The following is a 56,936-nucleotide window of genomic DNA, read 5'->3' on the forward strand; positions in this document are numbered from 1 at the left end:
ACTGTTCCCGCTTCCGCTTTCTTTGTTACAGAAACTTTTTCTCCCCACCATACTTTTACAACTTGTCCTGCTAATGTCGTATAAGCTACTGGCCATGGATTTAAACCACGAATATGATTGTAGACCTCTTCTCCTGTTTTCGTCCAATCAATCTTTTCCTGCTCACGTTTAATATTATAAGCAAATGTTGCTTCTTCCTCATTCTGTTTAATTGGTTCTAACTTTCCTTGTATTAAAAGTGGAACCGTTTCAGATAATAACTGAGCTCCCGCTACACTTAATTTATCAAATAATGAGCCGGTTGTTTCACGTTCGGTAATTTCCACTTCTACTTGCGTTAAAATATCACCAGCATCTAATTTTTCAACCATATACATAATCGTAATGCCTGTTTTTTCTTTTCCTTGCATAATCGAATAATGAATAGGTGCACCGCCGCGAAGTTCTGGAAGTAATGAAGCATGGACATTAATACATCCATATTTCGGCGCTTCTAAAATTTCATTTGGTACGATTTGTCCAAATGCAGCTGTCACAATTAAATCTGGATCTAATGCCAACACTTGTTCATATTCATCTTTTTCACGAATTTTTAACGGTTGTAATACCGGAATACCATGTTTTTCTGCTTCAACTTTCACAGGTGTTGGGGTTAACACCTTTTTTCTACCTACTGGACGATCAGGCTGCGTCACAACACCAATCACATCATATCCATCTTCAATAAGACGACGAAGCACCGGCACTGAAAAGTCCGGTGTTCCCATAAATACAACTTTCACCATTTGCAAAACTCTCCTTTTACATCTCTTCTAATTCATTTTCCTCATAATATCGCGTTACTTTAGATGTAAATAACACACCATGTAAATGATCGATTTCATGTTGGATTGCACGGGCCAAAAAGCCGTCTGCTTCTAATAAAAACACTTTCCCGCGGCGATTTTGGGCACGTACTTTAATATACTCAGCACGCGTTACATCACCAAAAAGCCCCGGAAAACTTAAGCAGCCTTCGGGACCTACTTGTTCACCACGTTGTTCTAAAATAACAGGATTAATTAATTCAATTTTCCCGTTATCATCATCAATGTCCACAACAGCAACTTGCAGACTTACACCAACTTGCGGTGCTGCTAATCCAACACCATCCGCAATTAGCATTGTTTCGTGCATATCTTTTAAAAGCTTCACTAACTTTTTATCAAAATTTATAACACGTTCACACGGTGTTTCTAATACTTCATTTGGATGTTTTACAATTTCTAATGTTGCCATACTGCTCTCCTTTTCAACTTACGTTCGGATTGAAATAAAGTGAAACTTCCATCAATGGAGGCAACTCCACTGATGATTAGCCTACCTAATTGGGCGCATGCCAGCAGTAAGGGTACGGGCAGCGAGTCTTTGCCTCCTACTTGTAAAGGTTCCACTTTATTTTATCCATTTGCCTCAAAATTCAGCTCTATTACATCAACATAGTTGGATTAAAATCAATTGAAATTTGCAGGTCTTTTTGCATTTCTGCTTGATAATGTTCATTTATCATTTTAAGCACGTACTTTAAGTTTGGTTCCCGTTTGTATTTTATCATGCATTGGTAACGATATCTATCTTTTATACGAGGAATTGCCGAAGCAACCGGACCTAAGATCATCGTTTGCTGTGAACAATGTTGTCGTAAAAAACCAACAATTTTCTCTGTTACCTGCACTGCTTTTAATAATTCCGGATGAGATACTGTAACTAATGTGACATAATAATATGGTGGATATTGCCGCATTTTCCGCATATACATCTCATGTTCAAAAAACATATCATACTTCTGTTGTTTTGCTAATTCTATACTATAGTGTTCAGGTGTATACGTTTGAATCACTACTTCTCCTGGAAGTTCATGACGTCCAGCTCGGCCGCTTACTTGCGTTAAAAGCTGATATGTTTTTTCGCTCGCCCGAAAATCCGGCAAATGCAGCATTGTATCTGCTGTCAATACACCTACAAGCGTCACATTTGGAAAATCAAGACCTTTAGCAATCATTTGTGTTCCAAGTAAAATATTTGCCTCTCCTGCCCCAAATGACTTCAGGAGCTTTTCATGCATCCCTTTACGGCTTGTCGTATCGACATCCATTCGAATAACGCGTGCTTCTGGAAACAATTTTGTAATTTCTTCTTCAACCTTTTGTGTCCCTGTCCCAAAGAAGCGGATATAGGTACTATTACAAGCAGGACAAGCATTCGGTAAATTTTCCTCATAACTACAATAATGACATTTCAAGCGGTTATTCATTCTGTGATATGTAAGTGAAATATCACAGTGCGGGCATTGCACGACATATCCGCAATCACGGCACATAACGAATGTCGAATGCCCTCTTCGGTTTAAAAAAAGCACCATTTGTTCTTTTTTCTCTAATCGATCCGCTATCTTCTCATGAAGAAGCTGAGAAAACATAGAACGATTGCCACCCCTAAGCTCTTCTCGCATATCAATAATCTCAACTGCTGGCAAATCTCTTTCATTCATCCGCTTTGTCATTGAAAGGAGGGTATATACACCTTTTTTAGCACGAGCAAACGATTCTAGTGTAGGTGTAGCACTTCCTAACACAACAGGACAATTGTGATATTCTCCTCGCCGAATTGCAACAGAACGTGCGTGGTAGCGCGGATTGTCCTCTTGTTTGTAACTCGATTCATGTTCTTCATCAATAATAATAATCCCTAAATTCTCAAATGGTGCAAAAATTGCTGAACGTGCTCCTACAACTACTTTAACTTCTTTCCGTAAGATTTTACGCCATTCATCATATTTTTCCCCAACCGACAATGCACTATGAAGAACTGCAACTTGCGAGCCAAAACGCCCTTTAAAGCGGTCCACCATTTGCGGTGTTAATGAAATTTCAGGTACAAGTACAATCGCTTCTTTTCCTTTTCTAAGCACTTCTTCAATTGATTGTAAATAAACTTCTGTTTTTCCGCTTCCTGTGACACCATACAGTAAAAACGTCTCCTGCTGCTCTTTGGTAATGGAGGTTAAGATTGGTGCAATCACCTGTCGTTGTTCTTCTGTAAGCGGGAATGGTTTTGTGCGCTCAAAAGCATCATCATCATACGGATTTCGATATACTTCTACATATTTTTCAGCTAACAAACCTTTTTTTACAAGAGATTTAATGGGCGCATCGGTCATTTGCAATTCTTCCATTACTACTTTTAACGGTACGGACTGATAGTGTTCCATGAAATAATACAATACATCTTGCTGCTTTTTACTCTTTAAATGAAAGGCCGTTTCCTCTAATTCTTCGTACTGCAAAACAGGTTGAATCATTTTTTGCTTTTTCTTTTGCGCCTTATCTTTTACTTCATAAACAACCTCTACAGTCCCTTTTGCAATTTCTGTTTGCACCGCACGGTACAACTGTGGTTGTTCATCAAGCACGTTCCAATCGATGCTTTCTTTTCCTTGAAAGAGCCATTTCACATTGGCCGCTACCTCTTCTGGCCTATGAAGACGTAGCTGTTTTTTATATGTTGCTTTAATTGCTGTTGGCAACATAACTTGGAATGCTGAAATTGTGAAACAAAGCGTTTCTTCTGTAAGCCAGCTTCCAAGCTGCAACAATTCCTCATTTAATACAGGTGTAACATCTAACAATTCATGCAATGCTTTTAACTTATTTACATCTACATCTACTGTATCTTTTATCCCGATGACAAATCCTTGTAATTTTCGCGGTCCAAATGGAACAACGACTCTCATACCCTTTTGAACAAGATCTTCCCAGCGTTTAGGAATAATATAATCGAATGGCCTATCCGTTTGCCTTGCTGGAACATCGACAATTACACTTGCAAATTTCATGCAGGATCATCTTCCAACATTTTTTCAACTTGTAATAAAATTTCTCTCGCTACTTCCTGCTTTGTTAGCAGCGGCAATTCAACCACGGCGCCATTTCGTTTATACATTGTCACAATATTTGTGTCTGTACCAAATCCTGCTCCTTCTGCTTTTACATCATTCGCAACAATCATGTCAGCATTTTTTTCACGTAATTTTTTTGTTGCATACTCTGCAACGTTCGTTGTTTCTGCTGCAAAACCAATGAGTAATTGATGCTCTTTTCGCTCACCTAATGTTTTAAGAATATCTATCGTACGTTCCAATTCGATAATCGTATCGCCAGTTTTCTTTTTCATTTTTTCATCATAAACGATTTTCGGTCGATAATCTGCAACGGCAGCTGTTTTGATCACAACATCCATACGAGAATAATGATGTAAAACTGCCTCTAACATATCTTGTGCTGATTGCACTTGTATTGTCGTTACATTTGCAGGCGGCGTTAGCGCCGTTGGGCCAGAAATAAGAAGGACTTCTGCACCAAGGCTTGCCGCAACTTCTGCAAGCGCATATCCCATTTTCCCAGAAGAAAAATTCGTCATAAAACGAACTGGGTCAATTTTTTCACGTGTCGGTCCTGCTGTCACCAATATTCGTTTACCTTGCAGCGGCTTCCCTTCTGAAAAATGTTTCTCTAACATTGCCACAATGTTTTCTGGTTCTTCTAAGCGGCCTTTGGCAACATATCCACAAGCTAAAAAGCCTTCTCCAGGCTCAATAAATGTATAACCTAACTGCTTTAACGTTTGCATGTTTTTTTGGACAACTGGATTTTCGTACATATGAACATTCATCGCAGGTGCAATCCACACTGGAGCTGTTGTTGCAAGAAGCGTCGTTGAAATCATATCATCTGCTAAACCGTTTGCGAATTTACCAATGATATTTGCTGTCGCAGGTGCAACAAGTACAAGATCAGCCCAGTCTGCTAAATCAATATGAGCAATGACTGCTGAATCTTTTTCATCAAATGTATCTGTGTATACATCATGGCGAGAAAGTGCTTGAAATGTAAGTGGTGTAACAAACTTCATTGCCGACTCGCTCATTATTACTTTTACAAGCGCACCTGCCTGTGTTAATTTACTTGTTAGCGCAGCTGCCTTAAATACAGCAATGCCCCCTGTGACACATAAAAGTATTTTTTTCCCTTTTAGCATAAGTCTCGTCCTCTTTCTTTCATGACACTGAGTCTTTTTCGAACTCCAAGCCATTCATACTCTTTACATACAAATAGAAGCTGTCGCTCCCCTATATAAATCCTTTTTGATCTTTCCACATATCCATTGCTACTTTACAGAAATAAGAAGCCCGCACTTGCTTTCTCCCTCTTTTTGAACTTCACATGTGACAGAAATAGGCTTGACCGCTGCTATGCATGGCCAGGTGCTCTTACCCACCTAAAAAGAAAGCTTCTATGTCAGTTTTTAATTTATCTATATAAATCCATTTTGACTTTTCAACATGTAGATTGCTGCTATGCAGAAAAATAGATTCTGCTACTTTCTTTCTCCCTTTGTTTGAACTTCGCATGTGACAGAAATAAGCCCTGACCGCTTCTACGCATGGCCAGACGCTCTCGCCCACTTAAAAAGAAAAAGGTTGTTATGTCGGTTTTTTAACTTGGATTTATATACATCGTAAAAAAATAACAACCTACTTGTAAATAGGTTGTTACTGTTACATAGAAAAGTATAGTATCTATGCCTCTATTTGTCGAAAAGAAAGCTTTACTTTTGGTTGTTATCTTCACTTGGTTCGTAGTTTAATATTTGCGCATTAATTTCTTCTAATGCTTTCCCTACAAATTTATGAGATACTGGTTGCTCAACACTACAATCGTCATGCTCTTGCATTTCACGAGCGCGCTTTGCAGCTACTGTTACTAGCGTATATTTAGAATCAATTTTTTGTAACAATGAATCAATAGATGGGTTTAACATATTAAATTTCCTCCGTCATTTCTTTATAATATTTTGCTACTCGCTCACGGCGACAATGTTCACCTATCACAATTGCATTAATACGTTCGCAAGCAAGTTCTACTTCATCGTTTTCTACTACGTAGTCATAAGCATCCATCATTTCGATTTCTTCTTTTGCTACTGTTAAACGATTTTGAATTACTTCTTCTGTTTCTGTACCACGGCCCACAATTCGGTTTTTTAGTTCCGATAAACTTGGAGGAGCTAAAAAGATAAATACTCCTTCTGGAAAAGCTTTCTTTACTTGAATTGCACCTTGCACTTCAATTTCTAAGAAAACATCTTTCCCTTGTTGTAATGTTTGCTCAACATAATCAATTGGTGTTCCGTAATAATTTCCAACAAACTCCGCCCATTCAAGCAGTTTATTATTTTGAATCATCTCTTCAAACTCTTCTCTCGTTTTAAAGAAATAATCAACACCGTCTACTTCTCCTTCACGCGGTTTACGCGTTGTTACAGAAATAGAATATTGTAAATTTGTATCTTCTTGACTGAACAATTCCTTTCGAACTGTTCCTTTTCCAACACCAGAAGGCCCTGAAAGTACAATGAGCAACCCTCTTCTACTTCTCATATATATGTTAAACCTACCCTTCGTCACTTAAATCTTCTTTATTGTTTAACCGATGTGCAATTGTTTCTGGTTGTATCGGACTTAATACAATATGTCCATCATCCATAACAATCACCGCTCGAGTTTTTCGACCATAGGTAGCATCAAGCAGCACATTTTGTTCGCGAGCTTCCTGTACTAACCTTTTAATCGGTGCTGATTCCGGACTTACAATGGAAATAATTCGATGTGCAGATACGATATTTCCATATCCAATATTTAAAAACCGCATGGCCATAATTTGCGCCTCCTAGTAAGTCTATCCGATTTCTCCCTCTCGTATAACTTCGTATACAATTGACAGCTACTCAATATTTTGTACTTGTTCACGAATTTTTTCAAGATTATTTTTCATTTCAACAACATATTTTGAAATTGTTAAATCATTTGCTTTTGAACCAATTGTATTAATTTCACGATGCATTTCTTGTACGATGAAATCCAATTTCCTTCCAACCGGCTCTTTACTTTGCAACGCCTCTTGAAATTGTTCTAAATGACTTTGCAAACGAACTAATTCTTCATGAATATCACAACGGTCTGCAAATACCGCTATCTCTGTAAGTAATCGTTGTTCTTCTAATTCTTGATTATGTAATTCTTTCAAACGGTTTTCTAAGCGTTCACGATATTTTTGAATAACTGACGGCGCATATGGGACAATGGAACGCACACACGTGTAAATTCCTTGTAAACGATGCTCCAAATCTTTATGAAGTCGTTCTCCTTCACCATCACGCATCGTTTTTAACATACTAGCTGCGCGGTGAACCGCTTCATACAAACTATGTTCAAACGCTTCATTTACATTTTCAACTTCTTCAATCGCTGTCACTTCCGGCATAGCAATAAGCTGCTGTAATGTAATCGAATCCTGTAATTGAAATTTCCCCTTCGCTTCTTCCATAATGAGCTTATATTGCTCTAAAAGGGACCAATCCACGCGTAATTTCCGTTCAACGAGTCCTTCCCCTTCAACAATAATCGATACTTCAATACGTCCGCGGCCTACTTGTTCTGCAATTAACTTGCGGATTTTATCCTCGAACACCATCATTTGCTTTGGAAGACGAATATTCATCTCTAAAAAACGATGGTTGACCGACTTCATTTCTACTGTAATTTGAAACGCATCACTTTCTACTTTTGCGCGTCCAAAACCTGTCATACTCGAAATCATTTTATCACATCCAAGCCATGATCTTACTCAATGAAAAAGGTAATAGAGACTATACTCTACTACCTTTTCAAATTATAGCATACTTTTATATCATTTACTATTTCAAGTTTACCCCTCTTTTATATAGAATTGTTTTCTTCTTTTCTGACTTCCTAGTTAGTAAAGATCCAACTAATAAAAATGTTGGAATAGAAGAAAGTCCAACAATTAAGAGCCAATCTCTCGATTGAATTGGCATCGTACTAAAAATCGGTTGCAACGGCGGATAATAGATCACTACTAGCATGAGTAAAATCGAAATAATTACTGCTCCTACTAAGTACATATTTCCAAATGGATTACGGTGAAAGACAGAATGCTCACTGCGGCAGTCAAACACATGAATAAGCTGAGCTAACACAAGTGTTGCAAAGGCAACTGTTTGCGCATACTTTAATTCATTTGGATGTTGATTGTATGCAATGATAAATGCTAAGAGTGTCATCGCACCGATTAAAAAACCACGGCTCACAATTTTCCATGCAAGCCCTCTCGCAAATACCCCTTCTTTTGGATGACGTGGTTTTCTTCGCATCACATCACCTTCTGCCGCATCAAGTCCGAGTGCCATCGCTGGCAAACCATCTGTTACTAAATTCACCCATAAGATTTGAATAGGTACAAGCGGCAATGGCAGTGCTAATATCATTGCAAATAGCATAACTAAAATTTCGCCAACATTAGACGCTAGTAAATAACGAATAAACTTACGAATGTTTTCGTAAATATTTCTTCCTTCTTTAATTGCCGCTTTTATAGTAGCAAAATTGTCATCTAATAACACAAGAGATGATGCTTCTTTCGCAACATCCGTCCCAGTAACCCCCATCGCCACACCGATATCAGCTGCTTTTATAGCAGGCGCATCATTTACACCGTCGCCGGTCATTGCCACAATATGATCTTTATTTTGCAGCGCCTTCACAATTTTTAATTTATGTTCTGGAGAAACACGTGCAAAGACATATGTTTCATCGACAATATCTTCTAATTCTTCAACCGACATGTTTGCAAGCTCGATTCCCTCTACAACGCGACCGCCATGTGGTAAAATCCCAAGCTGCTCAGCAATCGCCATCGCTGTTACTTTATGGTCTCCTGTAATCATAATTGTTTTAATACCCGCATCTTTACATTCTTGCACTGCTTGCTTCACTTCCGGTCTTGGCGGATCAATCATTCCTTGCAATCCGATAAACATTAAATCTTGTTCTGCTTCTCGTTCACTTTGCAATTGCTCTGTTGTTTTTAATGGCTTAAAAGCAATTGCAATTGTACGAAGTGCTTGACTTCCTAAATGATGAATTGCCGTTTGTACTTCATTTCGATACAATTCTGTTAATGGCTGCTGTTTATTTCCCCATAAAATAGTTTGACTCATTTGTAATAAGACATCAGGCGCTCCCTTTGTTACTACAAATTTTTTTCCCGTCTTGTCACGAACAATGACACTCATCATTTTCCGCGTTGAATCAAATGGAAATTCGTGAATGACCTCAAATTGATCCTTTATCCCTTCTCTTGAAATACCAGCCTTCATCGCTGCCGCAACGAGTGCACCTTCTGTCGGATCACCATCTAGTACATATGTTTTTTTCTTTTTCACGATATTTGCATTGTTACATAAGTATCCAAATGTGAGTAGCTGATATAAAGAGCGAGAAGCTGTCGGATTTATTTTCTGATCACCTTTCAGAAATTCGCCTTTTGGTTCATAGCCTTGCCCTGTTATATTCCACGTTTCACCACTCGACCACACATGTGTGACCATCATTTTATTTTGCGTCATTGTCCCTGTTTTGTCTGAACAAATGACAGATGCACATCCTAAGGTTTCTACCGCAGGCAACTTTCTTACAATTGCTTTTTTCTTAATCATCCGTTGAACACCAAGCGAGAGAGCTACAGTCACAATGGCTGGCAATCCTTCAGGAATCGCCGCAACCGCAAGCGAAACACCCGCTAAAAACATATGATACATTTCATTTCCTTGATAAACACCAACTAATACAACAAGTGCTGTTAAAATTAATGCAACAATAATTAAAATTTTCCCTAGCTGCTCAAGTCTTCTCTGCAGCGGCGTTTCATTTTGCTCCGCATTTTGCAGCATATTTGCAATTTGTCCCATTGCTGTATTCATTCCTGTCCCAATAACAACTCCAATACCCGATCCTCTCGTAATCATCGTTCCCATGAACGCCATATTTGTTTGATCACCAATGGAAACATCAGCACCATGCAGAATATCAATTTTCTTTTGGACCGGCAGTGACTCTCCCGTTAATGCCGACTCTTCAATATATAGACTTGAAGCTTCAATGAGTCGTACATCCGCACCGATACGATCTCCACTTGAAAATTTAATAATATCTCCAAGCACAAGGCCTTTCGAAGGAATTTTCATCCACTTTCCAATTCGAAGGACAGTTACTTGCGGGGCGGCAAGTTCTTTTAATGCTTCTAGTGATTTTTCAGCTTTTCTCTCTTGAAAAAAGCCGAGAATACCATTGATAATGACAATTGCTACAATCGCAATTGCATCAACATATTCTCCTAAAAAAGCAGAAATAATCGTTGCTCCAAACAAAACAAGTACCATAAAATCTTTAAATTGCGCCAAGAACACAAGAAGCGCAGAAGGTCGTTTTGCTTCTTGTAGTTCGTTTGGGCCGAGTTTTTTCAGCCGAACTTCCACCTCTTGCTCTGTTAACCCTGTTTTTACATTTGTATTCGTTCGCTCTTCTACTTCATGTGCACGCAGTTCATACCAATTCATCTCGCCACCTACCTCCTGATTGCAGACATGCTCTAATGAAAGCTTATTCAGCCTAGTCCAAAAAAATGCTATAATTAACTTTTAGTGAGAAAGGAGTGTTTGATATGGCATTCGATGGATTATTTACAAGAGCAATCACACATGAAATTGCAAATTCTCTTCAAACAGGAAGAATTTCAAAAATATATCAACCGTCAAAATATGAAATTTTATTACATATTCGGGCAAACGGAAAAAATCAAAAATTACTTCTTTCCGCACACCCGACATATGCACGGATGCATCTAACAACACAAAATTATGATTCCCCTGCCTTACCGCCAATGTTTTGCATGCTTCTTCGCAAACATTTAGAAGGTGGCTTCATTGAAAAGATTGAACAAATTGATTTAGAACGAATGATTCAAATTACCGTTCGCAGTCGTAATGAAATTGGTGATGAATCATTAAAAACATTAATTATTGAAATTATGGGACGTCATAGCAATATCATTTTAGTAGACTCTAAAACAAATGTAATTTTGGATAGCTTAAAGCACGTCTCTTTAGCGGTAAACCGTCACCGCACTGTATATGCCGGAGCTGAATATGTGACACCGCCAACGCAGCAGAAAATCAATCCCTTACAAATTGAAGCGCAAGAAGAATTTATTAGACCGCTCGACTTTTTATCAGGAAATATGGACAAACAACTCGTAGGTACTTTTACAGGAATCTCTCCATTATTTGCTAAAGAAGTAGTTGCAAAGGCTGGAATGGTAAATGAACATACATTATCTGAAGCATTTTTCACGTTACAAAAACCGTTACTACAGCATCAGTATATGCCTTCAATGATTACAGCAAATGGGAAAGAATTCTTTTATTTATTCCCACTGTCACACTTAAAAGGTGAAGAGAAGAAATTCTCATCTGTCAGCGAATTACTAGATCGGTTCTTCTTCGGGAAAGCAGAACGTGACCGTGTAAAACAACAGGCCCACGATTTAGAACGTTTTATGCAAAATGAAAAAGCAAAAAATGAAAAGAAATTAATTAAACTGCAAAAAACGTTAGAAGACGCGGGAAAAGCAGATAAATATCAACTATTTGGTGAATTGCTTACAGCTAATATGTACGCAATGAAAAAAGGCGACAAAGAAATTGAAGTTATCAATTACTATGATGAAAATAGCGGCACTGTAAAAATTACTTTAGATCCGCTGCGCACACCATCAGAAAATGCACAGCGTTATTTCCAAAAATATCAAAAAGCAAAAAATTCTATCGCAATCGTTGAAGAACAAATTGAAAAAACAAACGAAGAAATCTTTTACTTTGACAGTTTACTACAACAAATGGAAGCTGCTTCTTCTAAAGATATTGAAGAAATTCGCGAAGAACTAGCTGAAGAAGGATATATGCGGAATCGCAAGGCGAAAAATGTAAAGAAAAAACCTACAAAACCTATATTAGACAAATATATTGCAAGTGATGGAACAGAGATTTTAGTCGGGAAAAATAACAAACAAAACGATTATTTAACGAATAAACTTGCACGCCGTGATGAAATTTGGCTTCATACGAAAGACATTCCAGGCTCACACGTTGTCATTCGTTCATTAGAGCCAAGTGACGAAACATTACTTGAAGCAGCAAGACTCGCTGCTTACTTTAGTAAAGCAAAAGAATCAAGCTCAGTTCCAGTCGATTATACGAAAATTCGTCATGTGAAAAAGCCGAGCGGAGCAAAGCTTGGCTTTGTGACGTATGATAATCAGCAAACAGTATATGTAACACCCGATACAGACACAGTGATGAAATTAAAAGCTTAAAGACAAAAAAGAGAGGATTACAATGAGGTAATCCTCTCTTTTTCGTTCATTTTTTACACATTCATTTTTCTGTCAAATAATATAGACACAAATTCACCTTGTGTGTCTATATTATTTGACAGAAATAGAACGAAACCCTTTTCACATCAAAGCTTACTCCCAATTCATGCTGAATAAACAATTATTTCTCTTATATAAAATGTTGGCATTATTCTTGCTTTATATAAGGAGATGAAAGGGAGGAATGAAAATGAATTCAAGAATTAAAAAAATACAAGAACAGTTACATCAATTTGGAATAGACGGATTACTTATTACAAAAAAAGAAAACCGTAGGTACGCAACTGGATTTACAGGTACTGCTGGGGTTGTCTTAATCTCCCCTACAAATGCCGTATTTATTACAGATTTCCGTTACACAGATCAAGCAAAAACACAAGTAAGCGAAGCAGAAATCATTATGCATAATGGGAACATAGAACAAGAAATCGCAGCTCAAGTAGACAGATTACAAATTAAAAAACTCGGTATAGAAGAAAATAATATGACGCTGAAACAATACACAGCGTTAAAAAAATATACAAATATCGAACTTGTTCATGTAAACGAAATAATTGAGACGATTCGTACTGTAAAGGAAGACTTCGAAATCGAAATGATTAAAATTGCAGCTCGCATCGTAGATGATGCTTTTGAACATATTACAGCTTTTCTAAAACCTGGCGTTTCTGAACGTGATGTAAGAGATGAATTAGAATTTTTCATGCGCAAACAAGGAGCTTCCTCATCATCGTTTGACATTATCGTAGCGTCCGGTACTCGCTCTTCTCTCCCACACGGAGTAGCTACAAGTAAAATCATTGAAGACGGGGACATTGTTACATTAGATTTTGGCGCTCTTTATAACGGATATTGCTCTGATTTAACGCGCACTGTTGCAATTGGCAGTTGTTCTGAAGAATTCGTAAAAATATACAACGTTGTACTCGAGGCTTTAAAACGCGGCACTTCAGCAATCCGTCCGGGTGAATCAGCAAAAACAATCGATGACATTACAAGAAGTTACATTACTGAACATGGCTACGGTGAATACTTCGGTCATTCAACAGGTCATGGACTTGGATTGGAAATTCACGAACCTCTTCGATTATCAAAAGACAGTAAAGACACGCTGCAAGAAGGAATGGTTGTAACCGTAGAACCAGGCATTTATATCCCAAACTTTGGCGGTTGCAGAATTGAAGATGATATTGTCGTGACGAAAAATGGGCATGAAGTGATTACACATGCGAATAGAGAACTTATCGTTCTGGGATAAAGTGGAGATTTTAAATTCAACTTCTCTGGTTTACATAGATTTTTCAAACAAAGCCATTTTTGAGAAGGAAAGAAACATATGTCTGTCTTATCTAAGAATGTCTCGCGTTCACTTTTAAACTTTTGAGTTAAATATAAAATTCTCATTCAGGAGGTTTTATAAATGTCAAAAATTACATTTCTAGGTGCTGGAAGTACGATTTTTGCCAAAAATGTACTTGGTGACTGCATGTTAGTGCCTAGTATCCAAGGGTTCGAGTTTGCTCTGTTTGATATTGACCATCAACGCTTAAAGGATTCTGAGAACATACTGCAAAATCTAAAGGAAAGCTCCGGTAGTAACGTGCACATCAAGACTTATACGGACCGGAAAGAGGCGTTAAGAGGAGCAAAATACGTCATTAATGCCATACAGGTCGGCGGCTATGAGCCTTGTACGGTGACCGACTTCGAAATTCCGAAAAAGTACGGGCTTCGCCAGACAATTGGAGATACAATCGGCATTGGCGGCATTTTCCGCGCATTACGGGGTCCCACCAACAAAACGCGAGTTTCGTACGCTAAGCAATTTTCGACAAACAAAAAGCCAATTTCCTGTACGCTTAGGAAATCGGCTTTTTGCCTAATTATTAATTTGTAGCGGACGAAGTGATTTCAATGTTGATATTTCTTTCTTATTAAAACGATATTCTCCCAAGAAATTTATATGTTCCCATCCTAACGGTGAAATATGTTTCAAAAGCACTTCATCAAATTGATCTTTTCTTTTCAAAACCTCAATTGCTTGACTTAAATAAACCGTATTCCATACACTAACTGCATTAATTAATATATTTAAAGCACTACTTCTTTGTAACTGATCTTGTAGAGCTTTTTCCCTCAATTCACCATGTTTACCAAAGAAAATTGCTCGTGCTAATGCATTCATAGCTTCCCCTTTATTTAATCCTCGTTGAATCCGCCGGCGCATAGGTTTATTTGAAAGATAATCTAAGATAAAGATAGTTTTTTCGATTCTTCCTATCTCTCTTAAAGCTTTCGCTACTTTATTTTGACGTGTATAAGAACCTAATTTCCCCATAATTAATGCTCCTGAGACTTTTCCCTCTCGTATTGAATGAGCTAGTCGAAGAACATCATCATAATTTTCTTCAATTAATTTTATATTAATTTTCCCTCGTATCAATGATTCTATATTATGAAAATCTTTAGGTGAATCTATTGTATACAATTTAGAAGCTGTTATATCGCGTAAACGTGGTGCAAAGCGAAATCCTAATAAATGTGCTAAGCCAAATACTTGATCCGTATATCCAGCGGTATCGGTATAATGTTCTTCAATTACTAAATCAGATTCATGATGTAACAGCCCATCAATAACATGGATGGCATCTCGAGTATTAGTATTAATAACTTTTGTGTAAAAGGATGAGAATTGATCACTGACAAATCGATAGATAGTTGCACCTTTTCCATTTCCATAGTGTGGATTAAAGCTAGAACTAAGGGATGATACCCCGATTGGAACTCTCATTCCTTCTGATGATGAAGTACTTCCGTTTCCCCAGTAAGATGATAAAGGTAATTTATGTTGGAAATTTACAAGTACTGATTGAGCACGTTGTAAAGCATCATCATGCATTCTCCATTGGCCAGCATGAGCTAGTTGATGATAAGAAATATCTGGTGTTGCATCTGCCATCTTAGTTAGACCTATATTAGTTCCCATAGCCATTAATGAGGCAAGAGACACAGTTATTTCATCTCCCTTAGGTGGTTTATTTGTAGATGCGTGAATTAGTTGTTGTTCAAATTTAGTCCAGTTAGATACTTCCAATAATAAATCAGTAAGCTTAATTCGGGGTAACATGTTATACAATGTTGAACTCAACTTTTTAGCTTCTTCTGGTACATCTTTTTCTAAGCGATGGACCTGGAAACTTCCTTTGTCTAAATCTACTCCTTCCAATGAATGCGCATTTTCTGAGAAGCTTTGAATACGATTTAAAAGTGCTTCGGTTCGCTCATTCATGTATTCTTGTACCTGAATAGGAACTGTTAATCGGATTCCGTTCTCTTTCTTTTCTTTCCATTCTTGTTCTGAAACTAAGTATTCATCAAATTCTTTATGTTGCCTACTCCCTACAATAGAAATGTCGCCTGATTGTATATAATTTCGCAGTTCAGTAAATGCAGCTATTTCATAGAAATGGCGATTAATAGTTCCATCTTCATTAAATACATGCTTTTTCCAACGCTTAGAAACAAAAGCTAATGGCGCATCTTCTGATATTTTTCTTTTCCCAGATTCATTTAATTGATGAATTGTATCTAAAGCTAAAAGAACAGGTGTTGCATACTTAGTGCCTTTAAATTCTAAAGAACGTAACAACGTTGGAGTGTATTTTCTCAAATAATTATAGCGACTCTCTAATAAATCGAGGTAATCATAGTTCATAGGGCGAGATAATTTTTTAGCTTCTTCAACAGAAGCTAAAAATTTTTCCTAAGGCATAATAGTTTCTAATAGGGAAAAAGGATCTAAGTTTTCTTGTTTGGCTTTAATTAAAGCATCACCTAAATTTACATAGTGATTTATTTTTTCATTAACAGCTTTCCCATTTTGTTTTTGAATCTCTTCTTGTTGTTTTCTTCCTTTTAATTGAAGATTCATTATTTGTTTATCATGAATTTCAAATGCTAAATCAACCAATTCTTGTGTTAGATCCATTAAATAGGCAATTAAGATAGCATAACGTTTATTATTTTGAAACCTTCGGAAAGAAAATGGCTCATATCTGGAACCTATACGTGATAATTGTCGTAATCGATTAGGGTGTATATATTTCATATTTAATTGTAAACCTAAACGTCTTATGTATTCTAACCGTTCTACTACTTTTAAAAAGGCATCTGGCGAAAACTGACCTGGTATTTCTCTTAACCATGCTAGGTATGTTTTCGAAGTATTTGGCATTGGATGTAATAGATGATTTAACTTTTCTAGTTGCGGAGATGTCAATGAAGATGTTAGCGTCTTGAAAATTTTCTCTTCTGAACGCTTGCGTGTTTCCCATACAAGGCGTTCGATTGTTGGAATGGCAGGCAATATAATTTTTTCCTTTCTTAGCTCTTGGAGTACTGTTTGAATTAAGTAAGTGGTATTCCCATTCTCTAATGCATGTGGCTGTAGAAATTTTGAAATTCTACGATAACTGCTTAACGAAAAGTTTTTATATCCATACTCCCTACGAATCTTTTCTAAATGTTCTCTTCGAGTAGGATCACGCCTTGCATAATTGTAATAAGTTGTATGATCTACCCCAATTTGTTGAGCGACAAATTGGAGCATTCTTTCAGGAATTTCAATCATGTTAGTAATACTACACCCAGGATATCTTAATAGGCATAATTGTATGGTAAATCCTAAACGGTTATGTTCTCTACGAAGTTGATTAATAGTTTTTAGATCATCTTCAGAAAGGGTATAATGAATTGCTAATTCATGTTTTGTTTCAAATGGAATTTGTAATAATTCTTTGCGCTGTTCAACTGTCAATAATTCTTTTCCCCTCATACTTATTTCCTCCATATGATAAATTGTGTTTTTATTTACTTATGTGTTGATACAACGTTGTTATAAAAAAATAAATTTTCCTTATCCATGAATTATTGTCCCAATTATCTTTTTGTATTCTTCTATACAGAGTCATAAGAGAAATGCCCGCCTTTTCAACAGCATCCGTCCGGTTCATCCCTTGGCCAATAAGATATAAAGCGTAATTAATCTTTTCCTCATCAGCTTTTGGTTTCCCAGGATATTTTCCACGTTTCCTCGCTGCAAGGATTTCTTCTTTGGTCCGTTCAGATGTTAAATCTCTTTCAAATTGAGCAATCCCTGCAAAAACAGTAAAGAGCATTTTCCCATGTGCTGTAGTCGTATCAAGCCACGCCTCTTTTAGACTTTTCAAGTTTGCCCCTTTATGAGAAATAAGTTCAGTAATCTCAATTAAATCTTTTGTTGAACTTTAATGGTCATCGTATCATGGATGAAACTTTTATATCTATTAGTTCTTCAGATTATAAACTTTTCTCTATTTCATTATATCTACACAATCATTCACCCACCCAGTCTTGTTAAGAAGTGAGTTTCGCAACTTCAATTAAGCCTTTTAATCTTTCATGATATTCCTGAAAGAATTTTGTTATATTTTTGAAAGAAAATTGAAAGGTATTTAAGCTAAGATGTACTTACTGATATTAGTTTTATTTTACAACAAAGGGTACTTAAGGTACTTTGTATTACAAAAAAAATGTAAAATATGTATTTTTACGCTCTTGAATTCTTGAACAAATTTGGGAGCTTGAATACGAGGAGATTAAGACAATAACTGTATTAATGAATCGTCTATATGAAGAATTAAAGAAGCACAGATTATTGGTTTGAGACAACTAGGGGGATACAATATGAAATTACGGAATCAATTGTTATTGATGAATCTATTAAGCACCGGCATTATGCTGATTGCTATCTGGTATAGCGAAATGAAAATGTTACTTAGATCGGAACAAACGCAACTATTCATAGGAATTGTAACCGTAGCAATGGCGTTTTCAACGATAATTTACTGGCTATTAACACGCTCTATTACGGAATCTATTCAAAATTTAATTGCATTAACAAAAGAATTTAGTGATAGACAATTTGGGACGACGTATAGAATTAGACAAGGACCACAAGAATTTAAAGAGTTAGCAACAGCCTTTCAACAAATGGCGAAAAAATTAAAAGAAGGGTTTACGAAGTTAGAAGAAGGAGAAAAAGCACGTACAGAGCTCATTGCGAATATTTCACATGACTTACGAACACCTCTGGCTAGCATACAATTGGTGATTGAAGCGTTACAAGATGATGTAATTGCAAACCCCGAAATGAAAACGCAATATTTAACGACAATTCATAAAGAAATACAAAGGTTGAGTGGATTAATTAATGATTTATTTGATCTTTCTAGGTTAGAACTTGGACAAGAAGATTTTTATCCAAGTTTCACACATATGGACCGTATTCTATTAGAAGTACTCGATTCACATTCTATTTTATTAGAAGAAAAACAGATTCATTTGCAATTACAAGTTTCTGATACGTTGCCTAAGCTCTGGATTATGCCTTGCAAAGTAGCGCGGGTTATCAGTAATTTGTTCCATAATGCAATTCGATATTCCCCAGTAGCTGGAACGATTGAGTTAATTGTAGAGGAAAATAAACAGAAGAATCTTGTTCAATTCATTGTACGTGATGAAGGAGAAGGCATTGCTTATAATGATCAACTGCGCATATTTGAACGCTTTTTTAGAATAGATTCATCAAGAAGCTCACAATCTGGGGGATCTGGACTCGGATTAGCCATTGCACAATCATTAATTGAAATGCACAAAGGCAAAATTGGTGTGCGAGATCGTTCAGACGGTAAACAAGGGAGTGAATTTTGGTTTACTCTTCCCGTTACATCAGAAAGGAAATGATTGCAAGACTTTTGTAACATTTATGAAAGCAAAATTTGTTTACGATATTGAGAAATTCAGCATAATTTGTATTTATTTACAAATTAATGAAAGACTTTTGTAACATATACGAAAGACTTTTGTAAGGTATTTGAACTAAGATGAACTTCCGAACATTAAATTTTTTTAATAAGTAGGGAAAAACATACATACAAAGTGAGGAATGACGTTATGAATGAAAAGTACAAAAAAAGGATACCTAAAGTCCTACCTGTAGGAATTGCGATGGGGATTTTATTCAGTGCTAGCCCATTAGCAAGCCCATTAACGGAAAATAAAGTGAAAGCAGATGTTGATACGGTCGCAACAATCATTACAACATTTGGAAGTATCTATGATACGTTTCTTAAAGAACCGTTTGGGAAATGGTTAGAGGAAATCGATGTAAAAAACTATTATTATGCTGCTCATGAAAACATTGCTTACAAAGCTCCTACATTCCAAAAGGGAGAGTTTGGTATTAGTGTATTTGATTATTATAAAAATAAAGACTTTAGCAAAAAGGTTAAAATCGTTTATTCCAATGGGAAATCTGAATATAAAACAATCAAACATGGAGAACAACTTCGTATCAAAGATGCGGGTACAATGGTAGATTTAACTCCTGATGAAGCTGATCCATCTAACCATCATATTTTGTATATTACACAAAAACAATTAGATGAAGGAAATACGGGTATTTCACTTACGACTTTCAAAATATATTATCTACAAAGTGATAATAGCGGTCGTAAAAATAATTTAGCAGATAAATTTTTACGAAAAGAATTCCCAAATGCTTATCTGAAGAGCGGTCTGCTTGATATTCGTGTTAATGAGGATGAACTTTTTAAGAAACTACCAAAAGAAAAACAAATACTAGCAACAATTACTTCAAAGCCGGTAGGTGGAGAAGTTCTTCCTAATACTTATTTTTTTAATGACCCGGAAGCCGTTGCAGATTTTAATAATCGCTTAGTAAATGTAGTTGCAGATACGAAACTGACTCTAGAAATGGGTATTGCAGTAGGAACTCATGAATTAAACGATAAACCTTTTCAAATTATCCCGATTAAAAAAGGAAGCAATAAAGTAATTGTAAAACAAGGTCGAGATCATGTTTCAGGGAAAGAAGGACCTGGGCTTCACTGGACAGATGGACTTAATCCTGAGGAAATATTAGAACTTGTACCAATCGAAAATTCTGGTAACAATGAACTTCAATTTAATTTGATAAACAAGAATGGAGCACGTTTGATAATTACTGAAGACCGTGCTGAATTCACTACTGATAAGGGACTGCCATCTAACCTTCGTTTCACTGGAAAAACCAACAATGAACTTCATAATTGGCTAAGAGAGTGGTATCCGGGTAAAGAAAATGAGGAAAAGAAGTATGGTGAAATTCAGATAGTCATTGATGAAAAGGATTCTAGGATATGGACTGCAAAAGATTCTGATGGGAACGTGATAAAAAACAGTTGGATAAGATATGGTGGTGAGAAGCAATATGTAGGTCCTGATGGAATTGTCGTGAGGGATCGCTGGTATAATGTTGAAGGGAAGACGTATTATTTTGGTTCAAGTGGCCCATTCCGAGGGTCTTATGAGAATCCAGATATTGATGGTAAGCAATACCACTTTGATAATGAAGGTGTTTTGCAAAAATCAGTATGGAAAAACAAAAAATATTCTGATCATACTGGAGCATTTGTTAAAGAAGGCCTACGAGAAATAGATGGTAAAATTTATTATTTTAAAGATTTCAAAGCTACTACAAATGAACTACGTCTAGAAGATCAAAATATCATCCTTCACTTCTCTGATAAAGGCGCACTTGAGAAGGCTACTAGGCTGAATGGAGAATCGCTAAATAGCATAACTTATGTTACTTTTGATGAGAAAACGTTAACGTTTGAAAAAGATGGTTCTATTAGAAAATTTGGAGTTTCTAAAGTCTTTGATGACAAGGGAGACCCTTCAATTGTATATTACAGCTTAGAAGAAGGGCCATTCTATACTGGTTGGAAGGAAATTGATGAAAAAAAATACTATTTCGAAAGTGGAGAAATCTTTAAATTCGATTACTATGAAAACATTGATGGGATAAGATATTACATTAATCACGAGGGACAAGCTCGACTGAGAGGCTTTTATGATATTAATGGTGGCACAATCTATATAAACGATAAAGGTGAAAAGGTATCTGGTTTTCAAAACATTAATGGGAAATTATATTACTTCGGTAGAGACAGAATGTATAAAGATGAATTGTTCTCTTTGGATGTCGGTGTTTATGCTGCTGGTCCTGATGGTGTGATTTACCAAAACTTCAAGGGCTATATGAATAATAATATTTTTGGCCAGACATACATTGAAACTAACAACGAGGGACTTGTTACTAATAGATAGGAAAAGTATATAATAAAATTTGAATAGAGTAATAGATTTTTAGTAACCTTACTTCTTATAAAGAGTGAAGTATGATGTGTGAAAGTGGGTCATATTATGGAGAATTATGCCTATTATATGACCCATTTTCGTTTTATTCATTTCTCTGAGGTGTAACAAAATGCAACAAATAGGGGTCACCATACATGCTCATCAACTTAAGAATTTTATAACACCCCAAAACAAAAAAAATGTACAATTTCACATGAAGATGTACATTTTTCTCGTTTTGGAGGTATTTGTATTTCTTAGCTTGATAGCGATGTATGGTGACCCTTATTAGGAGTCTTTTTCTATGTAGAAATTGCTTAGCATTTAAAAATCAAGGTTTTCGCTTCTAAAAAATGTCTTAACGTGGGTTTTATGTCATTTGGTTGGCGTGACCCCAGGTTGGAAAACTGCCCACGAAGCATTTCAGGAGGAACTGTCGCACTTAGATTGACAAACCGTCAATCCAAAAAAGAAAAACACTCCTCGGAGTGCTTTTCTTTTTAATAAATATCATCTATACTGTTTTTACTAGGAGTTGAGTTTAGAGTATACTCTCCTAAGTTTAATAATACTTTTTATTTAATAAACCGCAAAATTGGCTGATTTTGTGGTTTATTTTTATGGACGATGAAATTTAACATGGTTACCATTACGATCGAACCAACCTCTAAATGCCCAGTTAATCCATCCACCATCACCTTGATTTGTAAATTCCCCATCTTCAAATACCCAAATTCCAAAAGTGATTCCATCATATACTGTTGTTCCGAAGAATTTAACACCGTTAAAACGATCATCATAATTTTGGTTTAAATTAAAAACCATAACATTATAGCGTTGACCTGCAGAATAAAATGTTGATTCCATTACGCCTTTTACAAATCCTGAACGGTTAGTTTGAGTATTGATGGAATTCCTAATCATGTTAGCGATACCTAATACATCTATACTTACATCTAAATTTGCACTAGCTTTCGCTGCTTTTGGTAACTTAGACTCTACAAAATTAATAGGTAATTCAGTAGATAGGTTAGTAGGAACATTTGTTGTAGAAGGAGAAATCTCAGCCGCACTTGCATCTGTTGGTGCAAACACTCCTAATCCTCCTAAACCGATAGCTCCAGCTAAAGCAATGTTCGTCAACTTTTTCATTTTTTTCATAAAAAACCCTCCTTTATATTTTTATAAGGTATTACCCCCTACACTTTAAAGTATATATTTCTTATACAGCAGAGGTAAACAATTTAATTGAAAAGGCATTAAATTGTTAATAGCTAAAAAAAGAATAAATATACAAAAACAATAAAATTTATGTATATTTGAAACTAAATTTAAGGTAAATATACATTTATAGGAATAAAAAAATATTAACTGAATTTTTTGTCAATAAATGAAAAAACTTTTTTTATTTTAGGGGGCACCATACATCACTATCAAGTTAAGATAAATTTGTACCCATATAGCGAAAAAATCGCTATTCTTTTTGTAGAAATATGCAGAAGGGATGGCATTTTTTATGAATCTTTCGATTCAAGATGAACTCCAATTATTTGCTAAGGAATTATATCAATATTTTACTCCTTCATTTTTAGAAGAGCTTGCTAGAGAGTTAGATTTTGTTCAACGAAAGCGCAAATTTTCAGGGCATGACTTAGCCACTATCTGTGTTTGGATGAGTCAAAGGATAGCGAGTGATTCTTTAGTTAGACTGTGTAGTCAATTACATGCAGCTACAGGAACTCTTATTAGTCCAGAAGGACTAAATAAACGGTTCAATAAAAAAGCTGTTTGTTTTTTAAAACATGTTTTCTCTGCATTATTAAAAAATAAAGTTTATGAAACTTCAGTGATTCCAAGTTCTTCACTAACCTATTTTCAACGAATTCGCATTTTAGATGCAACGATTTTTCAAGTACCAAAACACTTAGCTAGTGTGTATCCCGGTTCGGGTGGTTGTGCACAAACAGCAGGTATAAAGATTCAATTGGAATATGATTTACATAGTGGGCAGTTTTTAAATTTTCAAGTTGAACCAGGGAAGAATAATGATAAAAACTTTGGAACAGAATGTTTAGCGACATTACGGCCTGGCGACCTTTGTATTCGAGATTTGGGTTATTATTCACAGGACGATTTAGATCAAATGGACCAACGTGGGGTATATTATATATCGCGGCTGAAATTAAATAATATGGTGTATATCAAAAATGAGTTTCCTGAATACTTTCGAAATGGGACAGTAAAAAAACAGTCTCAGTACATCAAAGTTGATTTAGAACACATTATGAATACCTTAAAACCAGGGCAGGTCTATGAAATAACAGATGCTTATATTGGAAAGGATAAAAAACTATTTACACGCGTTATTATATATCGATTAACTGAAAAACAACTTCGAGAACGTAAGAAAAAACAAGTGTATACCGAAAGTAAAAAGGGTATTACGTACTCAGAGAAAAGCAAACGATTGTTTAATGCAAAATAAAAGTACAGAGTATTGCGAAGAATTCGCACATAGCATGAGTGCATAAAAAAAAGGCTTGCAAGCTCTTCCATTACCCTCTACTGTGTTAGGTGTCGAAGCCAAATACAGATGGAGGTTATGAAAGGATGCTAGCAATGCCTGAAATACATTATATCAAACATTTACGAGAGAACGAAGACTTAAATATATCAGAAATTGCAAGAAAGACAGGGAACAACTGGAGAACTGTTAAGAAGTATGCGGATGGTAGCATCCGCTCTAAAGAAATAGAACAAAAGAAACGTGGCATGATGTATGAAGAAGGCTATGGAGAAATTGTAGATGACTGGCTGGAGGAGGATTTTAAGCTCAAAAGGAAGGAACGAAGAACGAGTAAAAGGATTTTCCAACAATTAAAGAATGAACATAGATTCCAAGGGTCTTATCGTACTGTATGTGAGTATGTCCAACATAGAAGGCCTCAAATTAGGGAAGAAAAACAAGAACGGCATGAGAGACTTGAACACCCTCCGGGTGAGGCACAAGTGGACTTTGGGAATATGACAGCTGTGCAAGATGGAGCATATAAAGATATTAAAGCACTTATTCTGAGCTTTCCTCACAGTAATGCAGCATTTGTGTATCCACTTCCAGCAGAAAATGGGGAATGTTTTTTAGAAGGTTTAAAGCAATTATTTCAGCAAGCCGGAGGCGTTCCTACACATGTAAGAATGGATAACTTATCAGCAGCTATCGTAAGCATTGGAAAGGGAGACCAGCGTACGTATACAGATGCCTTCCTTCGTTTCCAAATGCATTACAATTTCGAAACCCAACCTTGTAATCCTGCAAGCGGACATGAAAAAGGAAATGTGGAACGTAAGGTAAGTTATACTCGAAATAACTGGTTCGTTACAGCCCCAATTATGAAAGATTTTGCGGGACTAACAGAATGGCTGCAAGAACAAATGATAGAAGATCGAAAGCGCCCTCATTATGATAAAGGGACCTTGATAGAGGAACTTTGGCAAGAAGATAAACTGCCACTTAAACCGTTACCATTGGAAGACCTAGAGGTCTTCTCCTTAGATACGGCTACGGTGAACAAGTACGGAGAAATTACAGTGGATCAAGAACGTTTTGTAATCCGAAAGGCGCGTATGAAGCAAGTTATTGTCGTGAAAAAGAGATGGGATCAGTTTACCTGTTTTACAAATGATGGAGAGATTATTTATGAGGATTATAGACCATATATGAATGTGAATAGAGAAATTCCTTGGGATGAGATTTTAAGTGATTGGGAGAAAAAGCCACGTGCTATGCGTTATTCACGGTTTTTTCCTTATTTGCCCGACAGGGTACAAGCTTATCTTCTTTTCAAGAAAGAAGACAGCAAAAAGCGGATCAGTGGGTTACGCAAACTTTTAATAGACTACTCTTTACAGCAACTCCATGAACTTCTTCAACAAGAAGAGCGATTAGAGAGAGACCCTCACGAACTCGGATTTCTTATAGAGGCTAAAAACATTTCTTACCCAGAGAAATGGGACGAAACGCACACTCCAACAGTCCTAGTGGACTATGAAACAGATTTAGGTCAATATGATCGGAAACTCTGTCCATCACTAGAAGGAGGGCTATAGTTATGACTCTACAGACATTACAAACAGTTTGTAAATCTCTTCATCTAGCGCATGTGGTTGACAATTATAGTAGCATCCCTTTTGAAAATAAAGAGCAATTTCTTTGCGATGTATTAAGTCTAGAGATAGAATCTCGTCAGACAAAGAAAATTGCACGTCTCATGAAGAAAGCTAAATTTCGAGAAGTAAAATGGTTGCAGAAATATGAATGGGGAGATCAAATCCATTTGCCAGCTACAGTGAATCAAGAGCAAATCTGCGACCTTCAGTTTCTTCAAGGTAAGCAAAATCTCCTTTTACTCGGTTCCCCAGGAACCGGGAAAACACATTTAGCTACCGCTTTGGGATTAAAAGCTTGTGAGGCGGGACATGAAGTGCGTTTCTTCCGAGTAGCAGACTTAGTAGCTCAGTTGGAGGAAGCGTTGAAACAAGGGAGTTTATCTCGACTAAAGAAACAGATCGAAGCTTGCGAGCTACTTATTCTAGATGAACTTGGGTATGTTCCCTTTCAAAAACAAGGAGCGGAACTTCTGTTTCATATCATCGCTGACTGTTATGAGCAAAAGAGTGTAATTGTCACATCTAATTTGGAGTTTGGACAGTGGAATCGTATATTCGGGGATAACCGCTTAACTTCTGCATTGGTGGACCGGTTGGTCCATCATGCCCACATTATTGCATTTACAGGAGAAAGTTATCGTTTGAGACACGCCCTTTCTTCTGCAAATTTAGACATGAATCTTTAAGAAAAAAGAGAACTGCAAGCCTCTGCACTTTTCGCTGCAATTCTCTGCACTTTCTGCTTGCAAAAAACACTTACATATCCCCTCTTCAATACTTTCCGCTTTTACATTCGACACATTCAACTTCAATAATTTTTCTTTTGGAAATGAAGATAAATAATTTTTCCCAATCAGATTTATTAATACTTTATTTTGTAGTAACTTTCGAATAAGTGGTTGCACAATAATCTTCTTATTTAGAATGATGTGAGTATGCACACACGACAAATTCACATCGTGATATTGAAATAATTGTTTATTAATACTACTCCCTTCTTTCAATGAAGCAGCTAATCTATTAGATCTTTCATAATAGGAAGCACGAATTTTTTGTTTATGCCGTTCAAACATCCCACTCTTTATGTAAACTTCTAGAGCTGCTTGTGAAATCATTGAACTATCAATATCTTGTAATTTTTTATATGTTAAGAAACTTTCAGTTAAACAATCCGGTATAACGGCAACACCAACTCGGAGTCCTGGAAAAATAATTTTAGAGAAACTTTTCAAATAAATAACATGAGAGGAATCATCATAACTATACATCGGATCTGCTTTAGCATCTCTTTCTAAATCCGCTAAATAATCATCCTCCACAATAAACACATCATACTTTTTTGCTAAACGCACAATAGCTTTCTTTTCTTTTTTAGAATACGATGTGCCTAACGGATTATGAAATCTTGGCATTGTATAAAAGAATTTAATACCTTCTGTTTGAAAAATACGTTCTAATTCATTCAAGTCGATCCCTTCGGCCGTCCGTTTTATACCGATCACAGGGATGCCGTGCGTTTCTAAATATTCGATAAACAAATGATAACTTGGCTGTTCAATTAAAATTGTATTCTTCTTATTTGGAAATGGAATCGAAGTTAACAAAGATAATGCTTGCTGAACACCTGATGTAATAAAAAGATTTTCTTCATTCGTAAATACTTGACAGTTCATTAACTGCCTTTGAACAACTCGAATTAACGAAGGTAGTCCTTTCGGAGTCCCATATATAAATAAGTCATTTTTGTATGTATCAATTGCTTTATTTATACAATGCTGAAAATCCAAATATGGAAAAACATCTGGATCAGGTGCAGATGTTGCAAAATCTATGACACTACTATGTCTAACATGATTTTCGTTTGTTTTTTTCACAACATAATATCCGCTTTTCAAAACGGAGTATATCATATGTCTTTTTTCTAACTCTTGAAGCGCGCGAATAATGGTACTTTTCGTACATTGATAACGTGTACTTAAAGATCGAATAGAAGGTAATTTATCTCCTTCTTTTAATTCACCAGTTTGAATTAACCTTTCTAAATCATTAAAAACATTTAAATATTTAAACACGCTTACACCTCTATCTATTTTTGTACCGGTACAGATCATATTTATTTGTATTGTAGCACCCACAAGAAAACATTACCATTTACATATACTGGCCAGTAAGAAAAATGAAGATACGAGGTGTGATTATGACACAAACAAAAAAAGCTTACGCCGCAGCAATTCTTTATACATGCATTATTGGGTTTTCATTTATGTTTGTAAAACTAACCTTTACTATCACAGGACCATTGGATACATTAGCTCATAGATTTACGGTTTCTTTTCTAACCGCATCTATTCCAGTCATATTCGGTTTAATTAAATTAAATATTACATTTAAAAATATGCTTACTATTTTACCTGTAGCCATTTTATATCCAGCTTTATTCTTTACGTTTCAAGCATTTGGATTAGTGTATACATCCTCTTCTGAAGCAGGAATTATTCAAGCTACCATCCCTATCTTTACAATGGTATGCGCGTCTTACTTTTTAAAAGAACGAACAACAATTTGGCAAAAATTTTCGCTTCTGTTATCAGTATCTGGCGTCATTTACATTTTTACGATGAAAGGATTTGGCTCTCATACTCCTAGTTTCACTGGTGTTATACTTATTCTCTTATCAGCATTATCATCAGCTGGTTATAACGTTCTAGCACGAAAGATGACAAAACAATTTCGCTTAATCGATGTAACATATATGATGACTATAATTGGTTTTATTTGCTTTAATACATTATCCATTGGAAACCACATTGCAGCTGGTACTATACATTTATATTTTCAACCCTTTACAAGCTCGTTATTTCTCGTTTCCATCTTATATTTAGGAATTCTTTCATCACTGTTAACAGCATTCCTATCAAATTATGCTTTATCTATTGTAGAAGCATCGAAAATGAGTGTATTTAGCAATGTGTCTACTTTAATTACAATGTTCGCTGGTGTCATCTTCTTACAAGAAGAGCTAGCCTATTACCATATCATTGGAGCAATCATGATTATTCTCGGAGTATTAGGTACAAACTTCTTAGATGCAAAATTTGTGTCTGCGAAGAAGAAAAATATTAGCGTATAAAAGAAAAGGCCTGTTTTGAATCTAATCAAAACAGGCCTTCAACAATGTTAAATGCTCCATTCATTATTTTACAACTGCTCTTGTGCCTCTAATCTAAGCATCCCTCCAAAATATTGCGAAGCAGTAGTAAAAGCAATAAATGCACACAGCTCACTTATTTCTTCTGCATTAAAACATTCCTTCAAAATATCAAAAGTTGAATTTGATATATCTCCTTTTTGCTTTAAAAACACCTCTGCAAATCCTACTGCAATTGATATCTTTTCATTAAACTTATCAAACTCAGGCTTTCCTTTCGCTTTACAATACTCACAGCCATTACTTTGCGCTAACGTTCTCCTTACTTGTTCCTTTAACTCTGCAGAAAGCAATCCATCTTTTTCTAATACATCTCCTAAGTGAGACCACCCTTTCATCACTTCTCTGTTATGCCCTAACAGTCTTTGAAATGGTGATTCTCCGAAATTTGATTCAATAATTCTTGCCATTTAAAATCCCCCCTTGTTATATTAATAATAGAAAATAAAACCATTAAATTACATTAAATCAATAAAGAATTAACTAAAAATATTTTAAATAATTAACGAAAAAAGAAGATTTATTTTAAAAATGAAAATAGATAATATTGATAAAAAAATAATAGATGAATTTATCATAACTAAAATGACATATCACTTCTTCAGTATACATATTCCACTTATATGTAGGATGCAAATCATTATAATCTCTTTCACCTTGAGAAGTTGCGCCAGGAAGGTGCTTTTTCCCCGTTTCACCATCAAATGCTACTACCACTTCTTCATATGTCATACCCTTATGCAAGAAATCATAAGTTCTAAGTTTATCGTAATAATTTTTATTAGATGTCGTTTCTTGTTTTATGCTCTCCACGCACTTTGATGTAACTTCTACATTATCGTTTTCTACGTCTTCGTGATTCTTCACATAGGAGAGGTTTAAAAAAGATTGGGAAGATATAGCTTTAGTTTTGGGTATTATTTTTTGTCTTGCTGGTTACCTTGTTAATAGATTTTAGTATTTACCTTTCAGCTGACTCCTTCTCCGATTAGTCCGTAGTACAGTCACCCCCATTAAGTTCCTAAATCATTAAATATTTGGGGTCCTACCACATCGCCACCAAGCAAAAATTTTGCAGCACCCCAAAAAATTTCCGCACCCGAATTAGCTCATTTTTATATAAAACCTTTTTCTAAACAAGTTATAGTAATCCGAAAACATGGGAAAAATAAGCAGAAAAATAATAATTATTTTTAAGTGGTCGATAGTCGATAAAGGGTGAGTATAGATATGTTACGGATAAGCAAAACTCAGCTTTTCGCGTTAATCGTGTTATTTGAAATTGGAAGTACACCTCTGTTTGCATTGGGCATTGAGGCCAAGCAGGATGCCTGGCTGGCCATACTAATTGCTATGATTTCCGGTTTTTTCTTGTTATGGATTTATACAGAAATACAAAGGCATTTTCCGGATAAAAATCTGGCTGAAATTCTTACTATTATTTTGGGGAAATGGCTGGCAGGACCTTTAATTTTGCTTTATGCTTTATATTTCCTGTTTATCGCTTCTTTTAACTTACGTGAATTCGGTGAATTGATTATCATGACCTTACTCCCTTCTACACCGATAATGGTTATTTTAGTGGTTTTTATGCTTACCATATTTTATTTTCTGTTCCTAGGTCAAGAAGCTCTTCCTCGCACGAGTGAAGTGATGTTGCCTGTCGTTTTATTTTTTATTGTCCTCACATATGTTCTCCTTATAATGACAGGAGAAATGGATTTTACAGAATTAGAGCCGATCTTAGGAGATGGGTGGACGCCAGTTTTAAGTGCAGCTTTTCCTACAATTGTCAATTTCCCTTTTGGAGAGATGGTTTTGTTCCTTATGTATTGGAAATTTGTGAACTATATAGAGAAAATCCGAAAGATTTCCTTTTTGGCTCTTGGTTTGTCCGGTCTATTGTTAATGACTTCATTAGTCATGATTGTTTCTAGATTAGGAGTTGAATATGCTTCTAATCAAACTCTTCCCTTATTCGAAATGATTAAGTTGATTAATATTGCAGATTTCATAACAAACATGGATATTATTGCATCCATTATTATTTTTATCGGCGGATTTTATAAGATGACTCTTTTTTTTTATGGCGGAGTTTTATCAATTAAACATCTATTTAAAAGGAAACATGAAAAATGGTTAATTGTTCTAACCGGTATTCTTTTGCTTTGGTTTACCTTAGTTTATTTTCCTAATCTACCTTTTCATCGTTGGATAGGGCTGAAGGTTGTAATTCCCTATGTTCATGTTCCTTTTCAGATTATTTGTCCAAGCTTATTGTTAATCATTATAAAGTTAAAAAAGTAAGTGCAAAACATGTAAACGGATAAAGAGGGTGGCAAACATATGTTAGATGTGCAAACATTACAGAAAGCCGGGACGGTTCCCGGCATTCTGATCTTTGGGGGTTGGATTTATGCAGGTATTTTATCTTTGGTTGTCTTATATCACTTGTTCATGTTTTGTTTAAAGTTATGGCGCTCTTTATGATGACACTAAAACTTAGAGTGGTAGGGGCCTTGTGAAAAACCAACTCTTTTAATGATGACATCCGCTTTCACCGAATATTCGACTTCGGGGAAGCGATTATCCCAATCCTTCTCTACTTTTTTCCAGTAATTTGGGTATTCTTTGCTAAGGATCCTTCCAAAACCGAAAATATCACTTTTAAGGGCTTGGGCCTTTCTTATGGTTCTCTCGATATCTTTTTCAATGAGTTGTTTATTTTTTTCTTCTATTCGATTGGTGTAATCAAGGATTTCTTTTGGACTATCCAGCTTTTTGGTGCTTTGCTGTTCAACGAGTACTCCCGTTTGCTTCACTTTAATAGTAAAGGATATCTTCCCATCTTTTAGTACCGGTTTGATATGGGGATTAGTATCAAGGACATTAATGGATATTAATTTTCCTTTCTCAAGCAAAGAGGGGAGGGTAATCCTGATATCCTCCTTTTCTTTTGAGAGCCAATTGTATCCTCTTGTTTCTTTTTCATTCAAGTATCCCACTAGTTTATCTTTTCGAAATACCGCAGCTCCCGACATTTTAATTCGCTCTGAGGCCTTTCCCTTCTCCTCTACAGGAAGGTTCATTTTTTCTTGAACGGTTAAGACTCCCGTCACAGGGGCTATCCCGCTTTCTAATATTTTTTTATAGAAGTTGACTAATTGGATAACGCTTGTATTCGGGTTATACTTTGCATCTTTAATAAGCTCGTTTAAATAATTTCCTTGGATATTTCCAATTCCATCTTTGACTCCAATCGTTTTTCGGGCACTTGTATTTCTTGCAATGCAAAGCCATACAGATCCCCGGCCTCCTTTTCCTCTGGAAGAAGCATCAAGAATAGGAATCATTCCTTTTTTGGCAAGCTGCTCATCAATTACAATCACTTTATTATGAGGGTAAAACTCTTTCCGATCCAATTCTTGTGTTACGTTTCCGATTGCTTCAAATATCGTATCTCCTTTCGTTGTGATGATATTGACGGGAGAGTATTTGCTTGAGCCATCTTTGGCTAATGCACCCGGTCTTAGGACTTGAGATGTGAAAATATATTGATTGTTCTCAGGATTCTTATCTATCCCCACTGCAACGACAATACCCATTTCGTTTAATTCTAATCGATCCCAACAACCGGTTAACATAAATGTACACAACAAAGCAACTACAAGTTTGCGTTTCAATTCTCTTCACCACTCTGAGTAGAATTTTCTGGGCCAGGCTTTACAAACAGACCTTGTCGTTTTGAATCTCGCCATGTAATGGAACGTGGCCGAAACTTTAGCATCCATAACGGAGCCCTAATAAAGGAGTCTTTCAACCCATTCCACATGACGGGCGCAATGGGGTCTAAATAAGGAGAACCGAAAGAGCGCAATGAACATAAATGACCCAGTAAGAAAAAGAGGCCGATTAGTATTCCAAATACCCCAAACATTGCGGCCAATGCAATGAGAATGAAGCGGAATATAACGGTGAACTCTCGTAATGAGGGAATAACAAAACCTGTGATACCGGTAACGGCCATCACAATCACCATTGGACTGCTAACGATTCCTGCCTGAACTGCAGCTTCACCAACCACTAGTGCCCCAACAATAGTAACTGCTTGTCCAATGGCTCGAGGCATTCTTACTCCTGCTTCTGTAAGGATTTCAAAGGTTACCCCCATCAGAACGGCTTCCACGAAGGCTGGAAAAGGGATACCTTCTCGAGATGCAGCCATTGTTGTCAGAAGAACGGTCGGTATCATTTCTTGATGAAAAGTAGTAAGAGCTACATATAGTGCCGGAGTTAGGATAGCTATAAAAAAAGCAACAGTCCTTAATAATCTTGAAAACGATTGGAAAAGAGGACGTGAATAATAATCTTCACTTACCTGCATGTTTTCAATAAATAAGTAAGGAACGGTCAAAACGAAAGGTGTACCATCGCAGAGAATGGCTACTCTTCCCTCTAATAGTTTGGCAGCCACCTTATCTGGCTTTTCACTATTTCCAATAGTATTGAATAAAGAAAAAGGATGATCTTCTATAAATTGTTCAATATATCCCGACTCAAGGATGGAATCGGTGTCAATCCTATTTAATCTACTTTTTACTTCTTGAATAATTTTTTGATTTGCTATTCCTTCAATATAGCCTATACAAATAGTAGTTCTAGTCTGTCTTCCTAGTATAAGTTTTTCAAAAATCAAATTTGGATTTTTTATTTTTCTTCGGATTAAAGCTGTATTAACCTGAAGGGTTTCAACAAAACCCTCACGTGGTCCCCGAATTACGGTTTCGGTCTCTGGTTCTTCAACATTTCTTGATTCAAAACTTTGTGTGCTGATAAGAATAGCCGAATGGTTTCCATCTATAAATAAGGCTGTCTCACCAGATAAAACAGCGTCTATGACTTGGTCCATCGATTGTGCTTCTTTTAAATCTGCAACGCTTAATGTACGATCCTTTATGGTCTTAATTAAGTCGTGATGAGCTCCATTGTTATCATATTTATCATTGGGGAGATCATCTATTAAAGGCTTTACGATACACTCATTGATCACTTGCGTGTTAACGAGGCCATTTATAAAACAAATAAATACTTTTGTTTGTTTTATGGTTAAGATTTCAAACTCTCTAAAAACAATATCCTCACTTTTTCCTAGAAATTTTTTTAAATTCATTTCATTTATTTCGATATTTTTCTGAATAGTGTATGTATCACCTAAGTGCTTCGAGATTTCGGGTACAGTTAATTGTTTTTGTTTAGCTTTAAATGAAAGGTATTTCCTCAACTTGATAAACATCTATGTCTCACCTCGCTATCTTGTAAAAGTAGTATTTGCAGGATTTCGGCTAAAAAATCTAGATTTTTAACAAAAACTAACAAAAAGAAGGGATTCATCTGTTAGTGAATCTGCTGTTGATTTAGAACAATGTTTGATTGCTTGTAAATCGCTACGTAAATGACGGGCATACTGATAAAAAGGTTGCTCCTTATGTGAAAGTTGTTTTCTTAACCACTGTAAAAACCCTTCATAATCAGATTATTTTATAATTTCACAATATTATTACATGAGGCCATAAACCGTTCGAATATCTAAATATTTCTTGAAGCAGCGTTCTAAGTCAGCTGTTTCTGAAACATTAAGTTGATTAAGATGAATCCCACACCATCGGGAAAATTGTTTTCTAGATATTTGATAGATAGGATTTGCGGAAGTATGATTACTTTTTACAGTTAAACGAAGGTGATGGTTCATTTGATATACATCCATAAGCTCGAGAAAAGGATCGGGAGATGACCAAGAGATGGTGCACATTATAATTCACTCCTTTTCTTTTATTATATAAATGTAGTCCATAAAAGAACAAATCCCCAAAAGTTCGTAAGTACCACTTTCTGCTCGCAAGAAACAACCACCCTTTCATCACTTCTCTGTTATGCCCTAAAAGTCTTTGAAATGGTAATTCTCCGAAATTTGATTCAATTATTCTTGCCATTTAAAATCCCCCCTTGTTATATTAATAATAGAAAATAAAACCATTAAATTACATTAAATAAAGAATTAACTAAAAATATTTTAAATAATTAACGAAAAAAGAGGATTTATTTTAAAAATGAAAATAGATAATATTGATAAAAAAATAATAGATGAATTACATAAAAATAGTCGGTTATCAATGAGTGAAATTGGAAGAAGAATTCATTTATCTTCACCTTCCGTAACAGAACGTGTAAGACAAATGGAGTCATTTGGAATAATTAAAAGATATACCTTAGAAATTGATTATGAAAAATTAGGGTTACCAATCCAGTGTATAATAGAAGCAACAGTTAAAAATGGAGATTATAAATCATTCAAAAATTATATAGAAAAACTTCCAAACGTAGAATTTTGTTATCGTATAGCAGGAAATGCTTGTTACATGCTAAAAATGCAATTTGAAAGTTTTGCTAAAGCAGAGAAATTCATTGAGGATGTAAATCCATTTGCACATACTGTTACACATTTTATTTTTTCGCCAGTTCAAACAGATTTACGAATTAATTCCGACTAAACACCCGACTAAAAATTACTAAAGTTTAATAAATTATCCTAAATCTTTAGTGAAAGAATTCCAAAAAGATTTAGTTAATCTGATTAGGATTACCCGGCTTTCAAAGATATTCGCAGGAGGGCTATAATGAAAAAGAAAATTACTTATAGTGTAATTGTTTTACTAACTTTATCATTAGGAACGTACATCACTCTAACATATAATGATAAAAAAACAGAAAAAAAGGTTCAGGAAAAACCGAAAGTTCAAACCATTCAAAAGCAACAAAAAGATAGTTATGTGGTTAGTAATGATGATTTATCTAAAGCAGCTCAGTCTATTGGAGAAATTAAAAACGAGCAAACTATAAATGACATGATGATACATATGTCTTTCCAAAAACTAACATTTAATAGGAATAATCTTCATGTTCGTGGTACCCGTGATGTAGGTCGAGTTCAAATGACCAAAGAAAATATTCAATACTTAAAAAACAACTTAAATGTTATCAGTAATGATGAAAGACCAAAATATGAATCTATTCTGAATAAATGGTACAATGGTAATTTTGAATCTGCAGTTGAAGACTTTATAGAAATTCATTATTTACGTTTAGGAAAAAAGGTAAGTGCGGAGGAATTTAAACTAGCTAAAAAAACTGATAGTGATGAAAAAGAATATATTCTCCATTTCTTTGGTCAAGAAGGATTAGATATTCATAATAAAGAGTGGAAACAGGGAGAATTGTAGAAATGAAATTGAATTTTACTCCACTTGGAAGTACAATGTTTTAACTCCCCCCTACGGTAATTCCTTTGTAAAATTAATATTGTAAAACACCTTAAATTAATATCGAATTGAGGTGAACATAATGCAAAGCCTTAAATCTTTAAAATGGGATATCATTATCTTTTTACCACTATTTATTTATAATGCTGTCGTATTGGTTTCAATGATTGTTATAGAAAATGAGTTTGGTTGGGTACGTTTACTTATTACGTTAGCATGCCTATATGTTTGGGTATCCAGCGCAATTGATATTAGAAATATGAAGTACAAGATAAAATAAAAAAGTAGCCGATAAGCTACTTTTTTGTTTTACTTATCTAAACACTAATGTCTCATAATCAAATATTTCTAAAACTTGGGGCTGGATATTTTATCTACAGTGTCTTCGTTTGTTTCGTCCCAATACCAAAGACTCGTCCATTTCTTCAGCTGTGCGAACACAATACAATAAAAACATTCCGTATGCAATGATTAATGTTAACCAGATCATGTGCTCACTCCTTATCATTTACTACCTTTTAGTTGATTGATATATTGCTAGTTTAACTCTTTTGTTTCAATGTAGATATTCATTTCCCTTACATCTGCCTTACAGTTTTGTAAGGCTCTCTACTCAAATTTTAATTTTTATTAAACCCCTTATTTATTGTGTAAATTCTACACAACAAAGAAAAACCCTTAGACAAATAATTACCTAAGGGAAACACCGTAACAAAAATACATTTACATGAATATACCGCTATGTACCTTCTTTCTTCTTTTCAGTCATTCAGTAATTACTTTTACTGTTATATAATTAGGGGCTAACTATAAAACGATAAAAACAGGCTAGCTTTACTAACCTATTCCACTAATCACATTTATAGCATGGCCCCTAATTACTTTTTCTGTAAACAAATTTAAAATTTGTAAGATTTACTAATAAGTACAACATTGTATTAACTCTAAGCAATATAATTTTTTATTGAAATTTATTAATGGCTGGTTCCGTTAAACTAAAAATAATAGACTTTCTACTATTATTTTTCTTCAACTCTATCTAACCATTCATTTATTAACGAATGGAATAAAACATCCTGCTCAATCTGCAAGTTATGTCCTGCTTTATCTAAAACCGCAAAAGTGGCCCGAGGAAATTTATCAAGCAAACTCCAAGCATCTTTATAGCCTGTTACGGAATCCTGTTTGCCCAATAAAAAGAGGCTTGGTTTTTCATACAGTGATATTTGGCCATCCACATCAAATGAAAAAGCATATTGCTCCTTTATCCTTGTTAAAAACGCCTCATCTGCTATTTGAATTCCTGAGATAATCTCTTCAAGATAACGTTGCCAATTATATTGGTTAAGCACAACGAAATTCGAACTAAAATTTTCACGTTCCTCCGTATTTATCTGTGATAAAAATTTTTCATCTTTGTAAATAACCGTATGCGGTGGAATCTGCCTCTTACTTGTATCCGGAATAATCAAAGGGCAAATAAATGCTGCGCCGTCTATTTTTTCTTTTCTGTTGGATATAATTCCTCTAGTTATGTAACCCCCGTAGGATTCACCTGCGATTAAAAAAGATTCATCTGGAATAATTGTATCTATAAATTTTAAAACAAGATCTAACATTCCATCTGAGTTTTGGATTGTTTCGTGTCCCTTCGTTTTCCCCATGCCTGGCAAATCAATATAAATCCGTTTCCAACCTTCTCTTTGTATAAAAACAGGCTCCATACAACCTGACATCAGTCTATGATCAGGAGAAAAACCATGAAGCATAATAATTGGTTTACCAGAACCATAAATTTCATAATGAACTTTTACATCCCCTATTAAACATTCCACTATACCCACTCCGAATTTTCAATATTTTTAATACTAAAAAATATAAAAACCATTTATTTCCAAACAATTAAACTTATGCCTCTTATTGTTAGTTAAAGAACACATTAATCTCTTTTTATTTTGAATAAAGTTTACATAATATGATTATACAGTACTAAACTTCTTATTAACTACCTACACTTGTAAAAGATTTCTAAAAAGCTATTTTATTTTTCTATTAGGGGTACCACCTCATGCTCATCAGGTTAACTTTTCATCATTTTGAACATTAGATATTCGTATAATTCATCCCCTATAAGATTGTGAAGATTAGTTTTCCGACTTCAAGAAATAAAATAATGCTTTCACTAAAAAAGCTATCCTAAATCGGATAGCCAAAACTCATGCCTCTATTGTTCTTTCATTTCCGCCCCGCTAGTTGAACAAATAATAAAACCTTTAAATTTCTGATAAACAGCTTTCAATATTTTTTTGCAGCAGTAACAAATTAGAATCTGTTCTTATTTCTATATACAAACTTTTTAAAAATGACTTGCAGTTAGCCACTAAGAACAAATAATTTTCATAATCAAGCTTTTCTTTTTGCAACTTCATTTCCTGTGGCATACCTTTGATTAAAGTTTCTAATTCTTCTATCTCTAATCCTCGATTTAACATTGCTAGGATTGGCCTTACAATCCTCTCGTCTTCATTATGGATATAAACATCTTTTGAATGAAATATTTTTTTCCAAAGTGTTTCTAATATTTTTGAGTAACACTTCTGTTCTATTTTTTCGTTTTTCACAAGTTCAACACAAGCGTCAGCTAAATGTGCTACACTATGAGCCCATCCTTTTTCGGAGACATATCCTCTTAAATCCTGTTCCAATGCAATATAATGAATTAACGTATCTTTTGCTTTATAAACAACAGATTCAGGTAGAAAATGATCCTCGTTATCCTTGTATAAAATGAGTTCTATTAAAAGTGAAGTAAATGACCTTGTAAAGACAGTATCTGTGCCATTCTCACCAATCCCTTTAAATAACAAGTCACTTAAACAAAATTCTAATATTTCCACTTGTAACTCATGCGCAAGTTGATTATCTAATATTAATTTACTAAAAGAGCTATAAATCAACTCTCTAAGTTCGCTATCCGTTGAACCGATATGATTAATCATTGCTTTAACAATATCAATCTTGCTCTCTTCATCCCATGTTTTTTTCCCACTTTGGATTTCTTTTAAGGTTTTTTCTAGTTCATTTCCGCTCATTTGCACTGGGCTGGACAATACATTCATCATCTAATTTTCTTCCTCCTAGTATATAGCAAGAACAATGCTGCTAGGATATGAAGCCCATAAACCTATTCAAGTACATTAATAATCCTTTACTAATAAGCAAATAAAAAAGATTATCTATTTACAATAATCTCACGTAAGTTCATTACAGATCATTATCGCTATACCCGTTATAAGTAGGCTTAATGCCGGACATCGTAATTTTTATTGTTCTTGTATGAAATTTAATAGTATACAAAATTAACAACCTCCTTATATAAATATATTTCCTAACATATTCCATTATACAGCAACGTACAACTATAACAATAAATATTTTAGAATTTTCGTAATATTTTATTTTATAATTACAACAACTTCGTTCCCTTAATTGATATAAATTAATGTAGTCCTTCTTACTTAGTTTTTGAATATAATGGAATTTACAGCAACAAACTCCATCACTTTAAACTGACCGGTTGTTGCTGTGTCACACAATGAATCATACCACCATTTTTATACAGTTCCCTTACATCAATTCCAATCACTTTACGGTCAGGATATAGTTTTTGAATTCTATCGTTTGCTATTTTATCATTAGGATCATTATAATTCGGAACTAATACAACTGTATTTCCAATGTAAAAATTTATATATGAACCTTTGTATCCCAAATCTTTTCCATTATCTAAAATTACATTGTTTTTACTAATTGGTAAATAAACATGCTGATAAGGATTGCCAAAGGCATTTTTAGCATTCATTAATGTTTTAATATCTTTATTTGAAACACCCCATTCCTCTAAATCATCTTCTTTCATTGTAATAATTGTAGACTGATCATGAAATTTAGCAAAACCATCAATATGGAAATCTGTGATATCCAAACCTGGGACACCATCTAACCAAATAAAATTAGTAGCACCAAGATATTCTTCTATATACTCCTCTATTTCTGCTTCTGATAACCTAGGATTCCTGTTTTTGTTAACGACTGCACTACGTGTGGATAAAAATGTACCATTACCATCAAGTTCAAAGGCTCCACCTTCAAGTACTACATCAGTTAGATCAATTCTTTCCATACCTAACTGCTTACTAAGACTGCTTGGAATTAATGCATCTTTTTTATACGGGGTTTTCTTGCCCCATCCGTTAAATCCCCAGTTCATGATTTTAATATTTTTATCCTTGTCATATACAAAAATCGGTGCAGAATCTCTTGCCCATACATCATTAGTAGGAATAATATAAAAGTCAATTTTATCCATATTCATACCCTTCTCATACAAAAGATCATAAATATAATTCTTTTCATATTCATCATATGCGATAATATGAATATTTTCTCCTTCGCTTAAAGCACTTGTCATCTCAATCCAAATTGATTCAACCTCTTCTTTATAACCTTTACCATATGTCAGGTTATGAGGCCATTGTAACCATGTACCTTCATGTTTGCCTCTTTCGTCAGGCATTGAGTATTTGCCTACACTTTGTTCTTTTATACTTTGGTCTTCATCCGCTTTACTTTGAATACATCCAGTTAAGATTCCAGCTACTAATACAGCCCCTGAGCACAGTATATTTATCTTATTCATTTCATAATCTCCTTATTATGTTTTGATTACTTTCTCTTGGAAGTAGAATAAGCTTTGACATAGTGTCAAGGTCAAGCAATTATTGATTTTCTTTTTTGATGACAGGAAAACAGATTTGTGTCACGTACTCCTCCGCACAGCAGTCACATTCTGGACCTTTCAAATAGGTTTCATAAGGCGGACCATCTAAACAATAGCCGTTGCATTCCATCCATTCTTCAAGCGCTATATGTGCATGTCCGATATAATCATAACTTCCGATATGCAATGTAGTGGCAACAAACTTTTGAGGGAGCTTTTTTATTTGCCATTCTCTTGATATATCTCTTTCATTCCTATGAATGATCGGAATCATTAATTCAATATCGCTATGGTCAGGGCTAAACTCTTCATCAAAAAAAATGACAGAAGGTACACCACGTAACTGAATGTTACTTTCTTCCGCCTTATCGTATAAGGAATCAATGCACTTGTCTACATCAGCAATATTAATTTGCAATCTTTGACTTATGACCCTTACCTCTTTTCTCATTCCGAGCAATATATCATACGCCCTTCTTTCCCCTTGAATCAAATCCACCTTTTTTTCAATCATCTCTTGCATTTCTGTAATAATCTGTCTATATCGATTGATTTCCTTTGATAATTCATTTATTTTCAAATGTATAAATCTGATAAACAATTTTCTATCTGATGTCTGAAGGATTGTTTTAATTTCCGGCAAAGAAAATTTGTATTCTCTCAGTTTTTTGATTAGTAATGCCATTTCTAATTGACTATTCTCATAATATCTGTATCCGTTCGTTGCATCTACATATCCTGGCTTTAAGAGTCCTTCTTTGTCATAGTGCCGTAACATGCGAGCGCTCATTTTGCATAGCTGAGAAAATCTGCTAATCGTGTACATATTTCTCTCCTTACTTAGAGTGATAAAATTTTTCAAGAATATGACTAGGTAATAGCCCCTTGTTCTTTAAGCTTGACAAAATATTAATTAATATTATATAAATACGAATTAAAAAACCGACATAAAACCATCTTTTTATAGGTGGGCGAGAGCGTCTGGTCATGTATAGAAGCGGTCAGTTCCTTTTCCTGCCACATGCGAAGTGAAAACAAAGGGAGAAAGCAAGTGGAAGCTCCTTTTTCTGCATAGCAGCAATCTATATGTCGGAAAATCAAAATGAATTCATATAGATTATAATTCTTTTTCACCAATAATCTTAAAAAAACAAAATCTGTATTACTAACTTTTTCGTAGCTCGTTTATTATTTCAATTGGCTTACCATCTTTTATATAGATACGAGGTATCCTTCTGCTTAACATACAAGTAACCTCATAGTTAATCGTATCTAATATATCTGCAATTTCATCTACATAAATCGATTCCTTGTCTTGACTTCCATAAAAAACGACTTCATCACCAACATGTATCGGCATAGCATTTGTTACATCTACCATTAACTGATCCATACAAATACGTCCAATAATAGGAACTTTCATACCATTTATTAAAACAAATCCGTTGTTGGAGAGCTGCCTGCTTAATCCATCAGCATATCCAACTGGAATTGTGGCAATCCATTCTTCGCCTGTTGCGGTGTATGTTGCCCCATAGCTAACTCCGATTCCTTGTTTTACTTTTTTAATATGTGCAACTTTTGATTTGAAGCTCAGAATAGGTTGTAACGAAATAGATTGTTGATCTACATCTTTGGAGGGATATAGCCCATACAATGCTATTCCTAGACGAACCATATTGCCTTTTATTTCTCCCATGTCAATTGTAGCAGCGCTATTAAAAGAATGAATCCATGGAATATGAACTTGTAATTCTTCTGCTTTACTAACAGCTTTCTCAAAATTTGTTTGTTGCATTAGAGTATAGGTTTTATCCTTTTCATCTGCACTGGAGAAATGTGTGTACATTCCCTCAACCTGAACATACTTTGTACACTTTAGTGCTTGTAAAAACATTGTGACTTCCTCAAGCTGTAAACCGATTCGACTCATTCCAGTATCAATGCTAATGTGGATACATGCTTTCCTATTTAATTTTGAAGCAACGCTTTCTATAGCCTGCAAATCACCAATTGTATATACTGTCATGCTTAAATCATATATAATTGCATCTGCTATCGCATCATGCGGTGTATATCCAAAAATTAAAATAGGAACTTCAATTCCAGCTTCTCTAAGCTCAATTCCTTCATCTACAAATGCAACTGCCAAATGAGTTGTTCCCGCACCTATTGCGGCCTTTGCAATTGGAACCGCCCCATGTCCATAAGCATTTGCTTTTACAGCTGTCATAATCGCTGTACCAGGAGGAATGGCTTGTTGGAACTGCTGGAAATTACTTTGAAATGCATTTAAATCAACTTCAATAACAGTATGTCTTCCGTAGTTAAAGTTCATAGTTTATATTCCTCCTATTTTATCAAATATTTGCTTCCTGCAATTTATTATCATTCAACGAACTAATGATTACACAAAATGTTTCACAAAAAAACTTTGTCTCGATTAGATCCGTTATAGTTACTGTTTACTAAAACAACATAAATTTTCATATTTATCCCCCTGGTCCCTAAAGAACTGAGTTCACGAGTGGATAGAAACCTTTTAAAACAAAAACCCATTAATTTAAGTGTTCCTTAAATTGAATATATATAGGACAGCCTCTTGTAAGCCTAAAATCGATAAACACTGCATTCATTCCCTTGCTATCATTTTTACATATCTGCACCTACTCCAAAAGGTCCACAAAGTATGTGTTTTTATGGTCTTGTGGTAGGGTACGGAACTGTAAAAATTCCATTTAAAGTATTTGGTTAAATAAAAAATTGGGAAAACGAAAAGTACTTAACTAATCACCCGTGATTTTAACAGTCACTTTGTTTTTGTACAAAAAAATCACTATTCTCCCATTTCTTCTAAATCAATGAGAGAATAGTGATTTTGAACCTTTATTCACCTGAGCAATTGAAATCTCCTACTTGATTTCAATTGCTGAAGTAATATCATTCCAATCCGCAGCTAGATTAGCAGTCTTACCATACCAATCAGAGTGTCTAAATAAGACCCTATTGATTTCTGAAGTCAAATTTATCATTTGGAACATTAAGAGTTTTTCCATTAATAACCACAGTATCATTATCTATCCATTCAATATTTGCAGTCTCCTCACGATAATTCCAATATATATTTTTTTCTTTATTTTTTCTGTTGTTAAATACTAACTCGCCTCTTATAGCAAATGAAGTAGTGGCTCCTCCATTTGTAAGGTAAGCTTTTATAGTGTAGTTTCCATCTGGAGATGTTTCCTCTGTAAGGTAATCTCCTGTTGGTAATCTATTCATATCAAAAAATGCCCAATATACCCCATATCCAATGAGTCCAACAAAAAATAGGCTACCAAAAAGAAATATTTTTAATGTCTTTTTCTTTTTTATTAAGTTGCTAGTCAAAATATATCCTCCTTATTAAAAATACTGTTTTGTTATACTAATTTTACAACAGAAAATTTAATCATTACGCATTTTATCCAAAGACAACAATCTTTTAAAAACAGCCTTTGTGAGAAATTTGTCTTTCTATACATCCCAATGTCTATATTTATTTATCTCACTCTTTTTTCTAAATGCATCTTCTAAGTCAATATCGAGTTTGTTAGCAAGGTCAAAAAGATTCCATACCACATCATATATTTCAAAACCTAACTGTTCTTTCAGTTCATTAATATTATCGGAATCAGATTTTGAAGAAATTTTTAAGACTTCTTGAGCAATCTCTCCTATTTCTGTAACCAAAAATAATGTTCTTTCTTCAATTGTTGCGTTCTCAAAACCTTTATCTTTACTAAACTCTCTAACCTCTCTTTGTAATGCAGATATTTTCACTTTGCGTCCTCCTATTTTGAAACTCTCCAAAAATCTGTTCCATATTCTCTATTCTGAAACATAATTGGTAACGATTTTTTTGAAAAACTATCAGCCACACCAATCTTATATATCTTATTTTGCACGGGTGATCCAAAGGAAAATTCAAGCTGACAATCTGTAAGATTAAACAATACAGAATGAACTGTTCCAAAATTTTCTTGGTAATTATGAACGGACAATCCCTCTGGAAACTCAGTAGAAATAAGTTTCTTTAATTCACCAACAGATCTTTTACCAATATCACTAAATTTACGCTCTAAAACATTAAATCGTATTTGTGAATGAATTAATCTACCAATTTCTAGACTTTCAATTTCAGGAAATATAGCATGGTTCGTTGCGATTAAATAGTCGATATCCGTTTTTCTTACAGCCTTAGTGCCATCAAACGTTTCATATAAAGCTGCTTCACCATTTGCATCAGCTAAAAGTAAATTCATATTCGCTCCAATAGGCATATCACTTAAAAAACAAATTCCTTCCTCAACATTTTTACAATTTTCAAGTAATGCCCTTACTATGATCATAAATTGTAGTCCTTTTGTGACGGGCTTTTTCATCCCTAGATGTTTTCCAACTGGAATACCACATGAGGCAAAAGCTACACAGAACCCCTTCTCATTTAAGCCTTCACTTCTACCAAAGTAAGAAACAGAGAATCCAGTATGACTATATTTACCTTGAACTTTCGTCGTGCAAAGTCTTAAATCTGATATTGCTGGTGACAAATCATAATTTCTAAGGACATAAGTTTTATTGTCAATTGTCTTGGATGGTAAAATAGCACCTAAACTACATCCTCCTGGTTGCAACGAAGCTTCATCGTAAAAGTTCAGATAACTAGATTTTACACCCATCACTTCTGCAAATCCTTCTAATTCTTCATTTAAACCTGGACAATACCGCTCAATTAATCTTTTCATATTTTTAAATTTACTTTCACCTATTGATTCAGGTAATAAAAGTACATTCGTTGCATGAAGATTCTTTTTTATTTCTTCTCCTTGTTTTCTTCCAATCTCATAGCTATTTCCTTCAAGAAAAGAAAAATACGCTTGAAATGAATTCATAATTGTCTCTCCAATCCCAATTAATATCTTATCTTTCCTTTACAGCATCTATTAATCGTCTATCTGATAAATATTTTGCTCTATTTGGTTGACCTTCCGCTCTTCTTACATCTAATGTATTTAAGTTTGCTACAACAGAGAAAAGCGTACCAAAATTATGTTCTTTTAAATTTAAACAAACATGTCCTTTCGTTTCCGACATAATTGATTGTGCAATGGAAAGATTTATTTTACTTATGTTTTCTTTAAGACGTAATTCTAATGTTTCAAAACGTTCTTTCGATTTGCTCCAATTCCAGTTAGCACATACTGATGTATTTTCATGATGGTTTGTGCAATGGATATAATTATTAGTAGGAAAACGTACATTATAGTTGTTAGGAGCGATCTCCACAACAGCCATTTTCCCGGACGGATCCGCTAATAAATAGTTATTAGCAACCGAACTTGGAAAACTTTTCAATACTTCTATACCCTCCTCTACAGTACAACAATTTTCTAAAATGTATTTAACGGCAAAATAAAAATTCAATCCTGGCTGAATTCTTTTATGAGGAACTGATGTAATTCCAACAAATAAACCATATTGATTTATACCATCAACTTTTCCAATAAAACAATCCGAATGACCAAGATATTTATGTTTATCTTCAAAACAAACTAATGAGGACTCAGTAGTTTTCTTCAAATTCAAGAGCATATCATAATTACGCCCAATAATCATTTCACTTCCATTAAAAGCTGAAAAGATACTACATTGACCGGTCAATTCAAATACTCCTATACTTAACAGAAAAGAACTCACTTCTTCAAAAGAAGAATGACAGCCTTCAGCAAATCCTTGTATTTCCTTCACGGCATTAGGATCAAATTCAGTAAGAATAGGGTTGCATACCTCTCCAAATTTTAATTTTTCTTCAGTTACTTTTGGAAATCGAAATCCATTTTTATAAAGGATTTCTGCATAATGCTTTCCGGCTTCATAAGCATTTCCTTTTAATCTTGGATGATACATAATAAATCCCTCCATTGTGTATTTCTTTGTACATATAAAGAATAAACCCTCCACTTACTGGAGGGTTTACTCTGTTTTTACATAAAAAATTGTTAGTTAATTCTAATTCTTGCTAACTGGTATACATATTTTGGTGATAAATTCTGATGGGAGGCTGTTTAAATCTGGTCTTATATCCCTTAAATTAAAATTGGACGGAACAAGTCCTTTTTCATAAATCTCTATTCCTTTTCCTATCTGAGTTAGATTCTGTTCCCTTATCCAACTTCCCAACATTTTATATCCTACATTTAATTCTGAATAAGAACCTTTAACAGTAGTGCATGCATATATCCCACCAAATAAAATTTTACAGCCCTCTATCTTATTCGTATCTTTTACTGGAAGAAATAGCTCCACATCCGCCTCTTTTTGATTCAAATCTCTTTCATGAAAGATAGACATTAACTTTCCATTAACTACAAGATTAAAAGCATAAACTCGATCAAATAAACTTTTTACAAATTGATCTATAAATTTTATCTTTATTTTTTCACGAATAGTATAAACTATTATTTCCTTTCTATTTTCAATATAACAGCTAGATAAAACAGGTCCGGGGATTATAGGAGCTTCTTTTTCTATTTGGACTTTTAACAACTTCATTTCTTCTATTTGTTTAGAAATTTGCTCTTTTTGACCTTCTAGATCACCAATTTTATCGTCTAATACGCTTGTCCATTGCAATCGATTAGCGCTTTCAATTAATTCCTTAATAGTAGTTAAAGAAAATTGAAAACTTTTTAAAAGCATAATTTTTTTCATAACTTGAATTTTTTCATAGTCATAATACCGATAGTTTGTTATAGGATCTATGTAAGAAGGTGTTAGTAAACCAATATCATCATAATAGCGCAATGTTTTAACAGGGACATTACATATTTTTGAAAATTTACCTATAGAGTACATTACTTTCTTCCTTTATTAGCTAATAATATATTTATTGTAAATTAAAATCTCAACACATTATTACTCTTCCTCTAATACCTCCAACTCTTTCTCCACAAACTCCATCAACTCTTTAATTATTTGTGCCGAAAAATCAAAACGAATACCCGCCGCCTCATACACCTCTTTTACTGATTTTGTACTTCCTAAAGATAACGCTTCCTTATAATTGATTAAAGTTTGTTTAGGATTTTCTTTATATTGCTTATACATCTGCAGTGCGCCTATTTGTGCAATTGCGTACTCGATATAGTAAAAAGGAACTTCGAAAATATGTAAAATAGACAACCATTTTGTCTCCAACCAGTTTTCATACCCTTCCCAATTCACAAAGTTAGAGTCATATGTTCTTGCTAGTTCTTTAAATTTTTCTTTTCTTTCGGCATGTGTATGGTTTGGATTTTCGTACATCCAATGCTGGAATTGGTCGACTACAGTAATTATAGGCAAGTATTGTATTATCAATCGGAGTTGCTCACGCTTTGCCCTTTTGAAATCTTCCCCACTTGGATAAAATGTATTCCAATACTCCATCGTTAGAAGTTCCATTGTCATGCTGGCAAGTTCTGCTGATTCCATTGGGATATTTCGATATGGTCCTAGTTCAATGTCTTTCATAAGTTCATTATGTACACAATGACCCATTTCATGTAACAGAACCACGACATCGTCTTGTGTGTTACAACAATTCATAAATATAAACGATTGTTTAGAAGTAGGTAAGAATTCACAAAAACCACCCGGAGCTTTTCCTTTACGACTCTCTAAATCTAAGAGATTCTTTTCTTTCATATCATGTAGTAATGCTGAAAAACGAGAATCAACATTTTCTAAAATATGAAAAGTACCTTTTACTAACTCGTCTACATTTTGTACTGGTTGTAAAGGCTGCTCGTTTATTGGAACTGCTCTTATATCCCAAGGTCTAAAAGTATGTAATCCTAAAACTTTTTGCTGTTTTTCTTGAAGCTTCTTCTGTAAAGGAACAACATATTGACGCATTACTTCTGCTAACTCAAGACAATCCGCTGCTGTATAATCAAACCGTTCATACTTTTTAAACATATAGTCGCAATAATTTTGCAAGCCTACATTTTGAGCTTTTTGATGTCGCAACGCAATTAACTGATCCATAATAATCTGAAGATCCTCTTCAACCGATAACATGCCTTCTTGAATAAGAGTCATTGCATTTTGTCTAACCGTACGTTCAGGATTTTGAAAATACACCTGCATGTCGCTTAACGACTTTTCTTCACCTTCCCACATTACCGTTAAGTTACCTGTAATCTCGAAATACTTCGTTACTAACTCATCTTCGGCAATTTCTAAATCTATATTTCTCGCATTGAACAAATGAATTGCATTTTCTACTTTTTTATTCAATAAACCGTAAAAATCAGGATCTAGTTGTAAACGCAATGGAGATTCGTAGTACTTATTGTCTAGTAAACTTTTATATCGTTTCACTAATGGCTGCACATGCTTTTGATCGAAATCAAAAGTTTCTTTCGCTTGCTGGTTATCAGTGTTACATTGAAATTGAATATAATGTTGTTTAAGTTGTTCTTCCACTTCATCTAAAAGCCGCGACTGCCTTTTCAACCAATTTTCAAGTTCCTCGCTACATTGAATCCCTGTTTCTAATAAATCTACAAATTGTTTTTGCAACGTTTCCAAATCGTTAATAACGAAATATTCAGTATTATCCATGCGTAAGACATCCTTTCATACGATATTCTTCGCAACAAGTTTCAAATGCTCAGCAGGGATAATATGTTTTACTGTTTCCTGCAAATCCTCTGCCAACACTTCTTCAATATGTTCCAAAGCGACTTCTAATATACTGCACTCCATCGTTTCTACATTGAGCAGTGAATAATGATTATTTTTCTTAATCACCAAATATTTATGATCTTCTGTGACTAGTAGAGCACCAAGCTGAATTCCTAGTATTCTGTTATCTTCAAAATTCATATATATTCCTCCTATCTAAATAGATTTTACAATAAAAGGATATAATAAGATACAAAATTTTACAGGTGGTTTTAATTCGCGATAAAAGGGCATTTCCTTATATATAAAGGATTAGAAATTTGCTTAATAAGAAACTCAGCAATATCCCCATTATAAATCTTCATACCGGGCATATCTGTTAAACTCTCTTTTATGCTACTAGTAGCAATACCTTCTGCTACAAATGGTAAACGGACAAATGTCCAATCGAGATTACTTTTTAACAACAGATTTAACTCTTTATACTTGTCTTCCCTTTGTGTTATAAATGGATCCATTGTATATAAAGAAAAGAGATATACATTCATATCTCTCTTCTTGATTCTCTGTAGCTAGTTATCCTAATTAAAACTGTCCATTTTGTTCAAACTTCTTACGTACTTCTTTAGTATATAACTAGCCTTTTTGTATATTTCACGCATTAACATCTCAAGTGGTTCTTACTATTAAGACTTTAATTCTTCTCCAATTATCTTTACTTCTGTTTCTAATTCTACGTTAAATTTAGATTTTACCGTTTCTTGCACATATCTGATAAGTTTTACATAATCACTCGCTGTACCTTCACCTACATTCACCATAAATCCAGCATGCTTAGTAGATACTTGGACTCCACCTATTTGTTTACCTTGCAACCCGCTATCTTGAATTAATTTACCAGCAAACATACCTGGAGGACGTTTAAAAACACTGCCACAAGAAGGATATTCTAATGGTTGTTTTGATTCACGTAAAAATGTCAATTCATCCATTTGTTCTTTGATTTTATTGTAATCTCCTTCTTGTAAAGCAAATGTCGCTTCTAACACAAGGTATCCTTCTCTTGAAATGGAACTGTTTCTGTATTCTAATTCTAAATCATCTTTATTCAAATTAAGAATTTCGCCATCTCTAGTTAGAACTAATACATTTTCAATCACATGTGATACTTCGCCGCCATATGCTCCTGCATTCATGTAAACTGCTCCGCCAACTGTTCCTGGAATACCACAAGCAAATTCTAATCCAGTTAGATGATTTTCAAGCGCAAATTTAGAAGTATCAATAATAGTTGCTCCACTTTGAACAATGACCTTATTATCTTTTAATAAAATATCAGTTAACTTGGTTAAATTCAGAACAATCCCTCTTATGCCGCCATCCCTAATAATTATATTTGAGCCATTACCTAAAATAGTAAAATCAATCTTATTTTGATTTGCATATTTTATTACATCTTGTACCTCTTGATACGTAGTAGGTAAAACAAAATAATCTGCATTTCCACCCGTTTTAGTGAAAGTGTATTTTTTTAACGGTTCATCTTTTTTAACTTTAGTATCATCTAATATATTCAATAAATCGTTGTATACTTTATCCATTTCCATAACCTCTTTACCTAGAATCTGTCCTATTCATTATAATGCATTTCATTTCAAAATGACTAATGTATTATTTTTGGAAAGATTCAAACAATAAACCCCCGTTTGGAAAGGACTAACTTCTTTGTGAAAATAACCAATTATTACAATGGATTTTTTCTCTATTCTCTATTTCAAATTAATTGGATAACTACTAGCACTTTATCCCTAAAAGTGCCTCCCTCATCATTTCAACTGGATACTTCGGTAACTTCAGCATAATAAGACGATTAAGATATTGATTCATCTCTGCAATATCTATAAATTCCTGCTTCATTTCCACTAACTCATAATAAAAATAATGATCTACAGTAAAAATGGACTCATTTATTTGTGAAAGAATACTACGATTATTTGTCGCCGCATATTGCACAATTGAATCCTGATTTAAGTAGCGTTCAATTATTTCGGGATCAACGCTGTCTAATAATAAATTTGTTATTAAATTCTTCTTAAATACAAGATCTAAGTTTTGCAAGTCTTTCTTTAATACCCCATAAATAACAAAGTGATATCTTGTAGCATTATTCATAATCATTACACATTTTTTTCGGCCAATTTTAAAAAGATGTGCATGCCAACAATAAAGCGGATTGAAATCAGCAGCCTCTACTTTTTGAACTTTTATTTTCATTTCATCGGCTAATTTTTTTGTACATTGGATAAGTTGCATATATTCCTCATTCTTTCTATAATTGATAACTGAGTTTTCCCTGAATTTTTTCCATCTTTGTAACCTTTATCTTCACCGGATAAGATTCAAGTATTTCGCTATATTCTATTCTAACTTTATCACCTGTTTGTAATTCCTTTTCTATATTTAGATTATTAAAGTGTAAAATAGCCTCAGCAGGTATTCTCTTTTTTAATCTTTCTTCTAAGTTTTTTCTATCGTAATCATCTTTTATAAGTTTCTCTTCAATGAAATAAACAGTATCTCCCTTAAGTAAAATATAGCCATCAATTCTATTAGAAATCGTATTATTATCTATTTTCGTTATAGATTGGTTTAACTCATTACTTGTATTTGCTTTCCACATTAAAGTAACCATAAAGATCATTACAAAAAATACAATTATACCAGCTATTTTTATACCGTTGTTCATCTCCACCACCTAAAATGCCTTTTCTAAAAAATTTATTAACAAGCAGTTGGAATACTAAAAGTGATATCCCTACACTTTTAGTTCTTTTGAAAAACGCAGTAAAAATGCAACTATATATTCGCACGCCTTCTCACAAGCTAACATTTTAAACACCTTTTGTTCTTCTACTGTTTTATCATTCGCTTGATCTGAAGCAGCTTTTAAACAAAGAAATGGTTTGTCATTCACATAACAAACGTAAGAAAATGCTGCAATTTCTTGATCTACTGCAAGCGCTCCGTATACTGTCTGAAGTAATTCTCTCGTTTCTGAACTACGAATTCGTTGGTCTCCTAAAACAACAGTACCATAATGAGAAGGATAAACGAATTGCAACTTTTTCATTTCTTTAATCAACTGTTTTGAAGGATGAATACTTGCTGCTCTTCCTGTATATAAATCAAACGGATCCATCCCCATTCCAGCTCCTGTTACATCATGTTGCATAACTTTAGTAGCCACAACAATATCACCGTTTTTCACCTTGTTTGATAAACTTCCGCAAATTCCTGTCATAAATAGCTCTTCTGGTTGAAATTCACTAATCAGAAGCTGAACACAACTTGTACATTGTACTTTTCCGACTCCAGTTATGACAGAAATCACTTCGATGCCGTTTAGATTATGAAAATAAAATTCCCAAGCTGCTCGTTTTTCTTTCCGATAGCTTGGGTAATATTTATGTAAATACGTAAGCTCTGGTTCCCATGCTGCAACGATAGCAATTAGATTCATATGTAGAATTCCTTTCTCACTATATTCCATTAATTATAGTTAACGATAATTTCTTTATTTAATGTATTTTTGAAAGAAGTCCCCATCTTTAAGTATTTAACAGAGAGAGAAGCACTAGAGGTAAGACGGGGGACGAATTTAGGTTAGACGAGGTTACAAATCCAAGAACTAGAGAATCTTTCCTGCGTAAGCAACCTACAAACCGATTCTATAAAGGACTATTGAACTTATGTCAGTTTTGATTAATTTCAGAACACATCTTGCTTATTTACTAAATGTTATTGGTATATCACGAATGCATCTCTTCCAAATCATATGATCATACCCTTTACCCCAATAATCCTTCAGCAAAAAATTGGGTTCTCCAAATTTCTTCTTCCATACCTTCTGTGCATTTTTGTATCCACTATCCAAACAAAATTCTTTAATTCCTCCGCTTAACAATGTAAGAAACATTGCATTTAAAAGTAAATTTCCTATACCACGCCTTTGGTAATTTGGATGTACAAATACCGTTCCTATCTCAGGTAAATCTTTTAATGCTTTATTTGTTCTAGTGTTAATTAGTTCACTAACTGGACCATATTCAATTGTACCGATAATTTTGTTACAATTTGTATCTACTGCTATCAAAAAGTATCGATTTTCCCCATTGCTATTAAAGTCACATTTCAAATATTCTTTCTTAATTTCAATTTCATTTTCTATATCATCAAGTAGTTCTGATAAACCTTCTCTAGCAAACGTATCTTTAATCGTTATAATAAAAAATTGATTTATGTCTTCAATGTCCTCAATGCGCGGTCTCCTTATCTCAACATGGTACACGGAAAATCACTCCAGTTTCATTTTTATTTCAAACTACCCCTTAATTCATCAAACCAGCGAGCACAAGCCATTGTTTCTTTAGGTACTCGCCCATGACTTTCAAAGTACCACCAAGATGAAAGAATACAGTGAGATAGTCCCCACGCAATGATTCTTTCTTTGTCGAGTTGAAGTTCCTCTGCCAATTGTTGCACTCGATTTGCTAATATCTGCTTGGGATTTGTTTTATTGAATAAGTGATTTCTTAAATACGCAATTGTTTCATATTCTGCTTCGCCAATAACTCCCTTTGGATCAATTGCAAGCCACTGCTGCTCTCCCATACATAACACGTTGTCATGATGTAAATCACCATGAAGCAAAAGTGGTTTGGAGATTGTTTTAATTAATTGAGGAAAGAAATCTTCTGCTTTTTCGACAAGATCTTTTGGCAAAGGCCCTGTACCACCATTAAAATGCACTCGTAAGCCTTGCAATCCATTTGCCCATTTTTCAATAGAAGGAAATGTATACTGAGTAGGAACTGGTTTCCAAAGTTTTTTCATCGTTTGTCCTATTATAGTTGTTGCTTTTTCTTCATTTTCCATATGGGCAAGTGACTTACCTGGTTTTATATATTCTAATAGTAAATATCCATAGTCAGAATCCGAATCAAGTAATGTCACTGTTCCATCTCCTTGAAAATAACGAAGTGCTTCTATTTCGTTATTCAAATCCTCACATGGTACACCAAGCTTTAACACAACCTCTTGTCCATTTTTCTTCCTGGCTAGACTCACATAGTTATAAGAAAGATTGGGGAACGTTTGAATGACTTGTAACGATAATTTTTCTTCCAGTTTTTGAATCGTACTTGGAATGTTTTCAATCCATTGTTGTCCTCGTTCTTCGTGAACATCTAGGATAGTTGTTTTGAAAGATGAAGGAATGCATAACATGGTTTATTCAACTCCTAATTTCTCTTTTAAGTCAAAATAAGCATCCTGTAACCACGGATGAACAACTTTTAAATTCTGTCTTCGCTCCCATAAGTATGAAATGTAAGCAAAACAAGCGTGTTCTAATGATTGGTCTAACGCTTCTTGAATTTCTGTAATATATGGAGGCGTTCCACTTTGATCCCATTCGATTTTATCTGCAACAAATAACACCATATCAATAGGTGTCGCGTTCTTTCGTAACGTTGTATGACAACTAATTGCATCTAATATCGTTTCATTTTCCACTTTAAAGATTTCGTTTGCAATTCTTTTGGACAGTTTTTGATGAATAATCATCGGAAATATTCTCTCTTCTTGTAACACTTCAATTTGCATTTCCTCTGCTACTTGAATACGTTCATCATTGGGGATAATAGCACTAATATCATGGAGGTAACCAGCAATCGCTGCTGCTTCTTCATTTACTCCAAATCTCTTAGCAATTCGTTTGGCCTCATTCGCGACCCTAACAGAGTGCTCATATGTGTGAGGTTTATTATATTGTTCTAGCATTTGTTTAATGTCTAGCTCCCAATTTCCTGTTAAAGAAATGGAATTTATCATTTGGTTCATTCTCTATTCCTCCTAAAAAATTGCTTATAGTTTCTTACTTTTTTATTCTAGAAATATAAAATTTATCCTTTTTATTACGTTACATGAAATTTTAAAATGGAGATTATATAAAGCCTCATACACACTAACAAATGTATTTTTCTTTTTATTTGCTGTAAAAATTAAGACTCATATGTCATTTATTTTTACTATCAGCCCTTTAAACACTATTCAGTAATTGATATTATGTAAAAATAGAGAAATGGTAACTACTCAGCTATACATTTCATTTAGAAGTTTGGTAAGGAGTATAATTCCAGCGAAAATACGCTTACCTATAATTGCTGCCATGAAGATAAAAATGGACCTACACCTCGCTACCTTTCTTTGTTTTAAAACTTTGCGCGTGGCAGGAAAAGGCACTGACCGCTACGATACATAGCCAGTCCCTCTCGACCACTTAAAAAAAATGCTTTTCTATCGGTTTTTCATAGAGTGACTGAGTAGTTACGAGAAATGCTTTATTCAATGTTAGGATGTGTTTTATACAATGGTTTTACAGTCTATCGATTATGAGATCTTTCAGTGGATCAACTCGTATGTTTACAAATACTCTTTCCTAGATAAAATGATGATTTTTTTTGCCGAGTATGCCCAGTACATATTGATTGTTGCTTTATTCATTTTATGGATTACAAATAAAGAAAATAGAGTGACGGTTTTTCAGGTTTTATTCGCCTGTTCCTTAGCATTTACTATGAATCGAGTGATTGAATTATTTTTCTATCGCGATCGACCATTCGTTTCGCATCACATTAAACAATTGGTTGATCACGCCGCAAATTCTTCTTTCCCTAGTGATCATGCTACAGCTGCTTTAGTAATTACTGTAACGATTTGGCTATGTAGTAGAGGAAAGACATTTATGTGGCTCATTTTAGGAATGTGTATTGCTTTTTCAAGAATTTGGGTTGGTGTACATTATCCTCTAGATGTATTGGCAGGTATAATCCTTGGAGTATGTACTGCACTACTCGTCCACTATCGAATTATGAAAATGAATCTAATGAACAAAATAACGAGTTGTTCTTTATTTCAAAAATAGAAACAATTAGCAAATAAAAAACGCTTGGAAAACCAAGCGTTTTTTCAGAGTGTTGGGAAACCCTTTGGGTTTCCCAACCTCTGATGACCTTTATTGTAACTATGTATAAAAAAATTGTACGAAACAATAAAAAATAAGA

General features: G+C 34.5%; 46 protein-coding genes and 5 pseudogenes (1 of these 51 cut by a window edge). 14 read left to right on the plus strand and 37 right to left on the minus strand.

Features of this window, described 5'->3' with window-relative positions:
- From fmt to Q9306_RS05595, 9 genes are all read right to left on the minus strand, one after another.
- On the minus strand, positions 1-785 hold the 5' portion of the coding sequence (fmt, locus tag Q9306_RS05555; protein ID WP_306196135.1) for a methionyl-tRNA formyltransferase. It extends 160 nt beyond the left edge of the window; 785 of the gene's 945 nt are visible here — the first part of the coding sequence; the start codon lies at positions 783-785; the stop codon falls past the left edge of the window.
- Between the two features lie 16 nt (positions 786-801).
- A complete protein-coding gene (def, locus tag Q9306_RS05560) occupies positions 802-1,278 on the minus strand; it encodes a peptide deformylase (protein WP_090912690.1) in 477 nt (158 codons plus the stop codon).
- A 190-nt stretch (positions 1,279-1,468) separates the two neighbouring features.
- Entirely contained in the window at positions 1,469-3,874 is a 2,406-nt protein-coding gene (gene priA / locus Q9306_RS05565) for a primosomal protein N' (protein WP_306196137.1), read from the minus strand.
- Positions 3,871-5,076: a bifunctional phosphopantothenoylcysteine decarboxylase/phosphopantothenate--cysteine ligase CoaBC gene (gene coaBC / locus Q9306_RS05570; RefSeq protein WP_306196139.1), complete on the minus strand. Its 1,206-nt coding sequence runs from the start codon at positions 5,074-5,076 to the stop codon at positions 3,871-3,873. The genes priA and coaBC overlap by 4 nt, the downstream gene beginning before the upstream one ends.
- Before the next feature lie 570 nt (positions 5,077-5,646).
- Complete coding sequence (rpoZ, locus tag Q9306_RS05575; RefSeq protein WP_098916249.1) at positions 5,647-5,859, minus strand: DNA-directed RNA polymerase subunit omega; 213 nt, start codon at positions 5,857-5,859, stop codon at positions 5,647-5,649.
- 1 nt (position 5,860) lies between these two features.
- Complete coding sequence (gene gmk / locus Q9306_RS05580; protein ID WP_306196141.1) at positions 5,861-6,478, minus strand: guanylate kinase; 618 nt, start codon at positions 6,476-6,478, stop codon at positions 5,861-5,863.
- 13 nt (positions 6,479-6,491) lie between these two features.
- Positions 6,492-6,755 carry an extracellular matrix/biofilm regulator RemA gene (gene remA / locus Q9306_RS05585; RefSeq protein ID WP_020059206.1) on the minus strand — a complete coding sequence of 88 codons (264 nt, stop codon included), beginning with the start codon at positions 6,753-6,755 and terminating at the stop codon, positions 6,492-6,494.
- Between the two features lie 66 nt (positions 6,756-6,821).
- Positions 6,822-7,697, minus strand: a complete 876-nt coding sequence (locus tag Q9306_RS05590; protein WP_306196143.1) for a YicC/YloC family endoribonuclease — start codon at positions 7,695-7,697, stop codon at positions 6,822-6,824.
- Positions 7,698-7,794: 97 nt separating this feature from the next.
- Positions 7,795-10,515, minus strand: coding sequence for a calcium-translocating P-type ATPase, SERCA-type (locus Q9306_RS05595; RefSeq protein WP_306196145.1), 2,721 nt, complete (start codon positions 10,513-10,515; stop codon positions 7,795-7,797).
- Between the two features lie 104 nt (positions 10,516-10,619).
- Here Q9306_RS05595 and Q9306_RS05600 point away from each other — a divergent pair, with 104 nt between their 5' ends.
- From Q9306_RS05600 to Q9306_RS05610, 3 genes and pseudogenes are all read left to right on the plus strand, one after another.
- Positions 10,620-12,329, plus strand: coding sequence for an Rqc2 family fibronectin-binding protein (locus tag Q9306_RS05600; RefSeq protein ID WP_306196147.1), 1,710 nt, complete (start codon positions 10,620-10,622; stop codon positions 12,327-12,329).
- Positions 12,330-12,579: 250 nt separating this feature from the next.
- Positions 12,580-13,647: a M24 family metallopeptidase gene (locus Q9306_RS05605; protein ID WP_306196149.1), complete on the plus strand. Its 1,068-nt coding sequence runs from the start codon at positions 12,580-12,582 to the stop codon at positions 13,645-13,647.
- A 162-nt stretch (positions 13,648-13,809) separates the two neighbouring features.
- A pseudogene (locus Q9306_RS05610) lies at positions 13,810-14,175 on the plus strand (family 4 glycosyl hydrolase); the annotation flags it as partial.
- Between the two features lie 93 nt (positions 14,176-14,268).
- Here Q9306_RS05610 and Q9306_RS05615 read toward each other — a convergent pair.
- Both Q9306_RS05615 and Q9306_RS05620 read right to left on the minus strand, forming a co-directional pair.
- Positions 14,269-17,223 (minus strand): annotated as a pseudogene (locus tag Q9306_RS05615) (Tn3 family transposase).
- A 103-nt stretch (positions 17,224-17,326) separates the two neighbouring features.
- A pseudogene (locus Q9306_RS05620) lies at positions 17,327-17,671 on the minus strand (recombinase family protein); the annotation flags it as partial.
- Between the two features lie 442 nt (positions 17,672-18,113).
- Here Q9306_RS05620 and Q9306_RS05625 point away from each other — a divergent pair.
- Together Q9306_RS05625 and Q9306_RS05630 are read left to right on the plus strand one after the other, a co-directional pair.
- Positions 18,114-19,172 carry a sensor histidine kinase gene (locus Q9306_RS05625; protein WP_306196152.1) on the plus strand — a complete coding sequence of 353 codons (1,059 nt, stop codon included), beginning with the start codon at positions 18,114-18,116 and terminating at the stop codon, positions 19,170-19,172.
- Between the two features lie 210 nt (positions 19,173-19,382).
- Complete coding sequence (locus Q9306_RS05630; protein ID WP_306196154.1) at positions 19,383-21,602, plus strand: cell wall-binding protein; 2,220 nt, start codon at positions 19,383-19,385, stop codon at positions 21,600-21,602.
- 648 nt (positions 21,603-22,250) lie between these two features.
- On the opposite strand, the gene Q9306_RS05635 is transcribed toward Q9306_RS05630, so the two are convergent.
- Positions 22,251-22,793, minus strand: coding sequence for a stress protein (locus tag Q9306_RS05635; RefSeq protein ID WP_251228901.1), 543 nt, complete (start codon positions 22,791-22,793; stop codon positions 22,251-22,253).
- Positions 22,794-23,148: 355 nt separating this feature from the next.
- Here Q9306_RS05635 and Q9306_RS05640 point away from each other — a divergent pair.
- The 3 genes and pseudogenes from Q9306_RS05640 to istB all read left to right on the plus strand — a co-directional run.
- Positions 23,149-24,102 (plus strand): annotated as a pseudogene (locus Q9306_RS05640) (IS4 family transposase); the annotation flags it as partial.
- 140 nt (positions 24,103-24,242) lie between these two features.
- Entirely contained in the window at positions 24,243-25,739 is a 1,497-nt protein-coding gene (gene istA / locus Q9306_RS05645; RefSeq protein WP_306196157.1) for an IS21 family transposase, read from the plus strand.
- A gap of 2 nt (positions 25,740-25,741) precedes the next feature.
- On the plus strand, positions 25,742-26,485 hold the full coding sequence (istB, locus tag Q9306_RS05650) for an IS21-like element helper ATPase IstB (protein ID WP_306196159.1): 744 nt from the start codon (positions 25,742-25,744) through the stop codon (positions 26,483-26,485).
- On the opposite strand, the gene Q9306_RS05655 is transcribed toward istB, so the two are convergent.
- Positions 26,468-27,871: an aminotransferase-like domain-containing protein gene (locus tag Q9306_RS05655; RefSeq protein WP_306196161.1), complete on the minus strand. Its 1,404-nt coding sequence runs from the start codon at positions 27,869-27,871 to the stop codon at positions 26,468-26,470. The genes istB and Q9306_RS05655 overlap by 18 nt on opposite strands.
- A gap of 125 nt (positions 27,872-27,996) precedes the next feature.
- Between Q9306_RS05655 and Q9306_RS05660 the strand changes: the two genes are divergently transcribed.
- Positions 27,997-28,929, plus strand: coding sequence for a DMT family transporter (locus tag Q9306_RS05660; RefSeq protein WP_306196163.1), 933 nt, complete (start codon positions 27,997-27,999; stop codon positions 28,927-28,929).
- Positions 28,930-28,997: 68 nt separating this feature from the next.
- Here the strand turns inward: Q9306_RS05660 and Q9306_RS05665 are convergent, their stop codons facing one another.
- On the minus strand, positions 28,998-29,417 hold the full coding sequence (locus Q9306_RS05665; RefSeq protein ID WP_306196165.1) for a carboxymuconolactone decarboxylase family protein: 420 nt from the start codon (positions 29,415-29,417) through the stop codon (positions 28,998-29,000).
- Positions 29,418-29,532: 115 nt separating this feature from the next.
- Entirely contained in the window at positions 29,533-29,820 is a 288-nt protein-coding gene (locus Q9306_RS05670; protein ID WP_306196167.1) for a hypothetical protein, read from the minus strand.
- Between the two features lie 417 nt (positions 29,821-30,237).
- Here Q9306_RS05670 and Q9306_RS05675 point away from each other — a divergent pair, with 417 nt between their 5' ends.
- Together Q9306_RS05675 and Q9306_RS05680 are read left to right on the plus strand one after the other, a co-directional pair.
- The gene (locus Q9306_RS05675; RefSeq protein ID WP_306196169.1) at positions 30,238-31,314 is read left to right on the plus strand and encodes a GerAB/ArcD/ProY family transporter; all 1,077 of its coding nucleotides are present in this window, start codon (positions 30,238-30,240) and stop codon (positions 31,312-31,314) included.
- Positions 31,315-31,353: 39 nt separating this feature from the next.
- Positions 31,354-31,497, plus strand: coding sequence for a hypothetical protein (locus tag Q9306_RS05680; RefSeq protein WP_306196171.1), 144 nt, complete (start codon positions 31,354-31,356; stop codon positions 31,495-31,497).
- Between the two features lie 5 nt (positions 31,498-31,502).
- Here Q9306_RS05680 and Q9306_RS05685 read toward each other — a convergent pair whose 3' ends face one another.
- Positions 31,503-32,690, minus strand: coding sequence for a Ger(x)C family spore germination protein (locus tag Q9306_RS05685; RefSeq protein WP_306196173.1), 1,188 nt, complete (start codon positions 32,688-32,690; stop codon positions 31,503-31,505).
- Complete coding sequence (locus Q9306_RS05690; protein ID WP_306196175.1) at positions 32,687-34,300, minus strand: spore germination protein; 1,614 nt, start codon at positions 34,298-34,300, stop codon at positions 32,687-32,689. Before Q9306_RS05690 ends, Q9306_RS05685 begins: the two co-directional genes overlap by 4 nt.
- An 814-nt stretch (positions 34,301-35,114) precedes the next feature.
- Here Q9306_RS05690 and Q9306_RS05695 point away from each other — a divergent pair.
- Positions 35,115-35,555, plus strand: coding sequence for an Lrp/AsnC family transcriptional regulator (locus tag Q9306_RS05695; RefSeq protein WP_306196177.1), 441 nt, complete (start codon positions 35,115-35,117; stop codon positions 35,553-35,555).
- Between the two features lie 126 nt (positions 35,556-35,681).
- Positions 35,682-36,284, plus strand: coding sequence for a DUF6241 domain-containing protein (locus Q9306_RS05700; protein WP_306196179.1), 603 nt, complete (start codon positions 35,682-35,684; stop codon positions 36,282-36,284).
- A 1,058-nt stretch (positions 36,285-37,342) separates the two neighbouring features.
- Here Q9306_RS05700 and Q9306_RS05705 read toward each other — a convergent pair.
- The 20 genes and pseudogenes from Q9306_RS05705 to yqeK form a co-directional block, all read right to left on the minus strand.
- Complete coding sequence (locus Q9306_RS05705; RefSeq protein ID WP_371932328.1) at positions 37,343-38,161, minus strand: alpha/beta fold hydrolase; 819 nt, start codon at positions 38,159-38,161, stop codon at positions 37,343-37,345.
- A 435-nt stretch (positions 38,162-38,596) separates the two neighbouring features.
- Positions 38,597-39,445: a DUF2785 domain-containing protein gene (locus Q9306_RS05710; RefSeq protein WP_306196182.1), complete on the minus strand. Its 849-nt coding sequence runs from the start codon at positions 39,443-39,445 to the stop codon at positions 38,597-38,599.
- A 437-nt stretch (positions 39,446-39,882) separates the two neighbouring features.
- Positions 39,883-41,022 (minus strand): agmatine deiminase family protein, encoded by a 1,140-nt coding sequence (locus Q9306_RS05715; RefSeq protein ID WP_306196184.1) that lies wholly within the window; start codon positions 41,020-41,022, stop codon positions 39,883-39,885.
- A 79-nt stretch (positions 41,023-41,101) separates the two neighbouring features.
- A complete protein-coding gene (locus tag Q9306_RS05720; RefSeq protein WP_306196186.1) occupies positions 41,102-41,929 on the minus strand; it encodes a MerR family transcriptional regulator in 828 nt (275 codons plus the stop codon).
- 339 nt (positions 41,930-42,268) lie between these two features.
- The gene (gene alr / locus Q9306_RS05725; RefSeq protein ID WP_306196188.1) at positions 42,269-43,441 is read right to left on the minus strand and encodes an alanine racemase; all 1,173 of its coding nucleotides are present in this window, start codon (positions 43,439-43,441) and stop codon (positions 42,269-42,271) included.
- 665 nt (positions 43,442-44,106) lie between these two features.
- On the minus strand, positions 44,107-44,490 hold the full coding sequence (locus Q9306_RS05730; RefSeq protein WP_371932326.1) for a DUF5412 domain-containing protein: 384 nt from the start codon (positions 44,488-44,490) through the stop codon (positions 44,107-44,109).
- Between the two features lie 126 nt (positions 44,491-44,616).
- A complete protein-coding gene (locus tag Q9306_RS05735) occupies positions 44,617-44,922 on the minus strand; it encodes a MazG nucleotide pyrophosphohydrolase domain-containing protein (protein WP_306196190.1) in 306 nt (101 codons plus the stop codon).
- A gap of 11 nt (positions 44,923-44,933) precedes the next feature.
- Positions 44,934-46,034: a C45 family autoproteolytic acyltransferase/hydrolase gene (locus Q9306_RS05740; RefSeq protein WP_306196192.1), complete on the minus strand. Its 1,101-nt coding sequence runs from the start codon at positions 46,032-46,034 to the stop codon at positions 44,934-44,936.
- A gap of 28 nt (positions 46,035-46,062) precedes the next feature.
- Positions 46,063-47,049 (minus strand): C45 family autoproteolytic acyltransferase/hydrolase, encoded by a 987-nt coding sequence (locus Q9306_RS05745; protein WP_306196194.1) that lies wholly within the window; start codon positions 47,047-47,049, stop codon positions 46,063-46,065.
- A 102-nt stretch (positions 47,050-47,151) separates the two neighbouring features.
- Positions 47,152-47,997: a MerR family transcriptional regulator gene (locus tag Q9306_RS05750; protein ID WP_306196196.1), complete on the minus strand. Its 846-nt coding sequence runs from the start codon at positions 47,995-47,997 to the stop codon at positions 47,152-47,154.
- 60 nt (positions 47,998-48,057) lie between these two features.
- Positions 48,058-49,749 (minus strand): M3 family oligoendopeptidase, encoded by a 1,692-nt coding sequence (locus Q9306_RS05755; RefSeq protein WP_306196198.1) that lies wholly within the window; start codon positions 49,747-49,749, stop codon positions 48,058-48,060.
- A 15-nt stretch (positions 49,750-49,764) separates the two neighbouring features.
- A complete protein-coding gene (locus tag Q9306_RS05760; protein ID WP_306196199.1) occupies positions 49,765-50,013 on the minus strand; it encodes a hypothetical protein in 249 nt (82 codons plus the stop codon).
- A gap of 71 nt (positions 50,014-50,084) precedes the next feature.
- A pseudogene (locus Q9306_RS05765) lies at positions 50,085-50,315 on the minus strand (NAD(P)H-binding protein); the annotation flags it as partial.
- A gap of 183 nt (positions 50,316-50,498) precedes the next feature.
- On the minus strand, positions 50,499-51,419 hold the full coding sequence (murB, locus tag Q9306_RS05770) for a UDP-N-acetylmuramate dehydrogenase (RefSeq protein ID WP_306196204.1): 921 nt from the start codon (positions 51,417-51,419) through the stop codon (positions 50,499-50,501).
- A 187-nt stretch (positions 51,420-51,606) separates the two neighbouring features.
- Positions 51,607-52,125 (minus strand): DUF6933 domain-containing protein, encoded by a 519-nt coding sequence (locus Q9306_RS05775; RefSeq protein WP_306196206.1) that lies wholly within the window; start codon positions 52,123-52,125, stop codon positions 51,607-51,609.
- Positions 52,126-52,141: 16 nt separating this feature from the next.
- Positions 52,142-52,558 (minus strand): DUF3221 domain-containing protein, encoded by a 417-nt coding sequence (locus tag Q9306_RS05780; protein WP_306196207.1) that lies wholly within the window; start codon positions 52,556-52,558, stop codon positions 52,142-52,144.
- Positions 52,559-52,627: 69 nt separating this feature from the next.
- Positions 52,628-53,332 carry a 5'-methylthioadenosine/S-adenosylhomocysteine nucleosidase gene (gene mtnN / locus Q9306_RS05785; protein WP_306196209.1) on the minus strand — a complete coding sequence of 235 codons (705 nt, stop codon included), beginning with the start codon at positions 53,330-53,332 and terminating at the stop codon, positions 52,628-52,630.
- A 264-nt stretch (positions 53,333-53,596) separates the two neighbouring features.
- Entirely contained in the window at positions 53,597-54,160 is a 564-nt protein-coding gene (locus Q9306_RS05790) for a GNAT family N-acetyltransferase (RefSeq protein ID WP_306196210.1), read from the minus strand.
- 23 nt (positions 54,161-54,183) lie between these two features.
- A complete protein-coding gene (locus Q9306_RS05795; protein ID WP_306196212.1) occupies positions 54,184-55,098 on the minus strand; it encodes an aminoglycoside phosphotransferase family protein in 915 nt (304 codons plus the stop codon).
- Positions 55,099-55,101: 3 nt separating this feature from the next.
- On the minus strand, positions 55,102-55,713 hold the full coding sequence (yqeK, locus tag Q9306_RS05800; protein WP_306196214.1) for a bis(5'-nucleosyl)-tetraphosphatase (symmetrical) YqeK: 612 nt from the start codon (positions 55,711-55,713) through the stop codon (positions 55,102-55,104).
- A 529-nt stretch (positions 55,714-56,242) separates the two neighbouring features.
- Here yqeK and Q9306_RS05805 point away from each other — a divergent pair.
- Positions 56,243-56,797: an undecaprenyl-diphosphatase gene (locus Q9306_RS05805; RefSeq protein WP_306196216.1), complete on the plus strand. Its 555-nt coding sequence runs from the start codon at positions 56,243-56,245 to the stop codon at positions 56,795-56,797.
- Positions 56,798-56,936: the final 139 nt, after the last annotated feature.

Source organism: Bacillus multifaciens (genome assembly GCF_030756675.1).
GTDB classification, from domain to species: Bacteria; Bacillota; Bacilli; order Bacillales; family Bacillaceae_G; genus Bacillus_A; species Bacillus_A multifaciens.

Bases quoted from the DNA above. Each gene is read 5' to 3' on its own strand.
- Q9306_RS05590 (WP_306196143.1), bottom strand. From the start codon at position 7,697: ATGATTTCGAGTATGACAGGTTTTGGACGCGCAAAAGTAGAAAGTGAT.
- Q9306_RS05695 (WP_306196177.1), top strand. From the start codon at position 35,115: ATGAAAATAGATAATATTGATAAAAAAATAATAGATGAATTACATAAA.
- def (WP_090912690.1), bottom strand. From the start codon at position 1,278: ATGGCAACATTAGAAATTGTAAAACATCCAAATGAAGTATTAGAAACA.
- Q9306_RS05780 (WP_306196207.1), bottom strand. From the start codon at position 52,558: ATGAACAACGGTATAAAAATAGCTGGTATAATTGTATTTTTTGTAATG.
- alr (WP_306196188.1), bottom strand. From the start codon at position 43,441: ATGAACTTTAACTACGGAAGACATACTGTTATTGAAGTTGATTTAAAT.
- Q9306_RS05720 (WP_306196186.1), bottom strand. From the start codon at position 41,929: ATGTACACGATTAGCAGATTTTCTCAGCTATGCAAAATGAGCGCTCGC.
- Q9306_RS05630 (WP_306196154.1), top strand. From the start codon at position 19,383: ATGAATGAAAAGTACAAAAAAAGGATACCTAAAGTCCTACCTGTAGGA.
- Q9306_RS05675 (WP_306196169.1), top strand. From the start codon at position 30,238: ATGTTACGGATAAGCAAAACTCAGCTTTTCGCGTTAATCGTGTTATTT.
- Q9306_RS05740 (WP_306196192.1), bottom strand. From the start codon at position 46,034: ATGAATTCATTTCAAGCGTATTTTTCTTTTCTTGAAGGAAATAGCTAT.
- Q9306_RS05755 (WP_306196198.1), bottom strand. From the start codon at position 49,749: ATGGATAATACTGAATATTTCGTTATTAACGATTTGGAAACGTTGCAA.
- Q9306_RS05795 (WP_306196212.1), bottom strand. From the start codon at position 55,098: ATGTTATGCATTCCTTCATCTTTCAAAACAACTATCCTAGATGTTCAC.
- Q9306_RS05690 (WP_306196175.1), bottom strand. From the start codon at position 34,300: ATGTTTATCAAGTTGAGGAAATACCTTTCATTTAAAGCTAAACAAAAA.
- Q9306_RS05775 (WP_306196206.1), bottom strand. From the start codon at position 52,125: ATGCAACTTATCCAATGTACAAAAAAATTAGCCGATGAAATGAAAATA.
- Q9306_RS05715 (WP_306196184.1), bottom strand. From the start codon at position 41,022: ATGAATAAGATAAATATACTGTGCTCAGGGGCTGTATTAGTAGCTGGA.
- murB (WP_306196204.1), bottom strand. From the start codon at position 51,419: ATGGAAATGGATAAAGTATACAACGATTTATTGAATATATTAGATGAT.
- Q9306_RS05605 (WP_306196149.1), top strand. From the start codon at position 12,580: ATGAATTCAAGAATTAAAAAAATACAAGAACAGTTACATCAATTTGGA.
- Q9306_RS05700 (WP_306196179.1), top strand. From the start codon at position 35,682: ATGAAAAAGAAAATTACTTATAGTGTAATTGTTTTACTAACTTTATCA.
- Q9306_RS05805 (WP_306196216.1), top strand. From the start codon at position 56,243: ATGGTTTTACAGTCTATCGATTATGAGATCTTTCAGTGGATCAACTCG.
- priA (WP_306196137.1), bottom strand. From the start codon at position 3,874: ATGAAATTTGCAAGTGTAATTGTCGATGTTCCAGCAAGGCAAACGGAT.
- Q9306_RS05745 (WP_306196194.1), bottom strand. From the start codon at position 47,049: ATGTATCATCCAAGATTAAAAGGAAATGCTTATGAAGCCGGAAAGCAT.
- Q9306_RS05760 (WP_306196199.1), bottom strand. From the start codon at position 50,013: ATGAATTTTGAAGATAACAGAATACTAGGAATTCAGCTTGGTGCTCTA.
- remA (WP_020059206.1), bottom strand. From the start codon at position 6,755: ATGGCCATGCGGTTTTTAAATATTGGATATGGAAATATCGTATCTGCA.
- gmk (WP_306196141.1), bottom strand. From the start codon at position 6,478: ATGAGAAGTAGAAGAGGGTTGCTCATTGTACTTTCAGGGCCTTCTGGT.
- istA (WP_306196157.1), top strand. From the start codon at position 24,243: ATGCTAGCAATGCCTGAAATACATTATATCAAACATTTACGAGAGAAC.
- Q9306_RS05710 (WP_306196182.1), bottom strand. From the start codon at position 39,445: ATGATGAATGTATTGTCCAGCCCAGTGCAAATGAGCGGAAATGAACTA.
- Q9306_RS05595 (WP_306196145.1), bottom strand. From the start codon at position 10,515: ATGAATTGGTATGAACTGCGTGCACATGAAGTAGAAGAGCGAACGAAT.
- Q9306_RS05600 (WP_306196147.1), top strand. From the start codon at position 10,620: ATGGCATTCGATGGATTATTTACAAGAGCAATCACACATGAAATTGCA.
- rpoZ (WP_098916249.1), bottom strand. From the start codon at position 5,859: ATGTTAAACCCATCTATTGATTCATTGTTACAAAAAATTGATTCTAAA.
- coaBC (WP_306196139.1), bottom strand. From the start codon at position 5,076: ATGCTAAAAGGGAAAAAAATACTTTTATGTGTCACAGGGGGCATTGCT.
- Q9306_RS05635 (WP_251228901.1), bottom strand. From the start codon at position 22,793: ATGAAAAAAATGAAAAAGTTGACGAACATTGCTTTAGCTGGAGCTATC.
- Q9306_RS05665 (WP_306196165.1), bottom strand. From the start codon at position 29,417: ATGGCAAGAATTATTGAATCAAATTTCGGAGAATCACCATTTCAAAGA.
- Q9306_RS05660 (WP_306196163.1), top strand. From the start codon at position 27,997: ATGACACAAACAAAAAAAGCTTACGCCGCAGCAATTCTTTATACATGC.
- yqeK (WP_306196214.1), bottom strand. From the start codon at position 55,713: ATGAACCAAATGATAAATTCCATTTCTTTAACAGGAAATTGGGAGCTA.
- Q9306_RS05750 (WP_306196196.1), bottom strand. From the start codon at position 47,997: ATGTACTCTATAGGTAAATTTTCAAAAATATGTAATGTCCCTGTTAAA.
- mtnN (WP_306196209.1), bottom strand. From the start codon at position 53,332: ATGAATCTAATTGCTATCGTTGCAGCATGGGAACCAGAGCTTACGTAT.
- Q9306_RS05680 (WP_306196171.1), top strand. From the start codon at position 31,354: ATGTTAGATGTGCAAACATTACAGAAAGCCGGGACGGTTCCCGGCATT.
- Q9306_RS05625 (WP_306196152.1), top strand. From the start codon at position 18,114: ATGAAATTACGGAATCAATTGTTATTGATGAATCTATTAAGCACCGGC.
- istB (WP_306196159.1), top strand. From the start codon at position 25,742: ATGACTCTACAGACATTACAAACAGTTTGTAAATCTCTTCATCTAGCG.